Origin of the sequence: Cryobacterium algoritolerans, from assembly GCF_004402785.1 — a bacterium.
GTDB lineage: Bacteria > Actinomycetota > Actinomycetes > Actinomycetales > Microbacteriaceae > Cryobacterium > Cryobacterium algoritolerans.
This window is the reverse complement of the sequence record NZ_SOFP01000050.1, coordinates 1-55,945: the sequence shown is the minus strand read 5'-3', so window position 1 is coordinate 55,945 and position 55,945 is coordinate 1. Positions and strand designations below refer to the sequence as shown.

Annotated in this window: 59 protein-coding genes (1 of these 59 cut by a window edge); 9 read left to right on the top strand and 50 right to left on the bottom strand. The window is 64.4% G+C overall.

What is annotated here, in order from left to right:
• A protein-coding gene (locus E3O19_RS11810; protein ID WP_241981348.1) for a BglG family transcription antiterminator crosses the window boundary here: on the top strand, nt 1-1,638 show its 3' portion. It extends 276 nt beyond the left edge of the window; the window shows 1,638 of its 1,914 coding nt (coding positions 277-1,914); its start codon lies beyond the left edge, outside the window; it ends in the stop codon at nt 1,636-1,638.
• Between the two features lie 24 nt (nt 1,639-1,662).
• Here the strand turns inward: E3O19_RS11810 and E3O19_RS11805 are convergent, their stop codons facing one another.
• The 32 genes from E3O19_RS11805 to E3O19_RS11650 all read right to left on the bottom strand — a co-directional run bounded on the left by E3O19_RS11805 (nt 1,663) and on the right by E3O19_RS11650 (nt 22,941).
• Nucleotides 1,663-1,992: a PTS sugar transporter subunit IIB gene (locus E3O19_RS11805; RefSeq protein ID WP_134567834.1), complete on the bottom strand. Its 330-nt coding sequence runs from the start codon at nt 1,990-1,992 to the stop codon at nt 1,663-1,665.
• Nucleotides 1,993-2,184: 192 nt separating this feature from the next.
• Nucleotides 2,185-3,015 (bottom strand): type I methionyl aminopeptidase, encoded by an 831-nt coding sequence (map, locus tag E3O19_RS11800; RefSeq protein ID WP_134567832.1) that lies wholly within the window; start codon nt 3,013-3,015, stop codon nt 2,185-2,187.
• A gap of 80 nt (nt 3,016-3,095) precedes the next feature.
• Nucleotides 3,096-3,680: an adenylate kinase gene (locus E3O19_RS11795; protein ID WP_134567830.1), complete on the bottom strand. Its 585-nt coding sequence runs from the start codon at nt 3,678-3,680 to the stop codon at nt 3,096-3,098.
• Complete coding sequence (gene secY / locus E3O19_RS11790; protein ID WP_134567828.1) at nt 3,677-4,999, bottom strand: preprotein translocase subunit SecY; 1,323 nt, start codon at nt 4,997-4,999, stop codon at nt 3,677-3,679. Before secY ends, E3O19_RS11795 begins: the two co-directional genes overlap by 4 nt.
• 98 nt (nt 5,000-5,097) lie before the next feature.
• Entirely contained in the window at nt 5,098-5,661 is a 564-nt protein-coding gene (gene rplO / locus E3O19_RS11785) for a 50S ribosomal protein L15 (RefSeq protein ID WP_134567826.1), read from the bottom strand.
• On the bottom strand, nt 5,661-5,843 hold the full coding sequence (gene rpmD, locus E3O19_RS11780) for a 50S ribosomal protein L30 (RefSeq protein ID WP_174774564.1): 183 nt from the start codon (nt 5,841-5,843) through the stop codon (nt 5,661-5,663). Before rpmD ends, rplO begins: the two co-directional genes overlap by 1 nt.
• Nucleotides 5,843-6,514, bottom strand: a complete 672-nt coding sequence (rpsE, locus tag E3O19_RS11775) for a 30S ribosomal protein S5 (protein ID WP_134365623.1) — start codon at nt 6,512-6,514, stop codon at nt 5,843-5,845. Before rpsE ends, rpmD begins: the two co-directional genes overlap by 1 nt.
• Nucleotides 6,515-6,549: 35 nt before the next feature.
• A complete protein-coding gene (rplR, locus tag E3O19_RS11770; RefSeq protein ID WP_134508213.1) occupies nt 6,550-6,921 on the bottom strand; it encodes a 50S ribosomal protein L18 in 372 nt (123 codons plus the stop codon).
• 2 nt (nt 6,922-6,923) lie between these two features.
• The gene (rplF, locus tag E3O19_RS11765) at nt 6,924-7,460 is read right to left on the bottom strand and encodes a 50S ribosomal protein L6 (RefSeq protein ID WP_134567824.1); all 537 of its coding nucleotides are present in this window, start codon (nt 7,458-7,460) and stop codon (nt 6,924-6,926) included.
• A 6-nt stretch (nt 7,461-7,466) separates the two neighbouring features.
• Nucleotides 7,467-7,865 carry a 30S ribosomal protein S8 gene (gene rpsH / locus E3O19_RS11760; RefSeq protein ID WP_134363327.1) on the bottom strand — a complete coding sequence of 133 codons (399 nt, stop codon included), beginning with the start codon at nt 7,863-7,865 and terminating at the stop codon, nt 7,467-7,469.
• 118 nt (nt 7,866-7,983) lie between these two features.
• Nucleotides 7,984-8,586 (bottom strand): 50S ribosomal protein L5, encoded by a 603-nt coding sequence (rplE, locus tag E3O19_RS11755; RefSeq protein ID WP_134567822.1) that lies wholly within the window; start codon nt 8,584-8,586, stop codon nt 7,984-7,986.
• On the bottom strand, nt 8,586-8,945 hold the full coding sequence (rplX, locus tag E3O19_RS11750; protein WP_134567820.1) for a 50S ribosomal protein L24: 360 nt from the start codon (nt 8,943-8,945) through the stop codon (nt 8,586-8,588). Before rplX ends, rplE begins: the two co-directional genes overlap by 1 nt.
• 3 nt (nt 8,946-8,948) lie before the next feature.
• On the bottom strand, nt 8,949-9,317 hold the full coding sequence (gene rplN, locus E3O19_RS11745; RefSeq protein ID WP_134508221.1) for a 50S ribosomal protein L14: 369 nt from the start codon (nt 9,315-9,317) through the stop codon (nt 8,949-8,951).
• 33 nt (nt 9,318-9,350) lie between these two features.
• Nucleotides 9,351-9,650 (bottom strand): 30S ribosomal protein S17, encoded by a 300-nt coding sequence (gene rpsQ / locus E3O19_RS11740; protein ID WP_104100961.1) that lies wholly within the window; start codon nt 9,648-9,650, stop codon nt 9,351-9,353.
• A gap of 2 nt (nt 9,651-9,652) precedes the next feature.
• On the bottom strand, nt 9,653-10,000 hold the full coding sequence (gene rpmC / locus E3O19_RS18600) for a 50S ribosomal protein L29 (RefSeq protein ID WP_134567818.1): 348 nt from the start codon (nt 9,998-10,000) through the stop codon (nt 9,653-9,655).
• Nucleotides 10,000-10,419, bottom strand: coding sequence for a 50S ribosomal protein L16 (rplP, locus tag E3O19_RS11730; RefSeq protein WP_134508227.1), 420 nt, complete (start codon nt 10,417-10,419; stop codon nt 10,000-10,002). Before rplP ends, rpmC begins: the two co-directional genes overlap by 1 nt.
• 2 nt (nt 10,420-10,421) lie before the next feature.
• Entirely contained in the window at nt 10,422-11,183 is a 762-nt protein-coding gene (rpsC, locus tag E3O19_RS11725) for a 30S ribosomal protein S3 (RefSeq protein WP_104100964.1), read from the bottom strand.
• Nucleotides 11,183-11,548, bottom strand: coding sequence for a 50S ribosomal protein L22 (gene rplV / locus E3O19_RS11720; RefSeq protein ID WP_134369265.1), 366 nt, complete (start codon nt 11,546-11,548; stop codon nt 11,183-11,185). Before rplV ends, rpsC begins: the two co-directional genes overlap by 1 nt.
• Nucleotides 11,549-11,574: 26 nt before the next feature.
• Nucleotides 11,575-11,856 carry a 30S ribosomal protein S19 gene (gene rpsS, locus E3O19_RS11715; protein WP_104100966.1) on the bottom strand — a complete coding sequence of 94 codons (282 nt, stop codon included), beginning with the start codon at nt 11,854-11,856 and terminating at the stop codon, nt 11,575-11,577.
• A 9-nt stretch (nt 11,857-11,865) separates the two neighbouring features.
• Entirely contained in the window at nt 11,866-12,705 is an 840-nt protein-coding gene (rplB, locus tag E3O19_RS11710) for a 50S ribosomal protein L2 (RefSeq protein WP_134508229.1), read from the bottom strand.
• A gap of 25 nt (nt 12,706-12,730) precedes the next feature.
• The gene (gene rplW, locus E3O19_RS11705; RefSeq protein WP_134508231.1) at nt 12,731-13,033 is read right to left on the bottom strand and encodes a 50S ribosomal protein L23; all 303 of its coding nucleotides are present in this window, start codon (nt 13,031-13,033) and stop codon (nt 12,731-12,733) included.
• Entirely contained in the window at nt 13,033-13,683 is a 651-nt protein-coding gene (gene rplD / locus E3O19_RS11700; RefSeq protein ID WP_134567816.1) for a 50S ribosomal protein L4, read from the bottom strand. Before rplD ends, rplW begins: the two co-directional genes overlap by 1 nt.
• 4 nt (nt 13,684-13,687) lie before the next feature.
• Nucleotides 13,688-14,347, bottom strand: a complete 660-nt coding sequence (gene rplC, locus E3O19_RS11695; RefSeq protein WP_134508235.1) for a 50S ribosomal protein L3 — start codon at nt 14,345-14,347, stop codon at nt 13,688-13,690.
• A gap of 8 nt (nt 14,348-14,355) precedes the next feature.
• Nucleotides 14,356-14,664 (bottom strand): 30S ribosomal protein S10, encoded by a 309-nt coding sequence (gene rpsJ / locus E3O19_RS11690; protein ID WP_035834607.1) that lies wholly within the window; start codon nt 14,662-14,664, stop codon nt 14,356-14,358.
• Between the two features lie 514 nt (nt 14,665-15,178).
• Nucleotides 15,179-16,159, bottom strand: a complete 981-nt coding sequence (locus E3O19_RS11685; RefSeq protein WP_134567815.1) for a hypothetical protein — start codon at nt 16,157-16,159, stop codon at nt 15,179-15,181.
• Between the two features lie 191 nt (nt 16,160-16,350).
• Complete coding sequence (locus E3O19_RS11680; RefSeq protein WP_134567813.1) at nt 16,351-16,560, bottom strand: Rv0909 family putative TA system antitoxin; 210 nt, start codon at nt 16,558-16,560, stop codon at nt 16,351-16,353.
• Nucleotides 16,561-16,959: 399 nt separating this feature from the next.
• Nucleotides 16,960-18,153: an elongation factor Tu gene (tuf, locus tag E3O19_RS11675; protein ID WP_134567811.1), complete on the bottom strand. Its 1,194-nt coding sequence runs from the start codon at nt 18,151-18,153 to the stop codon at nt 16,960-16,962.
• Nucleotides 18,154-18,279: 126 nt separating this feature from the next.
• Nucleotides 18,280-20,394: an elongation factor G gene (gene fusA, locus E3O19_RS11670; protein ID WP_134567809.1), complete on the bottom strand. Its 2,115-nt coding sequence runs from the start codon at nt 20,392-20,394 to the stop codon at nt 18,280-18,282.
• Nucleotides 20,395-20,556: 162 nt separating this feature from the next.
• Nucleotides 20,557-21,027: a 30S ribosomal protein S7 gene (gene rpsG / locus E3O19_RS11665; protein WP_066597688.1), complete on the bottom strand. Its 471-nt coding sequence runs from the start codon at nt 21,025-21,027 to the stop codon at nt 20,557-20,559.
• Nucleotides 21,027-21,401, bottom strand: a complete 375-nt coding sequence (rpsL, locus tag E3O19_RS11660; protein ID WP_055811472.1) for a 30S ribosomal protein S12 — start codon at nt 21,399-21,401, stop codon at nt 21,027-21,029. The genes rpsG and rpsL overlap by 1 nt, the downstream gene beginning before the upstream one ends.
• Before the next feature lie 324 nt (nt 21,402-21,725).
• Nucleotides 21,726-22,379, bottom strand: a complete 654-nt coding sequence (locus tag E3O19_RS11655; protein WP_134567807.1) for a spermidine/putrescine ABC transporter substrate-binding protein — start codon at nt 22,377-22,379, stop codon at nt 21,726-21,728.
• Between the two features lie 73 nt (nt 22,380-22,452).
• Nucleotides 22,453-22,941: a DUF6121 family protein gene (locus tag E3O19_RS11650; RefSeq protein WP_134567805.1), complete on the bottom strand. Its 489-nt coding sequence runs from the start codon at nt 22,939-22,941 to the stop codon at nt 22,453-22,455.
• A 153-nt stretch (nt 22,942-23,094) separates the two neighbouring features.
• Here E3O19_RS11650 and E3O19_RS11645 point away from each other — a divergent pair, with 153 nt between their 5' ends.
• Complete coding sequence (locus E3O19_RS11645) at nt 23,095-24,270, top strand: DNA methyltransferase family protein (RefSeq protein ID WP_134567803.1); 1,176 nt, start codon at nt 23,095-23,097, stop codon at nt 24,268-24,270.
• A gap of 63 nt (nt 24,271-24,333) precedes the next feature.
• On the opposite strand, the gene E3O19_RS11640 is transcribed toward E3O19_RS11645, so the two are convergent.
• The 12 genes from E3O19_RS11640 to E3O19_RS11585 all read right to left on the bottom strand — a co-directional run bounded on the left by E3O19_RS11640 (nt 24,334) and on the right by E3O19_RS11585 (nt 36,559).
• Complete coding sequence (locus tag E3O19_RS11640) at nt 24,334-25,323, bottom strand: tripartite tricarboxylate transporter TctB family protein (RefSeq protein WP_134567801.1); 990 nt, start codon at nt 25,321-25,323, stop codon at nt 24,334-24,336.
• A gap of 133 nt (nt 25,324-25,456) precedes the next feature.
• Nucleotides 25,457-26,155: a hypothetical protein gene (locus tag E3O19_RS11635; protein ID WP_134567799.1), complete on the bottom strand. Its 699-nt coding sequence runs from the start codon at nt 26,153-26,155 to the stop codon at nt 25,457-25,459.
• Between the two features lie 2 nt (nt 26,156-26,157).
• Nucleotides 26,158-26,814, bottom strand: a complete 657-nt coding sequence (locus E3O19_RS11630) for a hypothetical protein (RefSeq protein ID WP_241981347.1) — start codon at nt 26,812-26,814, stop codon at nt 26,158-26,160.
• A gap of 5 nt (nt 26,815-26,819) precedes the next feature.
• A complete protein-coding gene (pilM, locus tag E3O19_RS11625) occupies nt 26,820-27,869 on the bottom strand; it encodes a type IV pilus assembly protein PilM (RefSeq protein WP_134567796.1) in 1,050 nt (349 codons plus the stop codon).
• Between the two features lie 37 nt (nt 27,870-27,906).
• Entirely contained in the window at nt 27,907-28,716 is an 810-nt protein-coding gene (locus tag E3O19_RS11620) for a prepilin peptidase (RefSeq protein WP_134567794.1), read from the bottom strand.
• Between the two features lies 1 nt (nt 28,717).
• The gene (locus E3O19_RS11615; RefSeq protein WP_134567792.1) at nt 28,718-30,196 is read right to left on the bottom strand and encodes a hypothetical protein; all 1,479 of its coding nucleotides are present in this window, start codon (nt 30,194-30,196) and stop codon (nt 28,718-28,720) included.
• Complete coding sequence (locus tag E3O19_RS18855) at nt 30,187-30,753, bottom strand: PulJ/GspJ family protein (RefSeq protein WP_420898608.1); 567 nt, start codon at nt 30,751-30,753, stop codon at nt 30,187-30,189. Before E3O19_RS18855 ends, E3O19_RS11615 begins: the two co-directional genes overlap by 10 nt.
• Before the next feature lie 2 nt (nt 30,754-30,755).
• A complete protein-coding gene (locus E3O19_RS11605) occupies nt 30,756-31,169 on the bottom strand; it encodes a prepilin-type N-terminal cleavage/methylation domain-containing protein (RefSeq protein WP_166804552.1) in 414 nt (137 codons plus the stop codon).
• A 252-nt stretch (nt 31,170-31,421) separates the two neighbouring features.
• The gene (locus E3O19_RS18590) at nt 31,422-31,901 is read right to left on the bottom strand and encodes a type IV pilin protein (RefSeq protein WP_198413898.1); all 480 of its coding nucleotides are present in this window, start codon (nt 31,899-31,901) and stop codon (nt 31,422-31,424) included.
• Between the two features lie 181 nt (nt 31,902-32,082).
• Nucleotides 32,083-33,312, bottom strand: a complete 1,230-nt coding sequence (locus E3O19_RS11595) for a type II secretion system F family protein (RefSeq protein ID WP_134567787.1) — start codon at nt 33,310-33,312, stop codon at nt 32,083-32,085.
• On the bottom strand, nt 33,312-34,859 hold the full coding sequence (locus E3O19_RS11590; RefSeq protein WP_241981345.1) for a type IV pilus twitching motility protein PilT: 1,548 nt from the start codon (nt 34,857-34,859) through the stop codon (nt 33,312-33,314). Before E3O19_RS11590 ends, E3O19_RS11595 begins: the two co-directional genes overlap by 1 nt.
• A gap of 29 nt (nt 34,860-34,888) precedes the next feature.
• Nucleotides 34,889-36,559 carry a GspE/PulE family protein gene (locus E3O19_RS11585; protein WP_134567785.1) on the bottom strand — a complete coding sequence of 557 codons (1,671 nt, stop codon included), beginning with the start codon at nt 36,557-36,559 and terminating at the stop codon, nt 34,889-34,891.
• A 294-nt stretch (nt 36,560-36,853) separates the two neighbouring features.
• On the opposite strand from E3O19_RS11585, the gene E3O19_RS11580 reads away from it, so the two are divergent.
• Together E3O19_RS11580 and E3O19_RS11575 are read left to right on the top strand one after the other, a co-directional pair.
• Entirely contained in the window at nt 36,854-37,390 is a 537-nt protein-coding gene (locus E3O19_RS11580) for a hypothetical protein (RefSeq protein ID WP_134567783.1), read from the top strand.
• Nucleotides 37,312-39,243 carry a glycosyltransferase family 2 protein gene (locus tag E3O19_RS11575; RefSeq protein ID WP_134567782.1) on the top strand — a complete coding sequence of 644 codons (1,932 nt, stop codon included), beginning with the start codon at nt 37,312-37,314 and terminating at the stop codon, nt 39,241-39,243. Before E3O19_RS11580 ends, E3O19_RS11575 begins: the two co-directional genes overlap by 79 nt.
• A 42-nt stretch (nt 39,244-39,285) precedes the next feature.
• On the opposite strand, the gene E3O19_RS11570 is transcribed toward E3O19_RS11575, so the two are convergent.
• On the bottom strand, nt 39,286-42,177 hold the full coding sequence (locus E3O19_RS11570; RefSeq protein ID WP_134567780.1) for a bifunctional diguanylate cyclase/phosphodiesterase: 2,892 nt from the start codon (nt 42,175-42,177) through the stop codon (nt 39,286-39,288).
• A 341-nt stretch (nt 42,178-42,518) separates the two neighbouring features.
• Here E3O19_RS11570 and E3O19_RS11565 point away from each other — a divergent pair, with 341 nt between their 5' ends.
• Nucleotides 42,519-42,890, top strand: a complete 372-nt coding sequence (locus E3O19_RS11565; RefSeq protein ID WP_134567778.1) for a VOC family protein — start codon at nt 42,519-42,521, stop codon at nt 42,888-42,890.
• A 144-nt stretch (nt 42,891-43,034) separates the two neighbouring features.
• On the opposite strand, the gene E3O19_RS11560 is transcribed toward E3O19_RS11565, so the two are convergent.
• From E3O19_RS11560 to rpoB, 3 genes are all read right to left on the bottom strand, one after another.
• Entirely contained in the window at nt 43,035-43,727 is a 693-nt protein-coding gene (locus E3O19_RS11560) for a hypothetical protein (RefSeq protein ID WP_134567776.1), read from the bottom strand.
• Nucleotides 43,728-43,926: 199 nt separating this feature from the next.
• Nucleotides 43,927-47,823, bottom strand: a complete 3,897-nt coding sequence (locus E3O19_RS11555) for a DNA-directed RNA polymerase subunit beta' (protein ID WP_134567774.1) — start codon at nt 47,821-47,823, stop codon at nt 43,927-43,929.
• A gap of 45 nt (nt 47,824-47,868) precedes the next feature.
• On the bottom strand, nt 47,869-51,363 hold the full coding sequence (gene rpoB, locus E3O19_RS11550; protein ID WP_134567772.1) for a DNA-directed RNA polymerase subunit beta: 3,495 nt from the start codon (nt 51,361-51,363) through the stop codon (nt 47,869-47,871).
• 386 nt (nt 51,364-51,749) lie between these two features.
• On the opposite strand from rpoB, the gene E3O19_RS11545 reads away from it, so the two are divergent.
• On the top strand, nt 51,750-52,619 hold the full coding sequence (locus E3O19_RS11545) for a spermidine synthase (protein ID WP_134567770.1): 870 nt from the start codon (nt 51,750-51,752) through the stop codon (nt 52,617-52,619).
• Nucleotides 52,620-52,897: 278 nt separating this feature from the next.
• Here E3O19_RS11545 and E3O19_RS18380 read toward each other — a convergent pair whose 3' ends face one another.
• Nucleotides 52,898-53,260: a hypothetical protein gene (locus E3O19_RS18380; RefSeq protein WP_241981344.1), complete on the bottom strand. Its 363-nt coding sequence runs from the start codon at nt 53,258-53,260 to the stop codon at nt 52,898-52,900.
• Between the two features lie 3 nt (nt 53,261-53,263).
• Between E3O19_RS18380 and E3O19_RS18375 the strand changes: the two genes are divergently transcribed.
• The 3 genes from E3O19_RS18375 (at nt 53,264) to E3O19_RS11530 (ending at nt 55,428) form a co-directional block, all read left to right on the top strand.
• Nucleotides 53,264-53,491 (top strand): hypothetical protein, encoded by a 228-nt coding sequence (locus tag E3O19_RS18375; RefSeq protein ID WP_241981343.1) that lies wholly within the window; start codon nt 53,264-53,266, stop codon nt 53,489-53,491.
• 234 nt (nt 53,492-53,725) lie between these two features.
• The gene (locus E3O19_RS11535; protein ID WP_134567766.1) at nt 53,726-54,928 is read left to right on the top strand and encodes a PQQ-dependent sugar dehydrogenase; all 1,203 of its coding nucleotides are present in this window, start codon (nt 53,726-53,728) and stop codon (nt 54,926-54,928) included.
• Nucleotides 54,928-55,428 carry a SprT-like domain-containing protein gene (locus E3O19_RS11530; RefSeq protein ID WP_134567764.1) on the top strand — a complete coding sequence of 167 codons (501 nt, stop codon included), beginning with the start codon at nt 54,928-54,930 and terminating at the stop codon, nt 55,426-55,428. Before E3O19_RS11535 ends, E3O19_RS11530 begins: the two co-directional genes overlap by 1 nt.
• Before the next feature lie 21 nt (nt 55,429-55,449).
• Here E3O19_RS11530 and E3O19_RS11525 read toward each other — a convergent pair whose 3' ends face one another.
• Nucleotides 55,450-55,752 (bottom strand): DUF427 domain-containing protein, encoded by a 303-nt coding sequence (locus E3O19_RS11525; RefSeq protein WP_134567762.1) that lies wholly within the window; start codon nt 55,750-55,752, stop codon nt 55,450-55,452.
• Nucleotides 55,753-55,945 lie beyond the last annotated feature (193 nt).

Sequence of the window (55,945 nt, the reverse complement as noted above, 5' to 3'; positions counted from 1 at the left end):
CTCACCGAGGCGGAGGCGGGGCTGGACGTCTACGACCTGTCCGAAGAGCTCTTCGTCAGCGACTCCACAGTCGACGCCGACCTGGCCAAAGTCAGGCAGCTGCTCCCGGACACCGGGCTCACCCTCAGCCGCCACGGCAGCGTGGTCACCCTCAAGGGCTCCGAGACGGACCGCCGCCGCCTCCTCAGCCGGATGTTCCGCGAGGAGAGTTCCCGCGGCCTGCTCGAACTCGAGGCGATCCAGAAAGAGTTCGCGTCCGAGAGCCTGGGTGCGTTCAAGACCGACCTGATTGCGATGCTCGATTCCCAGGGCTACTTCGTCAACGAGTACGGCACCAACGATGTGCTGTTGCACGTGGCCATCGCGATAGACCGGGTGACCAGGCGCACCGCTCCCGTGTTCGCGACCGCCCCGGCCGGCCCTCCGGACGACATGACCCTGGCTCTGTCCACCCTGGTCACGCGGCATTTCCAGGTGGAGCTGGGCGGTGGGGACCTCGACTATCTGGCGGTGCTCCTCAAAACCAGGGTGATCACGCCCGGCCACGACAAGCCGGCCGCCGTGTTGATCGAAAGCTTCGTGCGCGCTGAAGACCTCGAGTCGGTGCGCCGGATCGTCGGCCAGGCCGGTGAGGAGTTCCTGGTCGACCTGGTCGAGGAAAATTTCATCGTTCGCCTGACACTGCACGTTCGCAACCTGATCAACCGTGCGCAGGAACGCTCGTACTCGCATAATCCGCTCACCCGGTCGATCAAGACGAGCTATCCGATGATCTACGAGTTAGCGGTGTACATCGCCAGCGCCCTGCAACGCCAGGAGAGCATCGTCATCAACGACGACGAGATCGCCTACATCGCCATGCACGTCGGAGCGCACTTGCAGCAGCAGTCCCGTCGGGAGGACCTGGTGAGTTGCGCCCTGGTCTGTCCGAACTATTACGACATGCATGTGCTGCTGCGGGAGCGGATCGAACGGGTGCTGGGCGATGAACTCGAGGTCGTCTCGGTGATCACCCGCAGCGACGTCGAATGGGCAGCGATCGAGGCTGACCTGGTGCTCACCACCATCGATCCGCTGGCGCCCTCCGAGGGCGTCATCGTGATCCAGCCGTTCCTCACCGAAGGCGACATCGAACGGGTCCGGAAGGCAGCCAGCCGCATCCGCCGGATGCGTCGCCGGGCCCACCTCAAGGACGACCTGCTGCAGTTCTTCGACGAGTCCCTGTTCTCTCACAACTTCTACGCCGCCGACGAGAGCGCCATGATCAGGGCCCTCGGCGAACGGATGCTCGTCCAGGGCACCATCGGCCAAGACTACATCGACGGCGCCATCGAACGCGAGCTGATGTCGTCGACGGCGTTCACCGACAATCTCGCTGTGCCGCATTCGATGTCGATGACGGCGAACCAGACCTCGATTGCGGTCGTCGTGAACGACTCACCGATGGACTGGGGTGAGAACCGGGTCAACGTGGTGGCCCTGGTGGCGTTCAGCAAGGAGGGTCGCCGCAGTTTCCAAACCGTCTTCGACCAGTTCGTCGAGGTGTTTTCAGACCGGTCCGACGTGCAACGGCTGGTGAAACGGTCCGTGGACTTCGCCTCCTTCATCGACGAGCTCGTTCACCTGATGGACCAGTAGCCGCCGGTAAGAACCAGCCGCGGCTCAGGCCGTGGTGTCCACCCAGCTACGGGACTTGAAGGCGTAGATGGCCGCGTCGAGCGCGTCCTCGCCGTTCTGGGAGGCGAAGACGGTGGCCGGCAGAAGGGCGATGCCGACACCCGCCCTGATCGCCTGCGCCCGGATCTTCTCGTAGCGAGGCGCCAGGTGAGGGCCGACGAGCAACACATCGATCGGCCCGAGCGAGCCGGGAAGGTCGGATTCGCTTCCCGCGTGCACTGAGACGTCAAGGCCTCGAACAGTCGCCGTGTGGCGGACGCGGTGTGCCACGAAGGCGCTGGAGGCTCCGGCACCACAGACGACGAGGATCTTCATTGACGTGCTCTTTTCTCTTGGCGGGTTTGACCCGCCTCAATCCTCTCGCTTCCGGCGCGCCGCTGCCACCCGACGGGTGCCGTTCCTCCCACCCATTCGCGAGAGTGCACTTTTCGCCCTTTCCAGGCCCTTGGGTTCAGAAAAAAGTGCACTCTCGCGGTACCTGCACGGGGTTCGGCGGCGGTGCCTGGTCTACGGGATCGGCACCGGGATGATGCCGAGGGGCGCCAGACCGGCGGCGCCGCCGTCTTCGGCGGTGAGCACCCAGATGCCGTCCCTGTGCACGGCGACGCTGTGTTCCCAGTGCGCGGCGGCAAGGCCGTCGCTGGTCGCGACCGTCCAATCGTCGTCCCGCACATACGTTTCTATCGACCCCAGCACGACCATGGGCTCGATCGCGACGACCAGGCCGGGCTTGACGTCCGGACCCTTCTGCCGCACCCGGTAGTTGAACACCGGTGGGGCCTCGTGCATGGAGCGGCCGATGCCGTGGCCGACGTAGTCCGTCAGGATCCCGTACTGTCCCTGGGATTCGACGTAGTCCTCGATGGCCTCGCCGACCTCGTTCAGGTGGCGCGCGACCGCCAGCCTGGCGATGCCGTGCCACAGGGACTGCTCGGTCACGTCCGAGAGCTTCTGACGCTCCGCCACGAGATCGGGCCGGCTCGGGTCGGGAATGACGAAGCTGAAAGCCGCGTCACCGTTCCACCCGTCGAGGATGGCGCCGCTGTCGATCGACACGAGGTCACCGGCCGCGAGGACGCGTGAACCGGGGATGCCGTGCACGACGTCGTCGTTGACCGACGCGCAGACCGTGTGGTGGTAGCCGTGTTCGAGTTTGAAGTTCGGCTGTCCGCCCAGCGCCACGATGGCAGCCTCTGCTGCGGCGTCGATCTCCAGGGTGGTCGCCCCGGCCCGGATCGCGGCGCGGGCCGCGCCCAGGGACGCGGCCGTTGCCAGGCCCGGAGCGAGCATGAGTCGCATCTGCGCCGGCGACTTGTAGATGGAACGTCGAAGGCTCATGGTGTCGATCCCTGCATTGCTGATTATCGTTCGTGAAGTGCCGGCGGGTATGCCCGGTCGGCGGTTCTCGGGCCGCCGGGTCAGACGGTGAGGACGCCCCGCGCGGCGAGAGCGTCGAGGATGCGCGCGGTGACCTCGTCCACGGCGCCGAGGCCGTCGACGGTGACCACGATGCCGCGGGAGCCGTAGATGTCGATCAGCGGGGCAGTCTGCTCCGCGTAGACGTCCAGCCGGTGCCGGATGACCTCAGCCGTATCATCGGCGCGGCCCTGCTCGGCTGCACGCTTGAGCAGCCGGGCGACGACCTCATCGGTGTCGGCGACGATCTGAACGACGACGTCGAGAGCGGTGCCCTCGGCCTCGAGCAGGCGGTCCAGTTCCTGCACCTGTTCGAGGGTGCGCGGGTATCCATCCAACAGGAAACCCTCTGCTGCATCGGCCTGGCGGAGGCGGTCACTGACGATCGCGTTGGTCAGGGAGTCGGGCACGTACTTGCCGGCGTCGATGAACTCCTGCACCTGGATGCCGAGCGGGGTCTTGTTCTTCACGTTGTAACGGAAGATGTCCCCGGTTGACACCGCGGGAATCGAGAAAGCGACGGCCATCCGTTCGGCCTGCGTGCCCTTGCCTGCCCCGGGCGGGCCGATCACAAGAAGACGAGTCATCGGAGGAGCCCTTCGTAGTGGCGCTGCTGGAGTTGCGAGTCGATCTGCTTGACCGTCTCGAGTCCGACGCCGACGATGATCAGGATGCTGGCCCCACCGAACGGGAAGTTCTGGTCGGCGCCGATCGCCGAGAAAGCGATGAGCGGCAGCAGCGCGATCAATCCAAGGTACAGGGCGCCGGGCAGGGTGACCCGGGTGAGCACGAAGTCGAGGTACTCGGCCGTGGGGCGTCCCGCTCGGATCCCGGGGATGAAGCCGCCGTACTTCTTCATGTTGTCGGCGACCTCTTCGGGGTTGAAGGTGATCGCGACATAGAAGTAGGTGAAGCCGACGATGAGCAGGAAGTACAGGAGCATGTAGAGCGGGTGATCGCCCTTGGTCAGGTTGTTGGTGACCCAGGTCACCCAGGCGGCGGGCGACTGGCCGGCCGCAGGCTGGTTGAACTGTGCGATCAGGGCGGGCAGGTACAGCAGGGACGAGGCGAAGATGACGGGCACGACGCCGGCCATGTTCACCTTGATCGGGATATACGTGTTGTTGCCACCGTAGGTACGGCGGCCGACCATCCGTTTGGCGTACTGCACGGGGATCCGCCGCTGTGACTGCTCGACGAAGACCACGGCGGCAACCACGAGCAGGCCGACGACGATCACGATCAGCAGGATGTCGAGGCCCTTCTGCTGGCCGATCGAACCGAGCGAGTTCGGGAAACGGGCCGCAATCGAGGTGAAGATGAGCAGGGACATGCCGTTGCCGATGCCGCGCTCGGTGATGAGCTCGCCCATCCACATGATCACGCCGGTGCCGGCGGTCATGGTGATGACCATGAGCATGATGGCGTACCAGGCGTCATTGGTGATCAGTTGCGAGCACTCGGAGCTGGCGGAGGTGCCGAAGAGGGCTCCACTGCGGGCCACCGTGATCAGCGTCGTCGACTGGAGGATGCCGAGGGCGATGGTGAGGTAGCGCGTGTACTGGGTCAGGGTGCTCTGACCGGACGCACCCTCCTTGTAGAGGGTTTCAAAGTGTGGGATGACCACGCGCAGCAGCTGCACGATGATCGAGGCCGTGATGTACGGCATGATGCCCAGCGCGAAGACGGACAGCTGCAGCAGTGCGCCGCCGCTGAACAGGTTGACGAGCTCGTAGAGGCCGCTGGTTCCCTGGTTCGCGGCAAGACATGCTTGTACGTTGCCGAAGTCCACGAAGGGCGCCGGGATGAATGAGCCCAGGCGGAACAGGGCAACGATCCCCAGGCTGAACGCGATCTTCTTGCGAAGGTCGGGCGTGCGGAATATCCGCGCAATGGCGCTGAACACAATGCCTCCAGTTGATAACGTGAAAAACGAGCTTGTCGAGACCGGCATCGAAAGATTTCGATTGGTGGCCTCGACAAGCTCGTTCAGCGTCTACGGACTTACTTGATTGAGCCACCTGCAGCGACGATCTTCTGCTCTGCTGAGCCGGAGACCTTGTCCACCGCAATGTTCAGCTTAACGGCAATGTCACCGTTGCCGAGAACCTTGACCTTCTCGTTGTCGCGAACCGCGCCCTTGGCGACCAGGTCGGCGATGGTTACATCGCCGCCGTTCGGGTAGAGCTCGGCAAGCTTCTCCAGGTTGACGACCTGGTACTCGACGCGGAACGGGTTCTTGAACCCGCGCAGCTTCGGGGTGCGCATGTGCAGGGGCATCTGCCCACCCTCGAAGCCGACGCGCACGTTGTAGCGTGCCTTCGTGCCCTTGGTGCCACGACCCGCGGTCTTACCCTTGGATCCTTCACCACGGCCAACGCGCATCCGTGACTTCTTGGCGCCGGCAGCAGGACGAAGGTGGTGTACCTTCAGGACCTGCTCGCGCTTCTCGGCGGGAGCAGCCTTGACGGCAACCTTGGCGGCAGCAGCCTTCTTGGGGGCTGCGGCCTTCTTCTCGGTGGCGGGCTTGGCGGCTGTCTTCTTGACAGCGTCCTTCTCGTCAGCCATTAGTCAATCTCCTCGACCTTCACGAGGTGAGCAACCGTGTTGACATAGCCGCGGTTCTGCGAGTTGTCCTCGCGGATCACGACAGCGCCAATGCGCTTGAGACCCAGGCTGCGAAGCGTGTCGCGCTGGTTCTGCTTCTCACTAATTTTGGACTTGATCTGTGTCACTTTGAGGCGAGCCATCAGGCACCTGCCTTTGCTGCCGCTGCGGCTGCTGCCGCTGCGGCGTCGGCACGCAGGAAGCGCGCCGGGGCAACGTCTTCGTACGCGAGGCCGCGGCGAGCCGCAACCGCACGCGGCTCTTCGAGCTGGTGCAGCGCCTCGACGGTGGCGTGGACGATGTTGATGGTGTTCGACGAGCCGAGCGACTTGCTCAGCACGTCGTGGATGCCGGCGCACTCGAGTACGGCGCGCACCGGGCCGCCGGCGATAACGCCGGTACCTGCTGCGGCCGGACGGAGCAGAACGACGCCTGCAGCGGCCTCACCCTGAACGGGGTGCGGAATGGTCAAGCCAACGCGGGGAACGCGGAAGAAGTTCTTCTTCGCTTCCTCGACGCCCTTGGAGATCGCGGTAGGCACTTCACGCGCCTTGCCGTAGCCGACTCCGACCAGTCCGTTGCCGTCTCCGACGACGACGAGGGCGGTGAAGCTGAAGCGACGACCACCCTTGACGACCTTGGATACGCGGTTGATGGTGACGACGCGCTCCAGGAACTGGCTCTTGTCGGCATCGCGGCTACCGCGGTCCTTGTTGGGGTTGCGCTCACGGCCACCACGACGAGCCTCACGGGGCTCGTTCTGTGGGGGCGTCGTCGACGCAGCAGTTTCGACGGGTGCCTCAGCGGCCACCACGTTCTCCTTAGTTGCTGTGCTTGCAGTTTCAGTGCTCACAGGTTCAATCCACCCTCTCGAGCTCCCTCGGCGATGGCAGCGACGCGTCCCGCGTACTTGCTGCCGCCACGGTCAAATACGACGGCTTCGATACCGGCGGCCTTCGCGCGCTCGGCGACGAGTTCGCCGACCTTGCGGGCCTTGGCGGTCTTGTCACCATCGAAGGTGCGCAGACCGTCTTCGAGCGTGGACGCCGACGCAAGGGTGAAGCCCTTGCTGTCGTCGACGACCTGCACGAACACGTGGCGAGCCGAACGGGTCACGACGAGACGCGGCCGAAGCGCGGTCCCCTCGATCTTCTTGCGAAGACGTGTGTGCCTGCGTCCGCGGGCAGCAGCCTTGCTCTTACCTCTAGTTCCGAGACCCATGGTTATTTACCACTCTTTCCGGCCTTGCGGCGAACAATCTCGCCGGCGTAACGCACACCCTTGCCCTTGTAGGGCTCTGGCTTGCGAATCTTACGGATGTTGGCGGCGACCTCGCCGACGGCCTGCTTGTCGATGCCACCGACCGTGAGGCGGTTGACGCTCTCCACGGTCAGGGTGATGCCGGCGGGCGGGTCAACGAGGACCGGGTGCGAGAAGCCGAGGGCGAACTCAACCGAGCTGCCCTTCTGGGCTGCGCGGTAACCGGTACCGACGATCTCGAGGGACTTGGTGTAACCCACGGTCACCCCGATGATCTGGTTGGCGATCAGCGTGCGGGTCAGTCCGTGCAACGAACGCGACGCGCGCTCGTCGTCCGGGCGAGTGACGACAACGTGGCCGTCCTCGATCTTGACCTCGATCGGGTTCGCGACGGTGAGCGAGAGCTCGCCCTTCGGACCCTTGACGCTGACGAGGCGGCCTTCAGCGGCTACCGTGACATCCGCGGGGATCGGGATGGGAAGTCTTCCGATACGTGACATCGTCGACTACCACACGTAGGCGAGAACTTCTCCGCCTACGCCCTTCTTCTCGGCCTGGCGGTCGGTGAGCAGACCGCTGGAGGTGGACAGGATGGCAACGCCGAGGCCACCGAGAACGGTGGGGATTTCGGTCGACTTCGCGTACACGCGCAAGCCGGGCTTGGAAACCCGCTTGATGCCTACGATGGAGCGCTCACGGTTCGGACCGAACTTGAGGTTGAGCGTGAGGGTCTTGCCGACCTCTGCATCCTTGACGTCCCACGCCGAGATGTAACCCTGGGCCTTGAGGATGTCTGCGATGTTCGCCTTGAGCTTGCTGTGCGGCATGGACACGGTGTCGTGGAACGCCGAGTTAGCGTTGCGCAGTCTGGTCAGCATGTCTGCGACCGGATCTGTCATTGTCATTTTCGCTTGCCTTTCTCGCCTGGTTTCGTTCATCCGTTACACGGGTGACGACCTTGGTCGTTGTGGGGCTGGACAGCTGTCCAGCCCCCGGGGTGTACTACAAGGAGCCGAAGCTACCTTACTTGGTGTTCTCGGCCGTCTTGAACGGGAAGCCCAGCGCCTTGAGCAGCGCGCGTCCTTCTTCGTTGTTCCTGGCCGTCGTCACAACCGTGATATCCATACCGCGGATACGGTCGATCCGGTCCTGGTCGATCTCGTGGAACATGACCTGCTCTGTGAGACCGAAGGTGTAGTTGCCGCTGCCATCGAACTGTTTGTCCGACAGGCCGCGGAAGTCACGGATACGGGGAAGCGCGAGGCTGAGCAGCCGGTCGAGGAACTCCCACATGCGGTCGCCACGGAGTGTGACGTGCGTGCCGATGGGCTGTCCTTCGCGCAGTTTGAACTGCGCGATCGACTTGCGTGCCTTGGTGACCTGCGGCTTCTGACCGGTGATCTTGGTGAGGTCGGCGACGGCGCCATCCATGATCTTGCCGTCGCGAGCTGCCTCGCCGACACCCATGTTGACAACGATCTTGACCAGGTTCGGAACCTGGTGAACGTTGGTGAAGCCGAGGTCCTTGGTGAGCTGGGCGGTGATCTCATCGCGGTACTTCTGCTTCAGGCGCGGCAGGACTGCCGGGACGGTTGCTTCGGCCGCTGCTACTGCAGTGTCGGTCATCAGAGGTCCTTCCCTGACTTCTTGGCGTAACGGATGCGGACGGTCTTGGTGACCCCGTCCTTCGTCACGTCTTCGAGGCGAACGCCGACGCGAGTCGGCTTCTTGGTCTCCGGGTCGACGATGGCCACGTTGGACACGTGAATCGGCGCCTCCATGGTCTCGATGCCGCCGGTCTTGGTGCCGCGCTGGGTCTGGCCAACACGAACGTGCTTCGTGACGAAGTTGATGCCCTCGACGAGGACCCGGTTCTTCTCCACGAACACGGCGATGACCTTGCCCTGCTTGCCACGGTCGCCGCCGCGGGATTGGGTGCGGCCGGTGATGACCTGAACGAGGTCACCCTTTTTGAGTCTGGCCATGATTTAGATAACCTCCGGTGCCAACGAGATGATCTTCATGAACTTCTTGTCGCGAAGTTCGCGACCGACCGGTCCGAAGATTCGGGTGCCGCGGGGGTCACCGTCGTTCTTCAAAATCACTGCGGCGTTCTCATCGAACTTGATGTACGAACCGTCTGAACGACGGGTCTGCTTTTTGACGCGAACGACAACGGCCTTGACGACGTCGCCCTTCTTGACGTTTCCGCCCGGGATCGCGTCCTTGACCGTGGCGACAATCGTGTCGCCCAGTCCGGCGTAGCGACGGCCGGAGCCGCCGAGCACGCGAATGGTCAACAGTTCCTTGGCACCAGTGTTGTCGGCAACCTTGAGTCGTGATTCTTGCTGAAGCACTTTTTAACTCCTTCTATCAAGCAAGCGCGAGGCTTACTTGGCCTTCTCGAGGATCTCGACCAGGCGCCAGCGCTTGGAGGCGCTGAGCGGACGGGTCTCACTGATCAGGACCAGGTCGCCGACGCCGGCGATGTTCGCCTCGTCGTGAGCCTTCAGCTTGGACGTACGGCGGATGACCTTGCCGTACAGGGGGTGCTTCACGCGGTCTTCGACCTCGACAACGATGGTCTTGTCCATCTTGTCGCTGGTCACGTAACCACGCAGCGTCTTACGGTAGCCGCGAACGAGAGCCTCAGCCTCGGCAGCGACGACCTTTTCGTCAGTCTTCGCCATGACTAGGCCTCCTTCGTCTGAGCGGCGTCGTCCGCAGCGGTGTCGTCAACCGACTCGGCTGCAGGCTTGGCCTTCTTTGTCTTCTTCTCGGCCTTTTCCGCCTTCGCGGGGGCTTCGACGGGCACGGGAGTCGGGCGAATACCCAACTCGCGCTCACGGAGAACCGTGTAGATGCGAGCGATGTCGCGCTTGACCGCACGGAGGCGGCCGTGGCTTTCGAGCTGGCCGGTGGCCGACTGGAAGCGAAGGTTGAACAGTTCTTCCTTCGCCTTCTTCAGCTCGTCGAACAGTCGCTCATTTTCAAAAGTGTCGAGCTCGACCGAGGCGAGCTCCTTGGATCCGATCGCCATTATGCGTCGCCCTCCTCGCGCTTGATGATGCGTGCCTTCAAGGGCAGTTTGTGAATTGCGCGGGTCAGCGCTTCCTTCGCGACGATGTCGGTGACACCGCTCAGCTCGAAGAGAACGCGACCCGGCTTGACGTTGGCGACCCACCACTCGACGGAACCCTTACCGGAACCCATGCGGGTTTCGGCCGGCTTCTTGGTGAGCGGGCGGTCCGGGTAGATGTTGATCCAGACCTTGCCGCCACGCTTGATGTGACGCGTCATGGCGATACGAGCGGACTCGATCTGACGGTTGGTCACGTAGGCGGGCGTGAGTGCCTGGATGCCGTACTCGCCGAACGACAGCTCAGTGCCACCGGTTGCGTGGCCTGTGCGGCCCGGGTGGTGCTGCTTGCGGTGCTTGACTCTGCGTGGAATCAACATGGTTATGCCTCAACTCCTGCTGCAACCGGTGCCGCTGCCTCTGCGCGGGGCGCACGGCGGGGTCGGTCGTCACGTCGTTCGGGGCGGGTCGACTTAGCGTTGGCCTGCTCGCGAGCGAGTTCCTTGTTGGTGATGTCGCCCTTGTAGATCCAGACCTTCACGCCGATGCGGCCGAAGGTGGTCTTGGCTTCGTAGAAGCCGTAGTCGATGTTCGCGCGCAGGGTGTGCAGTGGCACGCGACCCTCACGGTAGAACTCCGAACGGCTCATTTCGGCGCCACCGAGGCGACCGGAAACCTGGATGCGAACACCCTTGGCGCCGGCGCGCTGGGCACCCTGCAGGCCCTTGCGCATCGCGCGGCGGAAAGCCACACGAGCGGAGAGCTGCTCTGCGATGCCCTGTGCGACGAGCTGAGCGTCCACCTCGGGGTTTTTGACCTCGAGGATGTTCAGCTGGATCTGCTTGGCGGTGAGCTTCTCGAGGTCGGAGCGGATGCGCTCGGCCTCCGCGCCGCGGCGACCGATCACAATGCCCGGACGGGCGGTGTGAATGTCGACGCGAACGCGGTCACGAGTGCGCTCGATCTCGATGCGGGACACGCCGGCACGGTCGAGGCTTGTGCTGAGCAGTCGGCGGATCTTGACGTCTTCAGCAACGAAGTCGCTGTAACGCTGGCCGGGCTTCGTCGAGTCAGAGAACCAACGCGACACGTGGTCGGTCGTGATTCCCAGACGGAAGCCGTAGGGGTTTACTTTCTGACCCATTACTTCGTACCCTCCTCAGGAGTGGCGAGCACAACGGTGATGTGGCTCGTGCGCTTCTTGATCTGGAATGCGCGACCCTGTGCTCGGGCCTGGAAACGCTTGAGGGTCGTACCCTCGTCAACGAACGCCTGGCTGACGAACAGGTCCTGCTCGTCCAGGAAGGTGTTGGCTGCATCTGCCTTGACCCGGGCGTTCGCGATTGCCGAAGCAACCAGCTTGTACACCGGATCGCTCGCACCCTGGGGTGCGAACTTCAGGATTCCCAGGGCCTCGTGTGCCTGCTTGCCGCGGATCAGGTTGACAACGCGACGAGCCTTCTGGGGGGTAACGCGGATGTGACGCACGCGTGCGATCGACTCCACCATTTCTTCTCCTCCTTCACGTCCCCGCGCTAGCGGCGACGGCCCTTCTTGTCGTCCTTCACGTGTCCACGGAAGGTGCGGGTGGGCGCGAACTCGCCGAGCTTGTGCCCGACCATGCTCTCGGTGACGAACACCGGGATGTGCTTGCGTCCGTCGTGAACCGCGATGGTGTGCCCGAGCATGCCGGGGATGATCATCGAACGGCGCGACCAGGTCTTGATTACGTTCTTGCTGCTGGCTTCGTTCGCCTTGACAACCTTGCGAAGCAGGTGGTCGTCAACGAACGGGCCTTTCTTGAGACTGCGTGGCATCGTCTACTCCTACTTACGCTTCTTGCCGACGGTACGGCGACGAACGATGAGCTTGTCGCTTTCCTTGTTCGGGTGGCGGGTGCGCCCTTCCTTCTGGCCCCAGGGGCTGACGGGGTGACGTCCACCGGACGTCTTACCCTCACCACCACCGTGCGGGTGGTCGACCGGGTTCATGGCAACACCACGAACGGTCGGGCGAACGCCTTTCCAGCGCATACGGCCGGCCTTGCCCCAGTTGATGTTCGACTGCTCGGCGTTGCCGACCTCGCCGATCGTGGCGCGGCAGCGGGCGTCGACGTTGCGGATTTCTCCGGACGGCAGGCGCAGCTGGGCGTAGATGCCATCCTTCGCGACGAGGCGAACAGACGATCCGGCGGAGCGGGCCATCTTGGCGCCACCGCCCGGACGCAGCTCGACCGCGTGAATGATGGTACCGGTGGGGATGTTCTTCAGCGGCAGGTTGTTGCCGGGCTTGATGTCAGCACCGGCGCCCGACTCTACGATGTCGCCCTGGTTCAGCTTGTTCGGGGCGATGATGTAGCGCTTGGTTCCATCAAGGAAGTGCAGGAGCGCGATGCGCGCCGTGCGGTTGGGGTCGTACTCGATGTGAGCGACCTTGGCGTTGACGCCATCCTTGTCGTTACGACGGAAGTCGATCAGACGGTACTGGCGCTTGTGTCCACCACCGATGTGACGGGTGGTGATGCGACCCTGGTTGTTACGGCCACCGGTCTTGGACAGGGGGCGAAGCAGGGACTTCTCCGGGGTCGACCGGGTGATCTCTGCGAAGTCTGCAACAGATGAACCGCGACGACCAGGAGTCGTGGGCTTGAACTTACGAATAGCCATTTCTTATTCCTCTAGTCCGCGCCGCTTAGCCGACGGCCGTGAAGATGTCAATGGAACCGGACTTGAGCGTGACGATGGCACGCTTGGTGTCCTTGCGCTTGCCCTGACCGAACTTCGTGCGACGCGTCTTGCCGATCCGGTTCATGGTGTTGATCGAAGCGACCTCCACCTTGAAGATCTTTTCGATCGCGAGCTTGATCTCGGTCTTGTTGGAGCGCGGGTCCACGATGAAGGTGTACTTGCCCTCGTCGATCAGGCCGTAGCTCTTTTCAGAGACGACCGGAGCGATGATGATGTCGCGGGGGTCCTTGTTGAGCGGGGTAGCCATTATGCGGACACCTCTTCCTTCTTGGTCTTGCTCTCCACGAACGCGTCGAACGCGCCCTTGGTGAAGACGATGTCGTCGCTGACGAGCACGTCATAGGCATTCAGCTGGTCCCACGGCAGAACGTGCACCGTCGGCAGGTTGCGGATGCTGCGGAGCGTCATTTCGTCCGTGCGTTCCAGTACAACCAGGACGTGCTTGCTGCTGGCGATCTGGCTGAGCAGTTCGATGGCGCCCTTGGTGCTGGGCGTCTCGGCGCTGAACAGTGCCGTCACGACGTGCAGGCGGTCGCCGCGGGCGCGGTCCGAAAGCGATCCGCGCAGAGCTGCCGCGATCATCTTTTTCGGGGTGCGCTGCTCGTAGTTGCGCGGGGTCGGTCCGTGGACGATTCCACCACCGGTCATCTGGGGGGCGCGGATCGAGCCCTGACGAGCGCGACCGGTTCCCTTCTGCTTGAACGGCTTGCGGCCTGCACCGGAAACTTCACCACGACGCTTGGTCTTGTGAGTGCCCTGACGTGCGGCAGCGAGCTGCGCGACGACGACCTGGTGGATCAGGGGGATGTTGGTCTGAACGTCAAAGATTTCGGCGGGCAGCTCAACGGAGCCGGCCTTCTTGCCCTTGGCGTCGATGAGATCGAGTGAGGTAGTCATGCGACTAGGCTCCCTTCACTGCATTGCGGACGAATACGAGGCGGCCCTTGGCACCGGGAACGGCACCCTTGACCAGCAGGAGGCCCTTGTCGGCATCAACGGCGTGAACCTTGAGGTTCAGCACGGTGACGCGCTCGCCACCCATCCGACCGGCCATGCGCATGCCCTTGAAGACACGGCTCGGGGTCGAGGAAGCACCGATGGAACCGGGCTTACGGTGGTTACGGTGTGAACCGTGCGAGGAGGAGACACCCTTGAAGTTGTGACGCTTCATGACACCGGCGAAACCCTTACCCTTGCTGGTGCCCATGACGTCGACCTTGGTGCCGGCAGCGAAGACACCGTCAACGGTGAGTTCCTGGCCCAGGGTGTAGTCAGCGGCATCCGCGGTGCGGAGCTCGGTGAGGTGACGGCGAGGCGTGACGCCTGCCTTTTCGAAGTGTCCGGCGGAAGGCTTGTTGACCTTGCGCGGATCGATGGCCCCGGCAGCGATCTGAACGCCGGCGTAGCCGTCGATCTCCTTGCTGCGGATCTGGGTGACAACGTTGGGCGAGATCTCGATGACGGTGACGGGAACGAGCTTGTTGTTCTCGTCCCAGACCTGCGTCATGCCGAGCTTCTTGCCGAGGAGACCCTTGGTGGTCTTGGTATCTGCGTAAGACATCGCGGGCCCTAGAGCTTGATCTCGATGTTGACGTCGGCCGGAAGGTCGAGGCGCATGAGCGAGTCGACTGCCTTCGGGGTCGGGTCAATGATGTCGATCAGACGCTTGTGGGTGCGCATTTCAAAGTGCTCCCGGCTGTCCTTGTACTTGTGAGGGGAACGGATGACACACACCACATTCTTCTCGGTCGGAAGCGGCACGGGGCCGACGACGGTCGCGCCCGCACGGGTCACGGTGTCGACGATCTTGCGCGCCGAGATGTCAATGACCTCGTGGTCATACGACTTAAGTCGAATGCGGATTTTCTGTCCCGCCATGTCGAACTCTCTTTCTTGTCAAGGCTTCGTACATCCCGAAGGCTGCATTGGACGCCGTAGTAGCACTGCTGCTGTCGCACCACTGTTCATCTGTCAATTTCGATTCATTGCACCGCAGCCGTTGGGCCGCACCACTTCGAACCGGCCAGCTCCCGGTCCACGCCGGAGCATGGGGAAGGCATGGTTTTACCCATGCAATCCCGGTTGTTGGTTTGAGCTCTGTTCTGCTACCCGCGGCCTAGCTGCGTATCCCGGCGTGTTGCCACGCTCGACACCAGCTATGCACTGCCTGGCAGTGATCCCGACACCGCGTGCAGCGCGGCAGTCGAAAGTGTTGAACTAGAAGAGTCTGCCACAGGCTTGACCCTTTCTGCAACCCGGGCGTGTCGCGACCGGCGTGTCGCCGCTTTCCCTGTCGTTGAGCGCGCCGCTTCCGCCGTTGCGCTCCTGGCACACCTGGCGCGCAGCGGCGCAACGGGGGCGTTCGGTCGGTCCGTACCAGCCGTCGCCCTGGTCACCAGGCGCGCAGCGCGGGCCGGGTGGTCGGCAACCCGAACTCGAGCAGGCGGGTGCGCAGCCGAACCTTGCTCACTGAGATGGAAAAGGGCCAGCGCGTGAATCCGTGCACCTGCCGCCGCACTCCGTCTTCCCTCAGTTTCTCGTCCCAGAGCACCTGCTCCGGCGTACGACCGTGACGCATCACCGAGTCGTAGTACTTCACCTTGCCGTCGGCCTCCCCCACCTTGTCTTCGTCGGGGAAATAGAAGTCGACGAAGACCTCGGCGCCGTCCACGATGAACGGATGCTGGAGCACCGGTTCCGGGAATCCGTTCAGTGCTATGTTGACGCGGCTTGCCGATTCGTTCGCCGACCCGGCCAGGTGGCTTGCGAAATCGATCACAGCGCCCGCGCGCACCGAACCACGAAATGGCAGCATTCGTTCCCACGCCTCGTAGAGGTCGGCCTTCGTGGCGAGGGCCGCCAGGTGTCCCCGGCGGTCGACAGAGAGGGCGCGGTCGGCGACGGTGACGGCCGATTGAGGGTCGAGCACGGCGGCGAGGTCGACAACCGTCCGCGCCACTGTCGTGACCTGGAGCCCGTTGACCACGGTGATGTCTCTCGGATCAATTGAGACCGCGTGCTTCCGAATGCCCGGTTTCGATCTGCCTCCCGCGGCCCGAGACACGATGAAGTGAACCTCGTTCGGTGGCCCGAAAAGGAACGGAAGGCCGAGGAGCACGGCCGCCGATTCATGGGAGAGCACGAGCTCGCTCTGCCGAGCGGCGGCCGCCGCGCAGACCAGAACGGCGTACCGTTCCTCCTGCCGGAGCGCATCCCAGTGGTCCCGAGGAAAGTACTGCCCCCGGGACACTCGGTGGTAGTCACCACTGTCCGCTCGTCGACGGAGTCGGAGATCCGCGCCGAAGGAGCGCGTGTACTCGGCCACCGAGAGCAGTCGGTCGGTCGGATTGTCGGGATGCGCGAATTGTGTCATGGGCCCACCATGGGGGCGACGCATCCTCCCCCGGCACTGCCACCATGATCTGTGGACAACGCCCGGCATCCACTACCTGTGAGCGATCTCTCCAGAGACCGAGCGCGCCAATTGAGCCGCTACGCCCCTGGCGCGCAAGGGCGAATCTGGCGCGCTCGGCTGGGAGGCCTTTCGTGAAGAGGGCCAGCGGACTACTCGTCGCCTACTTTTTCGTCGGCGGCGGCGCGGGCACCCTCGATCTGTTCCTCGACCTTGCCGCCGGTGACCTTGTTGGCCAGGTCGGCGACTCCGCCGAGCAGCGTGTCGCTGATGTCCTCGGCCTGGTCACTGTTCAGGGCGTCCTGGACTTTGTTGTCGCCCAGGAAGTCATCTGCCTTCTTGGTGATGCCTTCGAGTCCCATCGTCTTCTTCCTGTCTGGGCCTTGTCGTTGGTGCCGAACTCAAAGTAGAGGAGTCGGGTGAGGAGCGCAAGGACTGCTGGGGAGGGGCGTCGGGGACGGGCCGGATCTCCACCGGCTCGATCACCGGGACCGCTCTAACTCCGCGTGGGGCGGGGCGGGAGGCGGGGAGATCTCCTAAGAAGGCCGATGCTTTCGCCCAGCACACGGGCGCGAAGCGCCCCTACAACTCGACAGGCTCGATCACCGCGCGAAGGCTTGTTCGCAGAGGTGGCTGCTTGAGGACCGGGGTGCCCGAGGAGCGCGCTGGGCCGGTGGCGTGAAAAAAAGGGGCCAGTCCCGAAGGACTGGCCCCTGATCTCGACACGCTCGATCACCGGAGTGACCGCGCTGCGAAAGGAACTACTTGACGATCTTCGTGACCGTTCCGGCGCCGACGGTGCGGCCACCTTCACGAATGGCGAAGCCGAGGCCCTCTTCCATGGCGATCGGCTGGATCAGCGCGACGTTCATGTCGGTGGTGTCGCCGGGCATGACCATCTCGGTGCCCTCGGGCAGCGTGATGACGCCGGTGACGTCCGTGGTGCGGAAGTAGAACTGCGGACGGTAGTTCGCGTAGAACGGGTTGTGACGGCCGCCCTCTTCCTTTGACAGGATGTACGCGGTGCCCTCGAAGTCGGTGTGCGGCGTGACCGAACCCGGCTTGACGACAACCTGGCCGCGCTCGACGTCTTCGCGCTTGGTGCCACGAAGAAGAAGACCACAGTTCTCGCCGGCCCATGCCTCATCGAGCTGCTTGTGGAACATCTCGATCCCAGTGACCGTGGTCTTGATGGTCGGGCGGATGCCGACAACCTCGACCTCGGAGTTGATCTTGAGGGTTCCACGCTCGGCGCGGCCGGTGACGACGGTTCCACGACCGGTGATCGTGAAGACGTCCTCGATCGGCATCAGGAAGGGCTTGTCCTTGTCGCGGACGGGCTCAGGGAAGTACTCGTCGACGGCCGTCATCAGCTCGAGGATGTTGCCGACCCACTTCGGGTCGCCTTCCAGGGCCTTGAGAGCAGAAACGCGAATGACGGGAGCGTTGTCGCCGTCGAAGCCCTGCGCGGTGAGAAGTTCGCGAACCTCGAGCTCGACGAGCTCGAGGATCTCTTCGTCGTCAACCATGTCGGACTTGTTCAGTGCGACGAGCAGGGACGGCACGCCGACCTGCTTCGCGAGCAGAACGTGCTCACGGGTCTGAGCCATCGGGCCGTCGGTGGCGGCAACCACGAGGATCGCGCCGTCCATCTGGGCAGCACCGGTGATCATGTTCTTGATGTAGTCAGCGTGGCCCGGTGCGTCAACGTGTGCGTAGTGACGCTTCTCGGTCTCGTACTCGACATGTGAGATGTTGATCGTGATACCGCGCTGGCGTTCTTCCGGAGCAGAGTCGATCGACGCGAAGTCGCGCTGAACGTTCGTCTTGGACGGGAACGTGTCGGCCAGGACCTTGGAGATCGCTGCAGTCAGCGTGGTCTTTCCGTGGTCAACGTGACCGATCGTTCCGATGTTTACGTGCGGCTTGGTCCGCTCGAACTTGGCCTTGGCCACTGTGGGTCCTCCTCAGGACTCTAGGCTTCACCGCCCGCTGGTTTGCGGCCGGTGAACCTGCTGGATTTGTGTACTTATGCTACTCGGGCCGGGAGGCCTAAGCGATTTGGGCCCGAAGGCCCCAGGCTATTCGCCCTTGTTCTTCTGGATGATCTCTTCGGCTACAGCCTTCGGGACCTCCGCATAGCTCTCGAAAGTCATCGAGTACACTGCGCGGCCGGAGGTCTTGGACCTCAGGTCACCGATGTAGCCGAACATCTCCGAGAGTGGAACATGGGCGCGAATTACCTTCACACCGCTTGCGTCCTCCATGGTTTGGATCTGACCGCGGCGCGAGTTGAGGTCGCCGATTACGTCACCCATGTATTCCTCAGGCGTGCGTACTTCGACACTCATCAACGGCTCGAGCAGAACCGGGTCTGCCTTACGAACGGCTTCCTTGAAGCCCATCGATCCGGCAATCTTGAACGCCATCTCCGAGGAGTCGACGTCGTGTGCGGCGCCGTCAAGCAGGCTTGCCTTGACGCCAACCATCGGGTAGCCGGCCAGGACGCCAACGTGCAGCGCGTCCTGGATTCCTGCGTCCACCGAGGGGATGTATTCCCTGGGGATGCGGCCACCCGTGACCTTGTTTACGAACTCGTAGCTCTTCTCGGCGGTGATCTCGAGCGGTTCAATCGCGATCTGAATCTTCGCGAACTGCCCGGATCCACCGGTCTGCTTCTTGTGCGTGTAGTCGTGACGCTCGACCGCCCTGCGGATGGTCTCGCGGTATGCGACCTGGGGCTTGCCGACGTTGGCTTCGACGTTGAATTCACGCCGCATCCGGTCGACGAGGATGTCCAGGTGCAGTTCGCCCATTCCCTTGATGACCGTCTGACCAGTTTCCTGGTTCTGCTCGGTGCGGAAGGTCGGGTCTTCTTCGGCCAGCTTCTGGATCGCGAGGCCCAGCTTTTCCTGGTCCTGCTTGGTCTTGGGCTCGATCGCAACCTCGATCACCGGGTCAGGGAACGTCATCGACTCGAGCACGACCTGCGCGTGCGGGTCGCACAGCGTGTCGCCCGTGGTGGTGTCCTTGAGGCCGATGACCGCGTAGATGTGACCGGCGGTCACGGAGGCCACCGGATTCTCCTTGTTGGCGTGCATCTGGAAGATCTTGCCGATGCGCTCCTTCTTGCCCTTGGTCGAGTTGATGACCTGGGCACCGGAGTCGAGGTGGCCGGAGTACACGCGAACGTAGGTCAGGCGACCGAAGAACGGGTGCACGGCAACCTTGAACGCGAGAGCCGTGAAGGGCTCGGTCGCGTCGGGGTGGCGCATGATGACCTTCTCCTCGTCACGCGGGTCGTGCGCCTCAATGGCGGGCACGTCCAGCGGGGTGGGGAGGTAGTCGATGACGGCGTCGAGCATCGGCTGGACGCCGCGGTTCTTGAACGCCGAGCCGCAGAGCACCGGGTAGATCTCGCTGTTGACCGTGAGCTTGCGAATGGCGCCCTTGATCTCGGCGACGGTGAGCTCTTCGCCGGAGAAGTACTTCTCCATGAGGTCGTCGTCGGTTTCGGCGACGGTCTCGAGGAGGAGCTTGCGGTACTGGGCGGCCTGGTCGACGAGGTCGGCCGGGATCACTTCGATGGCGTACTTGGAGCCCATCTCGACGTCACCCTTGGAGTCGCCGCGCCAGGTCAGTGCACGCATCTCGACGAGGTCGACAACACCTTCGAAGGTGTTCTCGGCGCCGATCGGCAGCTGGATGACGAGCGGCTTCGCGCCGAGGCGCTTGACGATCGTGTCGACGGTGTAGAAGAAATCGGCGCCGAGCTTGTCCATCTTGTTGACGAAGCAGATGCGGGGCACGTCGTACTTGTCGGCCTGGCGCCAGACGGTCTCGGACTGGGGCTCAACGCCCTCCTTGCCGTCGAACACGGCGACGGCGCCGTCGAGGACGCGGAGCGAACGCTCCACCTCGACGGTGAAGTCAACGTGGCCGGGGGTGTCGATGATGTTGATCTGGTTCTCAGCCCAGAAACAGGTCGTCGCGGCAGACGTGATGGTGATGCCACGTTCCTGCTCCTGCGCCATCCAGTCCATGGTCGAGGCACCGTCGTGCGTCTCACCGATCTTGTGATTGACACCCGTGTAGTACAGGATGCGCTCAGTGACGGTGGTCTTGCCAGCATCAATGTGAGCCATGATGCCGATGTTGCGGACCTTACTCAGGTCGGTGAGCACGTCAAGTGCCACGGGGGTCCTCCGGAAATTTTGTGGTTGGGGGCGAAACAGGGCATCCGGCGATCGTGCCGGGGTGATCGAACCCCGCTGATCGAGCCTGTGGAGATCTGATCTCGACAAGCTCGATCACCTGGGCGACTCGGTCACCTGGGCGGCACGATCGCCGGAACGCGACTACCAGCGGTAGTGAGCGAAGGCCTTGTTCGCCTCGGCCATCTTGTGCGTGTCTTCGCGGCGCTTCACAGCGGCACCGAGGCCGTTGGACGCGTCGAGGATTTCATTGGTGAGGCGCTCAGTCATGGTTTTCTCGCGACGAGCCTTGGCGTAGCTGGTCAACCAGCGCAGGGCCAGGGTGTTGGCGCGGTGCGGCTTGACTTCGACCGGAACCTGGTAGGTGGAACCACCGACGCGGCGCGAACGCACCTCGAGAGTGGGGCGCACGTTGTCGAGCGCCTTCTTCAGCGTGACAACGGCATCCGCACCATTCTTGGCAACGACGCCCTCGAGTGCATCGTAAACGATGCGCTCGGCGAGGCCCTTCTTGCCGTCGAGGAGGATCTTGTTGACGAGCTGGGAGACGATGGGGGCGCCGTATACCGGGTCAGCGATAACGGGACGCTTGGGCGCTGGGCCTTTACGAGGCATTACTTCTTCTCCATCTTGGCGCCGTAGCGGCTACGAGCCTGCTTGCGGTTCTTGACGGCCTGGGTGTCCAGTGCGCCGCGAACGATCTTGTATCGAACACCGGGGAGGTCCTTGACCCGACCACCGCGGACGAGCACCATCGAGTGCTCCTGCAGGTTGTGACCCTCGCCGGGGATGTAGGCGGTGACCTCTGTGCCGTTGGACAGCTTGACGCGGGCGACCTTGCGCAGAGCCGAGTTCGGCTTCTTCGGGGTGGTCGTGTAGACACGGGTGCATACGCCGCGCTGCTGGGGGTTGGACTTCAGGGCGGGAGCCTTGGTCTTGGTGACCTTGGGGCTGCGTCCCTTTCTGACCAACTGCTGAATGGTGGGCACTAATTACTCCTTGATATTGCTGCACGGTGACAGCTCATTGATGGGTAGCATTCGAATCGGGCACGTTTCCGGCCGAACCGAGTTCATCTGGACCCGCCTGCACGACCGGAACACGTTCCGGTTGCTGAGGTGGGTATGCCGTGGGGGCTGCTCGGAGAGCAAACCCTGTATGCGTGCCGTATCGGCGCGCCTAAGTTGCAGCACGAGGGTATCGCGGTGGCATGACTCAAGCGCACGACAAAGCGCACACCTCGAAATACTAACTCGGCAGTGGCTGCCCGGTCAAATGGATTACAGGCTCTGACGGGTTCGTTCAGCCGATGTTCAGATGCTGCGCGGCCAGAGCGGCGAATCGAGCGCCGTGTCGAGATCGGCGAGGAGGGCCAGCACCCACGGTTCGACGAAATCGGTGACGGCCCGGCGCATCCGGTCACGGTGCCGGAACAGTTCGGCACAGACCCGGCTGCCGATCAGGGCCGCGTGCTCGTCGGCGAGTTTCAGCTCGGTGCGGATGGCCGTCTTCTCCTCCGCCGTCAGCGGCGGCGGCGCGGCTGCGGCGGCAGCGGCCTGGTCGGGCCGGGCGAGTTCGGCGAAGGTGAACAGATACGGCGCATCCGTGGCGGTGGGCGGGTCGAGGTCCAGGCCCTTGTACTCCGGGTCGAGGCCCTCGGCGGGGTGGTAGCTCGCGGCCGCCTTGCGCTCCTCATTGAGGTGGATCTCACGACTGAGCACGGGCAGGTTGAGCTCGGTGTATTCGTCGACGGCGGCATCGATGACGAGCTTCACGCGCATGGCGAGAGCGTGCTGCACGGCGTGCGGGACATCCGTGGCCAAGCCGGCAGCGACGATGACCGGCGAGCCGAAGCAGGTGCGGCAGAGGCGGGCGCGGCCACGGTGAGTGCCCGGACGCCAGCGTGGGAGCCAACGCAACCAGTTGTCAACCTCATGGCTGACGCGTGACTCGATGGATCCGTCCATGGACGACAAGAATAGCCGATTGCCTCGCCGCACGGCTGAAAAGTTTCGCGCAGAGTGACTCCGGAGTGCGGCTTCAGTCGCCGCGTCGCTCCCACGGCCACAACGGTCGGCCGCGTTCCGGCATCCGCGAGGCGAGGACCATCGAATACAGCAGGGTGACGATGAACCCGAGGATGCCGGCGGTCGCCGCGAACGGGCCCACGAACAGGGACCCCGCGAAGGAGATACTGTCGGCCGGAAGCTCGGCATTCAACGCGAAGAGAAAGGCGCCGACGAGCAGGAAGGAGACGAACGCGACGAACCCCGTACCGAGGGAGTAACCGACGGCGATGCGCTGGTTCTCGGGCCGGGTGCGGAGGCCAAGCAGGAGCATGAGGATGAACACCACCAGCGCGGCGGCGGCGGTCATGCTGGGGCCGACGAGCGGGCCGGCATTCGGGTCGGTGATGACGTCCCGGTCGGCGAGCAGGCTGATCATGCCAAACGCGGCGATGGTCAGTGCGGCGTAGAGCACCGTCGCGAAGACGGCGACGACCGTCGCGTACTTCTGGTAATCCCGCATTGCTCTCCCTTCCTGCGTCTCGTGCGAGCCTAGCCGGGCCACCCGAAGCGGTTGCGCGTTTGGGGGCAGGCGCGTGCTGTTTCCACCGACTACTCTGTCCCATAATGGCACTGCGGTCGTTGCGGTTGCCTCTGGCCGGGCGGAGGACTGAACGTGAACCTGTTCCGTAGCGCGAATACCCTGCCCCGAACGACTGAACACTCGGCCACGGCCGGCGCGGAGCCCGGGGTGGATGACCCAGCGCCGCGCCATCTGCTCGTGCCCGCCGGCACGGCCGGCGATGGCGAGTTTGAGGCGGTGGGGAACAGAGCCGCGAATGCCCTGGTCGGCAAGCACCTCAGCCGCCCTGATTCTGCAGCCCTCGAGTTCGCCATCACACCCGAGCCCGGACACGCCCTCACACCGGCGCCCGAGCCCGAGCCCGAATGGCGCCCGATTGCCCTGGCCGCCAATCGCGGCACGTTCTTCCAGAGCCCGACGCCTGTCGGCAAGGGATTCATCCTTGAACGCGAAGAGGCCCGGGCGGTTCTGGGCGATTGGTCCATTTCGTATTCCGATGTGCTGCGGCCCTACCTGACCAGTGAAGACCTGGCCGACGATCCCCGCCAGCGATCGGGTCGGTGGATCATCGACTTCGGCCAGCGAGAACTGGAAGAGGCGGAAGGTTTTCCGCGCGCGCTCGCGATAGTTCAGGAGCGGGTCAAGCCGGAGCGCGACACCAACTCGGATGAGAGCTTCCGAACCCGCTGGTGGCTTTTCGGCCGGCCTCGGCTTCCCATGCGGGCAGCGCTCGAGCCGCTGGCACGGTATGCGGTGCTCGGATCACTCGGAAAGCGGATGCTTGTCGCGTGGGTGCACCCGTGGATTGTGGCCAGCAATTCGACCATGATCTTTGCCGGGGACGACGACTACAGCATGGGCATACTGCTCTCGGGCGCCTACGACACCTGGGCCCGGTCGAGCACGCTGGAGGGCGACCTGCGCAACACGCCCACTGCCGCCCTGGCAACCTTCCCCTGGCCGGATCCGGTCGAAGGCGGCCACCGGGACGCCGTTTCGGCAGCCTGCGTTGCACTGTACCGGCGGCGGAGTGAACTCTGCCGGGAACGCGACGTGGGCCTGAGCACGCTGTACGGCCTGAGCTGGCCCGAGGACAACCCCGATCTCGCGGAGTTACACCGGCGCCTCGACGAAGCGGTGGCCGGCGCGTATGGCTGGGAACCGTCGATCTCGGCCGACCCTGCCCAGATTCTGGCGCGTCTGCTGAAGCTCAACCGGGAGGTGGCGGAGGGGCGACGAGCCTATGCGCCCTTCCCCGTTTCCTTCTAACACCGCCCCTGGCGACGCGGGGTGCTCCGCCCCAACGGAGGAGCACCGCACTGCCAGTGTGGCTCAATTCGAGCGCATGCCCTGCGGTCCGTCGGCGAGCACGCGGTCGTAGTCCGCCTTGGTCGTGGCGTTGCGGGCGGTGACCGAGCGACCTCGGCGGGCGATCCAGGCACCGGTCCAGATCGGCACCTCGCGGGCCACGACGGCGGCGGCGATCGCGCCGGGGTTCAGCCACTGCTGGCTGACGAAGCGGTAGGCCTCATCGGGGGTGAAGTTCCAGGCCTGCACGCTGAGCAGGGCTGCGCCGATGTAGGAGAAGTAGACCACGACGGCCACGAGGAAGCCGAAGAGCACATAGGCCCACCAGCCGCCACGGTTGACGATCGCCACCAACAAGACGAAGGCGAGGAAGAAGAAGATCACCGGCACGTAGAAGATCGGCAGCACGATGAAGTCGGTGAACTTGGCCGTGGTGTCGTTGAGTGAACCGCTGCCGATGCCGGAGAGCGCCAAGGCGACGAGGGCGTAGAGGGCGGCGAAGACGGCCGTGCCGAGGAGCACGATCAGGATGCCCACCCCGCGGTTGCCCTTGTACTTCGGCGGCGTGGGCGCCTGGATGTAGAGCGGCGGCTGCACGGTGGTGTTCACCGGGGCGGCGGTGGTCGCGGGCGCGTCCGTGCGAACCGGCTCTCCCTGCTGGGTGTGCGGGGCCGGCTGTTCACGGGTGGGCGAGTCGTCGCTGGCGAGCGTGGCGGCCCCGGTCCCGACCGTGGCAGCTGGCACGTAGGTGTCGCGCTTGACCGAGTCGGCGGAGACCGGCGCGGGCGCGTACGCCTGGGTGGCGGCGTCGGGTGCGTCGTAGGAGATCGGCTCGCCGACCGGCTCGGCCGGGTGGGCGGATGCCGCGGGTGCCGCGCCGTCGCGGGCGTCGGCCTCGCGGCGGGCCGTTTCGGCGTCGAGGCCGACGGGGCCGGTCTCGTGGCGTCCGGGGGTGGTTGCCGAGGCATCCGTGTCGGGGTTGGTGTTGCCGTCGTTGGGCGTGGTGTCGCTCATCCTGCACTCCTCACGGGCCTGGCGGCCTTAGTTCTCTGCAGCAACCATAGCAATGCGCGCGCCGCGCCGGGGAAGCGGAGCGCGGAGTCTGGTTGCGGAGCCGGGCTACAGCCAAACTCGAGAGCCGGAGCGGCTACTTGGCTGCGCTGGCCGCTGCCGTTGCCGGCGGGACGAGCACGTAGACGAGGCCAGTGATTGTGGCGACGACGGTGTCGGCCCCGCGGCCGGCCACCGCGTCTTTCGATGTGCTCAGCCCCGAGACGAGGAAGAGCCGTTTGCCGGTCTGCAGGCCGTTCACGAAGTTGAGGGCATTCCCGTAGCTCCCGGACACCGTCACGGTCAGGGCCAACGAGGCGAAATTCTCGGCCGTGATCGAGGAATTGGTCACCGGAGGCACACCGGCGGTGGAAGGCGCGGCGCTCGGAGTCGGAGTCGCGGCCTCACCTTCCTTCGCCGCGGGCGCAGCGACGACCGGCGCGGCAACGGGTGCGTAGGGCACTGCGTCGGCGACGGTGATCCCGGTGAGGGTCACCTGGGATGCGCCGGAGAGCGCGTCAAGCTGGTTCACGAAGGCTGGCATCTCGGTGCCGCGCGGTACTGAATCGCTCAGCGGCGCCAATTCGGTCTTGAGCTTGTCAATCCCCGCAAAGTCCTTTTTGAGTTGGGCGAGCACCGTGGCCTGCCCGGCGTTCGATGCTTCGACACTGGCGCGCTGTTCGTCAGCGGCCGCGGCCGATGCCAGTTGGGGTTGCACCCCCAGCACGACGCCGAGCAGGAGCACGAGCACCATGACGAGCACAGATGCGATCATCCACAGCCTGTTCTTGTTCACGATTACTTCCCCTCAGTGACGAAGCGCTGGGCGTAGGCAGCGTCGTTTACGTGCATGGTGATGTTCACCGTGTAGGTGCCAGTGGCCTTATCAAGGACCACCGATCCCGGCAGTGCATCGGCAAACCCCGGCAAGGTTGCCAGCGACGTCAGCCAGGTGGGCACATCGGGAAGCACTGTGCTCTTCGCGGTGAACGCCACTGTCGCTACTCGGGGGCCCTGGAGCGGGGCGGTCGGCTGCGCATAAAGGGTGAGGGGAGTGGCCGAATCAATTGCGACGGTCTCGATCGTCACGCTGGCCGGTAGAATGGCCTGAACGCCCTCGAGATACTTCTTCCAGTCAATCTCGGTCGACACCCCCACCTGCTGGGCCGCCTGCACCTGGCTGACCTGACGCTGAACGGTGCGCACTTCCAGATACTTGGACTGTTCGGCAAGTAGACCGGTCGTGCGCGATTGCTCGTCAGCAAGTTGCTGCTGCGCCTGGATCGACAACGCCGTCGCCGCACCGGCTGCGACGAGCGTGATGAGAACGACCCCGATGACGCCAAGGCCAAGACGCCGACGTACGACCTTTACCGCGCGCGCCGTGTGCACTTCCGGCGGGAGCAGGTCGACTCGGGGCTCGCCTCCGATAATTAGAGGTGCGTTCTTATCCACCCGGCTCATTCGGCACGACCCAGGGCGAGGCCGAGCGCCACGGTGAGTGCAGAACCGAACTTGCGGACTTCCTCGGCGTCAATTCCTTTGGCGAGCGTGACGGACACGAAAGGGTCGCCCATTTCCACCGGGAGTCGCGTCATTTCGGCAAGGGCCTCGGGCAAACCACGCAATTGGGCTCCTCCCCCACTCAGCACGATGCTGTGCACGGCATCCGCTGGGCGGGTATTGACAAAATAGTTGATGGTATTGCGCAGGCTCGAGAGTTGCTCGCTAGCGACGCGGTAGACGATCTCGACGGCATGTTTGTCCGAGGCGTCTACCTGGCCGGTTGCGAGGCCGAGGCGGCACTTCACGGTTTCGGCGGGCTCGCCCTCGCCCCCGAGATCTCGAAGAATCGCCTGGGTGATGTCTTCTCCCCCGGTGGCGATGATGCGCACGAACTGGGGAACGCCGTCGGTGGCGATGACCACGCTGGTCGTGCTGGCTCCGATGTCGACGAGGGCAACGGTGCCGACCACGCCTGGTCGGGACAAGAGCACGCGGCTAAGGGCGAACGGAATCAAGTCGACGTCGACCGTCGTGAGGCCGGCCAGTTGGGTGGCATTGACATTTGCGAGCACAGCCTGCTTGACGGCTGCGATCAGAAGGCCACGAACCATCGGTCCGTTTTCTCCCGTGGTTTCGGCGATTGGGTAGAAGTCGAGCACTGCCTCCGCGACGGGAACGGGCAGCATTTCCTGCACTTCGAACGGAAGAGATTCCCGGATGCGCGCGAGCGACATCTTCGGCACCGTCAGGTCCCGTGCAAGCACGCGCTGGTTGCCCATGCCGAGGATCACGTCGGTCGACTTGAAGCCGCCCGCTGACCAGAGCTGTTTCAGTGCCGCGGCCACGGTGTTCGGCTCGACAACCTCGCCGCTACTGACCGCTCCTGCTGGCAGGTCGACTTCGTAGTAGCGCAGGAGAGTGGGCTTGGCCTTCCCCTGGCCTCCGACCTCCACGGCGCGCAGCGAACTGCTGCCGATGTCGATGCCTACGACGCTCGTTGCCATGTGTCCGCTCCCTCGCTGATCGTCAACTGCTCCATTGCTATGCCATTCCGAGTAGGTTCAGGTAACCGTCCCACACCGTGGCCCCGAAAAAGACTCCGACCCACGCTCCGGCCAACATCCACGGGCCAAATGGGATTGCGCTCTTGCGATTGGCACGTTTCGCGGCCACCAGACCCAGTGCGAAGATCCCGCCTAGCAGGAATGCGGCGAACGCGCCGACGGCGAGTTCACCCCAGCCGAGGTAACCGAGGAAGAGTCCGATCACGCCCGCTAGCTTCACATCGCCGAATCCCATACCGCCCGGGACTGCCAGCGCGAGGACGAGATAGACAGCCCAGAGAATGCAGAGGCCTAGCGCACCCCGGAGGATTGGCCCCAAGTCATTGCCGATACCCCCCGCCGCGCCGAGGAGCACAAGACCCACGACGTATGAGGGGAGTACAAGAGAATTCGGCAAGCGGTGGGTGTCGAGGTCGATCAGGGCTAGCGCAACACTTATCGAAGCGAAGTAGAGGAATGCAGGAAGAATTATCAACGCGTTAATTGGGCCCACGGGCCCCACCAATCCGGGGCCGAACCGGAAAGCCACTGTTGCGAAGAACAACGCGGTGCCCAGCTCGACGAGCGGGTAGCGCAAAGAGATCGAGGCACCACAATCGCGGCACCTGGCCCGCAGAAAGATCCACGAGAGTACTGGAACGTTGTCCCAAGGGCGGATCGGCGTACCGCATGATCCGCAGGCACTCGCCGGTGCGATGAGCGAGCGACCGGCAGGAACTCGGAAAATCACTACATTCAGAAATGAACCAATGAGGAGCCCGAACGCGCCGACGAGGATCACGGGCACGTCAGGGGCCTGTCAGATCGCGAATGGACACAACGGTACCGGGTTTCGGATAGTCGATGGGGGGAATGCTGTCACCGGTGCTCAGATCGACGCCCGCAATTCCCATCGGCGAGAAGGTAAAACCCGGATTGTTCTTAACCCAACTGTATGAGCCTGTGTAGAGCTGCCCGTCCCAGGTGAAACCGTTCTTTCCCTCGAATGCACACGGCGTATAGAGGAAAGCTTCGATGGGGGCGGTGATCGCAAAGCCATTATTCACGGTGAAATTGCCCTGACTGGGCTTGGCCGCATCGAAACCGGGCAAAGCAGGGTTGTTACAGGTCGGCGTGTTCCCCGCTGTGTAGTCGGGGGTGATGAACCAAATCCGGTGCGCTGCGCTCGACGAGGAGGTAAAGGTCAGAGAATTGACTCCATCCCAGCCGAACTTCTCGCCGAAGATGACCACGTCGCTCGTAAGTTGCACAGTGGTGTTGTTGCTCGCTGTTGGACCGCTTGGGCAGGCAAGCGCGTTGATTATGACCGGCTTGCCGAGTATCGTTCCGCCCAAAGTGCCATTCGGGAGGGCACAGCCAACCAGTGGTTTCACTTCGTAGGGAAGACCGGTGGGATCACGCCAGTCAGAAGGGGCGTAGCCCACCTCGGCCCACTTGGGAACCGTCGGCATTACGGTCGTTCCGATGATCTGGGTGTATACGCCCCCAACACGGGTCGCCCCTGGGGGGTTCGGGGTCACGCTGCCCGACGTAAGGTCATGCGCGATGTTGCCGGAACCCAGGCTGGCACTACCCGTGACCCATGCGCTGCCGTTCACGCTGCAAGTCTTATTGAACGTGAGGTTCCCATTTATCAGAACGCTACCGTTGATCACGGTGTTGTTCTTGTCACAGAAGAAGTCGCCGTTCTTAATCATCAGGCCAGCGCTGGTGCTCTCCGAGAGGTCTAGAGACGAATTGGCCTCGACGGTTCCGCCGCCGTACAGATACATTCCGACACCGCTCGGAACCGGGCCCGGCACCAGCCACTTCACCACGGCCTCGACCTTGCTGGTGTTCCCCGAGGTCTGTCCGGCGACTCCTTGTGCCTGCGCGCTGCCGGTGGACGTGATCCGGACCTGAGTGGTCGTTATCGTCGGGCAACCGGTGTGCCATCCGGTGGCATCGAACTGTTCGACGAGTGATGCAAAGGCCGGAGCTGCTGTGGAGACGTATTGTGCTGGCGTCGGTTGCGTGGCGCAGTTGTTCACATGCGTCGTTGCATCCGGATACAGACCGGCACGGGCCGCGGCCACGCCGGCCTCTGCGCTACCCTGCGACTGAACTCCCGCGCGGGTGGCCGTCGTGTATCCGAGTCCGTGAACGACCGAATTCACCGCCAGGGTGGTGAGAATCAACCCCACAGCCATGACTCCGAGGACCACGACGAGAGCAGATCCGCTTTCATCGGCGGATGCGCGGCCGGTGCGTCGTCGGTTCAGTAGCATGCTGGGCTCCCTGATGCTCCGGCACGGCTGACTGCCGCACTTGTGATTCCGATGGGCGTTTGGTTGGCAGACGCACCCTTGAAACTCACGGTGACCTGATTTGAGGTAGTACTGAAAATGGCCGTTCCGCTCAAGGGGCTGACGCCATCGTCCAGGAGCGTCCACGTGGCCAGGGCGGCGGCCGTCGGCGGAACAATCGTCGTCGTAGACCTCAGCGAACGGATGCTCCCCTTGCCCGCTGCGGAGTAGTACCACGCCATACAACTCCAGGTGATAGGCCCGGCAGCTGTGGATGCCGTACGCGTAATGAGGAGCTGGTCTGTTCCACTCGGGTTCGTCAATTGGAAGTCTGATGAGTTGCGGATGCTCGAATCAATCGAGTCGACCGCGAGTTGGCCGGAGGTGGTGGTGTCGTTCATCGCAGTGACCGTCGTGGAGGTTTTCATCACGGTGATGAGCATCCCGCTCGCGATGGCAACCACGATGACCAAGAGCATGCAGTAAACCAAGAGCTCGATGAGGGTGAAGCCATCCTCAGACCTGGTGTGCGGCTCCATCGTCATGGTCCCTCCACATAAACCAGAGTTCTGGCCGACGAGACTGTTACGCCCGTTGCTGCACGCGTGACGGAAATAGACACGGAGATTGCTCGCGGGTAGCCTCCGACCGGACAACTTGCCACCGAGCGCGTCACGGTCAGCACTGCACCGCGCGTGTCTGTCGCACTGAATGGAGGTGCAGCCAGTGCGCCGCAGGTAGTGCGGGAACGCGCGTCTTCGAGCTGCTGGTTGACCAGGCCCGTGGACGTCGCAAGCGTCGTGTTGGTCGCCGCAGTCCTGAGGCCGGTAACGAGCGTCGGCAGGACTGCCAGCGCCAGCACCGCGAGGAGCATCATGGCGACCATGATCTCAATGAGGCTGAAGCCGAGGTCACGAGTATCGGAACGAAAGGTCCGGACGCGGATGAGTTTCACGTTTGGCCTCCCCAAGAGTCGTAGAGCTCGTCGATTGGTTGGCATGGATGGACATTGCACGAGGGATCATGCACCCGCGACCACCTTCACCACGAGGGAGGGCCCTGAACGAGAGGACCATGCACGCCCATGGGATTCGCGAATAGGTTTCAGAGTTCACCCCTGTTGCGGGCATCGGGGCTGCGTCATCGGCATTCATGGAGCACGAAAGGCCGTGGGGCGCCGCTGGCGGCGCCCCACCTCAAACCGGGACTACGGAGCGACGCAGCCCGCAGAAACGAGAGCAGCCGCGTTCGCTGCCACGGAGACGCCCAGAGCATCGGTTGCATAGAAAAGTTGTCCAGAAACACTATTGGCCGCGATGCAGAACGTGCTGGCAGTCGCCGTGTACGTGATCTTCTTGCCTGTTGCCTCGTTTGTAGTGCTGAACGTGTATCCGTCTGCCGCCGTGATCTTCGTGGCGATGTCGGCGGCAGTTGTCGGAAGAGAGCCCGTCCGAGTTTGCACTGCGATGATGGCGATCTTCGCGTTCCCCACGTCCGTTTGCACGGCGCTGTCCTTCGCATTGTTCTGAACACCCAGGTATACCGGGATGGCGATCGCGGCGAGGATGCCGATGATGATGACGACGACGAGGAGCTCGATCAGGGTGAAGCCCTTTTCGTTCTCATCAAGGTGGTTGCGGCGGCGGTTGAGGGCGGCGAGGCTACGAGCGAGCACGGTGTAATCCATTCGATTGGTGTCAGTGAACCGGCCGTAGGGCCCGATCGGACTCTGATCATATTCGCAGATAAATATCAGCAGTGACCCGAGAATGAGGGGTATTTTACATTTCTCCGACCCCCAGTCATGGGGATGGTGATTTGGAGATTTTTGCATATAGCTTAAGTGCACGCGATCCCGCTGCGGTCGACTATTTGATTGCACTCGCAATGCTGAAAATAGGCATGTAAAGAGCGATGACCATGCCACCGATGATGACGCCCAGGAAGGCGATCATCAGCGGCTCGATGGCCGCCGTGAGTTGCTCGGTCGAAGACTCGACCTCCTGGTCGTAGAAGTCGGCAATCTTGTTGAGCATGGTCTCGAGCGAACCGGCATCCTCGCCGACGGCGATCATCTGGGTGACCATCTGCGGAAAAACCGGCTGGGCAAGGAGCGGGGCCGAGATCGACTGGCCCTGACGAACGGAGTCGGCCACCTCGGCGAGAGCGTTTTCGATGACCCAGTTGCCGGAGGTCTCGCCGACGATCTTGAGCGCCTGCAGAATGGGTACGCCGGCACCGATCATGTTGGCGAAGTTCCGGCTGAAGCGGGCGACCGCGATCTTTTTGAGCAGGCTGCCGAAAACCGGCAGCTTGAGCTTGACCGGATCGACTGCCTTGCGCACCCGGTCGGTGTGCTTGTTCTTGTTCCACCAGATGCTGAAGGCAACGATGACCACGACGAGGACAGGTCCCACAAAGACCATCGAGTGCGAGAGGTTGACCAGGATCATCGTCGGAATTGGCAACCCGCTGCCGAGGCCCTTGAACATGTCCTCGAAGATCGGCACGATGAAGATGAGCATGATCATCACCGAAGCGAGCGACATGATCAGCACGATCACCGGATAGGTCATCGCGGACTTGATGGTGCCTCGCAGCTTAACTTCCTTCTCGAAGTTGGCCGCGATCGATTCCAGGGCCCGGTCGAGGAAACCGCCCGTCTCCCCAGCTCTCACCATATTGATCATGATCGGCGGGAACTCGCGGCTGTGCTTGCCGAAGGCCGCGGAGATCGAGATTCCAGTCTCCACGTCGTCCCTCACCTGAGTGAGAATCTTGGCGAGTGGCTTGCTCTCGGTCTGCTCGGCGAGGATATTGAGCGTACGCAGCAAGGAAAGTCCCGAGCCAATCATGGTCGCCATCTGGCGGCTCATGATCGCGAGGTCCTTCAGCCCGACGCCCTTCGTGAACCCGGGGATCGAGAACTCGCGGTTCAGGCCGGTGCCTTCACCTGTTTCCTTGATCGAGACGGGCGAAATACCCAAGGCGCCGAGGCGGCTGACCACGGCGGTCTCGCTCAAGGCATCGAGTTTGCCTTTGACAGTCTTCCCTGTACTGTCGCGGCCGACGTAGGCCCAGACTTGTGCGGTGGCCATCAGCGGCGGGGAATCGAGTAGGTGCCATCGTGTCCGGCCCCGTCGTCGTCCATCGGTTGCCCGGGGTTGCCGGCCGGGGCACCGGTGCGCTTGATCAGCTGATTCAGGCTTTCCATGTCGTGAGCCTTGTCCATGGCCGACTGGCGGGTGATCTGGCCCGAGTCGACGAGGTCGGCGAGGTGCTGGTCCATGGTGTGCATGCCGTCCGCGCCGCCAGCCTGCATCATGGAGGTGATCTGGTGGGTCTTTCCCTCGCGGATCAGGTTGGCGATGGCCGGGGTGGTCACAAGGATCTCGGTGGCGACCACGCGGCCCTTGTCGTTGGCCTTCTTGACCAGGGTCTGGCAGACCACACCGCGGAGCGTTGCCGCGAGCTGGGTGCGGATCTGGCCCTGCTGGTGCGGCGGGAACACGTCGATCATGCGGTCGATGGTCTGGGCGGCATCCTGCGTGTGCAGGGTGGCGAAGACGAGGTGGCCGGTTTCGGCGGCGGTCAGCGCCACCGAGATGGTCTCGAGGTCGCGGAGCTCGCCGATCAGGATGATGTCGGGGTCCTGGCGCAGCACGTGCTTGAGCGCGGCGGCGAAGCTGTGCGTGTCGTGGCCGACCTCACGCTGGTTCACCAGGGACTTCTTGTGCTTGTGCAGGAACTCGATCGGGTCCTCGACCGTGACGATGTGGTCGGGGCGGGTGCTGTTGGCAAGGTCGACCATAGCTGCGAGGGTGGTTGACTTGCCGGAACCGGTGGGACCGGTGACGAGCACGAGGCCGCGAGGCAGCAGCGAGAACTTGCCGACCGACTCGGGAACACCGAGTTGCTTCAGCGGCTTGATCTCGCGCGGAATGAGCCGGAAGGCGGCACCGATCGAGTTGCGCTGGTGGTAGAAGTTCACCCGGAACCGGGCACCGACCGCCGTGTAGGCGAAGTCGAGTTCGCGTTCCTCGTCGAACCGCACCCGGTCGCCGATGGAGATGATGCTGTACAGGGCTGCGTTGACCTTGTCCTGCATCCAGACGTCGAGACCCTCGATCGGGCGCAGGGCTCCGTCAATTCGGATGGTCGGCGGTGCGCCGACGGTGATGTGCAGGTCGGAGGCCTCGAGCTCGAGCACCAGGGTGAGCGCATCGATCAGGTCAGGGTCGGCCTGACGTCCATCGGGGCCGATTTGCGCTGGGGTCGGCGCGCGCGCGGGTACGCCGGTGTCGGCCGGCTCGGTCGCGATAGCGGCGCGACGGCCGGTCGGCACATGGCGCGAGCCTGGCTGGTAGAGCCGCTCGTCGCCGGATGCCGGTGATGACACCGTGAGGGGGCCAGTCTGCGGCTCCCCGGTGTCGATCAGGAGCGTGTCGTACTTCGAGGTTCGCGGCTGCGCCGACGGGTCGCGCAGGGCGTCAAGCTGGTCGGCGTCGAGCTGGTCGGCGTCGACGAGCGCGTCGTCATCCGCGTCGACGTCGGTGCGGCTGGACTCGTCGACCGGGGTCGGGTCCCACCAGGAGACGCTCTCCCCCGGCTTGATCGCTGGAATCTCATAAATCGGCTTGTCCATTCAGTTATCCCCTTCGGCATGCGCGAGCGCTATGCAACGACTCGCAAAATCTCTTCGATCGAGGTCAAGCCCATCCGGACCTTCTCCCACCCGTCCTCACGGAGAGTGATCATGCCCTCCGCACGCGCGGCCCGGCCGATGTCCGCGCTCGAGGCGCGGTCCACGGCAAGGCGCTCGATGCTCTCGGACACGGTCATGACCTCGTGCACCGCGATGCGGCCCCGATACCCGGTCTTCGAGCAGTTCTGGCAGCCGACCGGCTGGAACAGCGTCGGCAGCGGCAGGAGCGGGTCGAAGCCGAACTTCAGGCCCACCAGGTGCTCGGCAGAGTACTCGCAGGGTGCCTTGCAGCGATCGCAGAGGCGGCGGGCCAGCCGCTGGGCGACCACGCAGTCCAAGGCGGAGCCGACCAGGAACGGCTCGATGCCCATCTCCGTGAGCCGGGTGATCGCGCTAGGTGCGTCGTTGGTATGCAAGGTCGACAGCACGAGGTGCCCGGTCAGCGACGCCTCAATGGCGATCTGCGCGGTCTCGTGGTCGCGGATCTCACCCAGCAGCACGACATCCGGGTCGCTGCGCAGGATGCTGCGGAGCGCGCTGGCGAAGGTGAGCCCGGCCTTCGGGTTCACCTGCACCTGGTTGATGTCCTTCATGCGGTACTCGACCGGGTCTTCGACCGTGATCACGTTGATCTCGGGCCGGGCGACGGAGTGCAGGGTCGTGTACAGGGTGGTCGACTTGCCCGAGCCGGTGGGTCCGGTGACCAGGATCATCCCGTAGGGCTTCGAGTACGACTTCTTGTAGGCCTCGTAGTTGTAGCCGAGCAGGTTCAGGTCGTGCAGGCTCATGGTAGTGCTCGAATTGTCCAGGATTCGCATAACGATCTTCTCACCCCACACCGTGGGCAGGGTCGCCACGCGCAGGTCGATCTGGCGGCCGCCGTGGCTGACCGACATGCGGCCGTCCTGCGGTTTGCGCCGTTCGGCGATGTCGATGTCGCTCATGATCTTCAGCCGAGAGATCACGCCGTTCTGGATGCTCTTCGGCGCGCGCTGCATCTCGTGGAGCACCCCGTCGATGCGGTAGCGCACGCGCAGGTTGTGTTCGCCGGGCTCGATGTGGATGTCCGAGGCCTTGTCCTGGATTGCCTGGCTGACCAGGAGATTGACGAAACGCACAATGGGCGCGTCGTCGTCGATCGAGTCGGAGACGCCGAAGGAGTTGGACTCGACCGGGGCCTGCTCCTCCTCCATGGTGGTGGTGAGGTTGCTGAGCTCGTCGTCGGCGCGGTGGTAGCGGGCGATCGCGGCGAGCAGGTCGCCACGCTCGGCGACGACCGGGATGACGCGCATCTTCGCGGCCTCGCGCACATCGTCGATGGCGAAGACGTTGCCCGGGTCGACCATGGCGACGACTAGGCGGCCGGCCTCGATCGTGATCGGCAGCACCTGGTGGCGTCGGGACATGGCCGGGGAGACGAGCGAGACGGCCAGCCGGTCGACCGGGTACTCGAGCAGTTCCACGAAGGGCAGGCCGGCCTGTTCGGCGCGGGCCTTGGCGAACTGGATCTCGGAGATGACGCCGGAGTCGACCAGAGCGCGCACGGCGGTCTCGTCGGCGGGATCGCCGGCCATCAGCGTGTCGAGGTGCTCGATCGGCAGCAGGCCATGCAGGATCAGGATCTCGGTGAGGCTGGCCACGCGAACCTCCCCTGGTTTGTGAATCGCTGCACGAACCGCGAGCACCTGCAGCAGGTTGAATCCGCACTCGAAATGTAATAGATAAAAGAAAACGGTATCCCGCAGGGATGCCGCCGACCAGTCCCGCGATCAGGGGGTACCTGCCTGGATTCGCCAGGGGCTGGGTGACTCCCTCACCAGACCGTACTTGAAGAGTAGCGCCCCTTCATCAAGTCGTAGACGCGACGCGCAAGACCTCCTGCCGGTCAATCGTTGCTGCTAGGTTTTGTCCCAGGATCGACCGGGGGAAGTGCGATGATCCTGCAAAACTGGCAGTGGATGTTTGTCTACCCGGCGGTCGTTCTGGCCATCATGGAGACCCTCTGGATCGTCTCCCGGAAACGACCCGGATTCGGGCACCGGACCGCAATCGTGACCAGCCTCGTCGTCCGGCTCATCTATCTGGTCTGGCGAGTGTTCTTCACTATTCCGACGGATGCGTGGTGGGACGCGGCTACCGGTTTGGTCTTGCTGGCTGTCGAGGTCATCGGTTTTGCCCAGTCCGTGACGGTCTATGCGACCTTGTGGCGGCCGCACTCCGGAGGAAGTGTGTGGCTGCCACGGGCGGACAAGCTCCCCAGCGTCGACGTATTCATCGCTACCTACAACGAACCCGTGTCCATGCTCCGCATGACGATCGCCGGTGCTGTGAGCATGCGCTACCCACGCGATGCCGTGCGAATCTTCGTGTGCACGACGGCGGACGAGACGAAGTGCGTCAGCTGGCCGAGCAATACGGGGCAACCCACGTCACCAGGGAGGACCACGCGCACGCCCAGGCCGGCAACCTGAACAACGCGCTCGGCCTGAGCGAAGGCGAATTGATCGTGACCCTGGACGCAGACATGGTGCCGCGACCCGATTTCCTGGAACACACCGTGGGCCGTTTTCAGGATGAAAAACTGGGATTCGTCCAGTCACCGCAGGCGTTCTACAACGAGGACCCGTTTCAGTACAACCTCTTTTCCGGCAAGGCCCTGCCGAACGAGCAGGACTTCTTCATGCGCACCCTCCAGGGCGGCAAGTCCCGATTCAACGCCGTGATGTATGTCGGAAGCAACACCGTCTTCCGACGCACGGCGCTGGAGACGATCGGAGGATTCGCGGTCGGCGTGATAACTGAAGACCTCGCCACCGGCATGCTCATCCAGGCGGCGAAGTACCGGACCGAGTTCGTGCCGGAGATCATCGCCGCAGGTCTGGCCCCCGAGAATCTTGCCGACATGCTCAAGCAGCGCGACCGGTGGTGTCGCGGGAATATCCAGACCGCTCGAAAGTGGAACCCGTTGACGCTGCCGGGCCTCACTCCCATGCAACGGTGGTTGTATTCCGACGCGGTCGTGTACAGGCACTTCGGCGTGTTCAAGCTGATCTACATCCTGGCGCCCATCCTGTTCCTGCTATTCGGAGTCACCGCACTGGACACGAGCGTGGAGGCTCTGATCGTTTTCTGGCTCCCGTCGTACCTCTGCGTCACGATGCGCTTCGTCATCGTCGTCGGCCGGCGACGGAGCCACTCGTGGAGCAACATCTACGAGTTGGCGCTGACCCCCGCCATCGCCTTCTCCGCCGCGGCCGAAACACTCGGACTGAAGGTCAAGGCGTTCAACGTCACCCCCAAGGGGGTGGGCTTGCAGCGGCAGGTATTCCACTGGCGGATCGCGCTCCCCCACCTGGTTTTGCTGGCGCTCTCGGCAATCGGCCTGCTCAACGCTTTTGTCTTTTCTCCACAGCTCGCCGGCACCGCCGCTCTGTTCATCAATGTCTTCTGGTGCCTGTACTTCGTTGTCGGCCTGGCATTGTCGGTCGCCCTTTGTGTGGAGCGCCCCCGTCTGCGGTCGGCCGAGCGCACACGCATGGGGACGATGGTGACCGCCGAATTCCAGCGAATCGGGAGTCACCCGGGAGTCCTTGTCGATCTCAGTCTCACGGGCGCGCGGGTGACGATTCCCTGGTCCGATCGGCTGGAACCTGACGTTTTCGCCTCGCAGACCTCCGCGGTCACCGCTCTGCGGTTGCCTGACATCGGAGCCCTGCGCGGAACCGGAAGCTGGATAGCCACCACGCCTCAAGGGGTCAACGTCGGCTTTCGGTTTGATCCGCTCACTCCGCAGCAGACCGTGGAATTGGTGCGTGTAATCACCGAGTCACCGAATTGGGTCCGAGGAGACGAGGAGGAAAAGGCACTCCTCGTAACCGCAGGTTGGCGGGCGGTGCGCGGAGCCTCCCGCGCCCGCGCGCCCTGGCGACGGTCCCAGGTGCGGGTAGCCAGCGGCGCCCAGGCCATCTTGCACCCTGTTGCCTTGGTGGAGATCGAATCGGCCCTCCAACGGGCACGGGAGAGATCGACCGAACGCGCCGTCGGTGGTCTGACCGACGGCTCCCAGGGCGCCGTCGTCGTACAGGTCGCTGACCAGCCATCGCCCACGGACCCCACAACGCTCACCGCAGTGGTCGAGGACATCGGTTTCGGCGGCTGTCGGCTCTCGCTGCGCCACCGCCTGCAACCGGGATCGCTCGTCATTGTTGAGATCCCCGGAAGCCTGGCGATTCCTGAGGAGGCTGAGGTGCGCTGGGTCAAGCGTCGCGGTTTACGGTTTGAGGCCGGCCTGCAGTTCGACCGGTCGGCCCCCAACCGCGACTGACCGTCCGCGTCAGCGTGCGCCCGGTCGACCGTGCAAAGACGATCAGTCGCCGAAGGACACGTTCGGCGATTCCGCCGGTGCGGGCTTCGAGAAGAGGTAACCCTGGCCGTAGCGACAGCCCATCTCGGTCAGCAGGTCCCGCTGCCCTGTCGTTTCGATGCCCTCGGCCACGACGTCAAGGTTCAGGGAGTCCGCCAGGCGCAGGATGCCCTCGACGATCGCCCGGTCATGGTCCGAACACTCGAGGTCGCGGATGAAGGTGAGATCGATCTTGAGCAGGTCCACGGTGAACGCCTTCAGGTGGGTGAAGGATGAGTAGCCGGTGCCGAAGTCGTCGATGGCCAGGCGCACCCCGAGGGAGCGCAGTTCTTGGAAGGTGCGGGCGGCGGAGTCGATCGCATCGAGCACGGCGCTCTCGGTCAATTCCAGCCAGAGCTGGTCCGGCGGAAGGCCGCTCTCCTTGAGAGCGCGTTTCACGACGGACCCGAAGTCGTCCTGCACGAATTGCCGCGGCGACACGTTCACGCTGACGGCCATCCGGCCGTCCAGGGCTGCGACGGCCTGGCAGGCCTGGCCGAGCACCGTGGTGCCGATCCCCTTGATCAGGCCGACCTCCTCGGCGATCGCGATGAACTCCCCCGGGAAGACAAGGCCCCGTTCCGGGCGTCGCCAGCGGGCGAGCGCCTCGGTTGCGACCACGGTGTGCTGTTGCAGGTCGACGATCGGCTGGAACCAGGTCTCGATCTCGCCCAGTTGCACCGCGTCCCGCAGGGCCAGTTCGGTATCGAGCCTGCGCTCGATCCGGCCGCGGAGGTCGTCGTCGAAAACCTCGTAGCGCGCCCGACCGCGACCCTTCGCCTGGTACATGGCCTGGTCGGCGTTGCGCAGGAGCGATTCGGCGTCGTCGTGGCCGAGACCGAAGGCGATGCCGATGCTGGCGTCGACGGATGCGACCTGCTCGCCGACCATGATCGGCTCGGCGATGGCCTTCTGCAGTGCGTCGGCGATCTTGTGCACGTCCCGGTTGTTGCCGACATCCGGGCAGATCACGACGAATTCGTCGCCGCCGATGCGGGAGACGGTGTCGGTCGACCGTGCGTGCGTCCGTAACCGGTTGCCGACCTCGGTCAGCACGGTGTCACCGGCGTGGTGGCCGAGGCTGTCGTTGACGAACTTGAACCGGTCGAGGTCGATGAAGAGCACGGCGACGCCCCGGCCGTGCCGCGCGGCCTGCAGAAGGGCCTGGTTGAGCCGGTCAAGCAGCAGCAGGCGGTTGGGCAGATTGGTCAGCGGATCGTGGAAGGCGAGGTGCTCCACCCGTGCCTCGGCCAGCCGGCGGGCGGTGATGTCCTCCAGCTGATACAGAAGCCCCCCGGTCGACTCCCCCTCGTTGATCTCGGCGATGCTGACCTTGACCCAGGTTTCCTCCTCGTCGACGCGTCGCATCCGCCGGTCCATGCGCTGGCGGGTGGACGGTCCGTCAGTGAGGCTGGGCCGATCCTCGCCGCGGTCTCCGACCGACATGAAGATCTCGTCGATGTGGCCCGCGACCACGGCGGTGGATCGGCCAGCGAGGTCGAAGAGGCGCTTGTTGGCCTCCAGCACCTCGCCGTCGAGCGAGACGATCGCCGTGCCCAGCGGCGAGGATGCGAAGGCCGCCTCGAAACGTGCCCGCGCGGCGGTGGCCGCTTCCTCGGCGTTGCGTAGCTCGGTGATATCGGTGACGGTGGCCAGGTGCCCGGTAACGGTGAGGGACTCCGGGTCGTGGATCGGAGCCGTGCTGACCTGGACCCAGTTCACCTGGGCCTCTGGGGTCTGAAAGCGCAGGGTCGTTTCGTAGCCAAGCTCTGTGGCCACGGCCGCGCCCCACTCGGCAGACACTCGGTCGCGGTCGTCCGGGTGAATCGTATTCGCCCAGCCGCCGGCCAGGGTTTCATCAAGGGTCCGGCCGCTCAGGGCCAGCCACTGGTCGTTCGCGGTGATGAACCCGCCCTCGGAATCCAGCTGCACGATGCCGACCGGAGCGATCTTGATGAGGGTGTGGAGCTTGTCGGCCACCTCGCCGAGCTCCCTGGTGCGGTGATCGACCGCCTCCTCGAGCGTGTGGTTGGCCTCGGCCAGGGCCTGCATTGCTTCGTTTCGCTGCCGGTCGAGTTCCGTCAGCTTCAGTGCCGCAACCCAAGTCAGGGCGGTGCCGAGCACCGTCATGCTCGTGATCAGGATGGCGGCACCGAACACCGTGTCGATCCAACCCTGGCGCTGGGTCCAGAGGCGAATCCAGCCCAGAAGGAATGGACCGAGAACGAGGAACGGCAGGAACCGGCGCGTCAGCTCCCCCGCGCTGCCGCGATCGCGCAGCAGTCCGACCAGCCCGACCGTGGGCTGCTGGAGAAGCACCACCACGGACAGGACGGCGATACCCAGTGCCGTGTGCAGCGCCATGCTCGTGAATCCGGCCACGGTGTACAGGGAGGACACGCCGTAGGCGTAGCCGAGCAGGGCGATCAGGCTGACCAGAAGGGACGCGTGCGCGAGGACCTGCATCAGGATTATGCGGTGCAGCCTACCGACTATCGCGGCCGCACCGACCAGGATCACGCCCACCGCCGAGATCGGCGCCATCCGCGGATCCAGCGCGCCCAGGTCGATCCCCGGCACCCAGCCGGCAATGCCGAGCGTTGACCCCAGCACATAGCCGACCAGGGTCAGGGTTGCGAGGGCGATGGTGGCGGCAGCCAGGCTCACGCCCACCCACCGCCGCGTGAACACGAGGGCCAGTGACAGCAGAATGAGGGCGACGGCAGTGATCGGTTTCATCGGTGCGAGACCCGGGAGCACGGTCGTCAGCGCGGCAATCTTCGTGTACCAACCGATCAGGACGAAGAGCCCGACAGCCCCGACGAAGACCGCCCCGATCCGACTTGCCAAACCCATGGTGCCCCTCGCTTGCGAATGGAGGAGTTGCCGCCATCAGTAGAAGAATACGGTGTTCCAGCGTGCTAACCGTTACTGGCCGCCACTACCCCTTCCGCGGCGGTCGGGGTCGGCGTAAAATCAACTTGAAAAGCGGTAGTCACCGCCCGCCGATCCGACCAGGGCCAGGTCGGCGGACGAGGAATTCTGGCCAGGATTCGCGCCCGTCGCCATCTTTGGCCGGCACTCCCACTCGGAAGCAGGCGCCATCGGCGCCCCGATATGTGCGAACCCACGGATGGGTTCCTGATCGACGCTCTTCCCGATAATTCGGGCCCTTCCACGCTGAGGAGGATTCTCACATGTTCAAGGAAGTTCACACGGTATTGCCCGCAGCGGATCTCAAGCGCGCGCAATCCTTCTACCACGATGCACTCGACCTCGACCCTGCCGAGGTGCACGACGGCTTTCTCGTCTACCGCCTGGATTCCGGCAACGCCTTCGAGATCTATGAGACGAGCAATGCCGGAACTGCAAAGAACACCCAGATCGGTTGGGTGACCGACGATCTCGACGGCGAGATGACACGGTTGCGTACCCGCGGGGTGGTCTTCGAGGACTACGACATTCCCGGGATGAAGACCGTCAACGGAGTCGCGACCATGGATGAGATGAAGTCCGCCTGGTTCCGGGACACCGAAGGCAACTTCGTCTGTGTTTCCGAGATGCTCTGAGTCTCCGAGATGCTCTGAGTCTCCGAGATGCTCTCAGTCTCCGAGATGCTCTGAGTTTCCGAGATGCTCTGAGTTTCCGAGATGCTCTGACCTCGGCTGTGCCGGCGACCGGGCGGTGCTTCGGCACCACCCGGCCCAGTACTGTCAGGCACCGGCCCAGACGTGGGCGATGATGTCGTGGGTGTAACCGTCGGGGCCTGAGTTGACGTAGTGGGTGGCCAGCCAGATGCCGTCCCGTAGGAAGTGCGACTCACCGGACAACGCGCCGGCATCCCCGGTGGTTTCGCTCACGCAGCGCAGCCCGCCGAGTTCCGCGTAACAGGTCATCCCGGCCGCGGCGAGACGCGCTTTCACGGCCGCGCTCTGCTCCGCGGTGACCCAGACCAGGTTCGTGGTGAGTCTGCTGTCGGAGCCGCCCTTGGGGTTTCCCCAGATGCAGGTGAGTTTGTCGGCGGTGTCGATGAGCTTGCTGAGTTCGGCATCCTCCGTGCCGTGACGCACCTCGGGCCCTGCCGCTTCGGCCCACGCGGGGTTGAGAACCGCCGTTCCGAATGCCGCCACCAACGCGGGGCTGTAGAGTTCGCCGCATTTCGACGGATGCGGGCCGGCCGGCGTGGCGGCCGGCACCGGCGCCGCGGCCAGTGCCACGGGTGTGGGCGTCCTGCTCGGCTGGGGGCGCCCGCCTGCGGCCGTGTCACCGGGCAGGCCGGCACCGCCGCGCCAGACGATGAGCAGCACGACGAGGATCACGACCAGCGCCGAGCCGATCGCGCCGAGCAAGAACCAGAGCCGTCGCCGGGCCGGGCGCGGTGGAACGGACGGAGCTGGTGCGGTCATTGGCAAACCCCCTGGCAGATTGGGGCCAGCCTAGCGGCCACCGGGACCAGGCCAGGCTCGATCACCGGGCGGGTCGGGATGAGGACAGGCTCGATCACCTGAGCGGCTCGGATCCCGACAGGCTCAATCAGCGGGACCTCGGGGAACGGCGAATGGCCCCCTGCCGAAGCGGGGGGCCATCCGTCGTCGCTAGCGGACGCTAGTTGTAGGTGCCGGGCGTAAAGTCGTCCGACGAGAAGCTGTCGAAGTCGACGAAGCTCAGGTCACCCTCGGTGAACGCGGCATCATCGGTGAAGATGCGGTTCGGGTAACGCTCAGCCTTGGCTTCATCCGTTGCCTCGACGGTGACGTCGCGGTAGCGGGGAAGACCGGTGCCGGCCGGGATCAGCTTTCCGATGATCACGTTCTCCTTGAGGCCCATCAGCGGGTCGCTCTTGCCTTCCATGGCCGCTTGGGTCAGAACCCGGGTGGTTTCCTGGAAGGAAGCGGCCGACAGCCACGACTCGGTCGCCAGCGAAGCCTTGGTGATACCCATGACTTCCTGACGAGCCGAAGCCGTCTTCTTGCCCTCGGTGAGCGCGGTGCGGTTCAACTCGTTGTACTTGAGCCGGTCGACCAGCTCGCCGGGGAGCAGGCCGGTGTCGCCGTGTTCGACGACGGTGACCTTGCGAAGCATCTGACGAACGATGACCTCGATGTGCTTGTCGTGAATCGGCACACCCTGCGAACGGTAGACATCCTGCACGCCACCGACGATGTGCTTCTGCACGGCGCGAACACCCTTGACACGAAGAACTTCCTTCGGGTCGACGGCGCCGATGATGATCTGCGTGCCGAGCTCGACGTGCTGGCCATCCTCGACAAGGAGGGTGGAGCGCTTGAGCACCGGGTAGGCGATCGGCTCATCGCCGTTGTCGGGGGTCAGGATGACCTTCCGGCTGCGGTCGGTGTCCTCGATCGTGATGCGGCCCGCGGTGTCAACGATGGGCGACGCACCCTTGGGGGTACGCGCTTCGAAGAGCTCCTGGACGCGCGGCAGACCCTGGGTGATGTCGTCGGCGGATGCCGAACCACCGGTGTGGAAGGTACGCATGGTCAGCTGCGTGCCGGGCTCACCGATCGACTGCGCAGCGATGATGCCGACGGCCTCTCCGATGTCCACGAGCAGGCCCGTCGCGAGCGAACGGCCGTAACAGACCGCACACACACCGACAGCGGACTCACAGGTGAGCACCGAGCGAACCTTGATGGTCTCGACGCCCGCCTCGACCAGCTTCTCGATGAGCACATCGCCCACGTCGTCACCGGCCTCCGCGACAACCTCGCCCTTGGCGTTGACCGCGTCTGCGGCCAGACTGCGCGCGTAGACCGCGTTCTCCACGTTGGGGTGGCGAACGAGTTCTCCGAGCGGGTTGATCTCAGCGATCGGCAGCTCGAGGCCCTTGGTCGTTCCACAGTCGTCCTCGCGGATGATGACATCCTGCGAGACGTCCACGAGACGACGAGTGAGGTAACCCGAGTCGGCGGTACGGAGAGCGGTGTCAGCCAGACCCTTACGAGCACCGTGAGTAGCAATGAAGTACTCGGCGACGGACAGGCCTTCGCGGTAGCTCGAGATGATCGGGCGAGGGATGATCTCACCCTTCGGGTTGTTCACGAGGCCTCGCATGCCGGCGATGTTTCGCACCTGCAGCCAGTTACCACGAGCACCGGACGTGACCATGCGGTTGATGGTGTTGTCCTTGGGGAAGTTCTCCTGCATGGCCTTGGCAACGTCTTCCGTTGCCTTCGTCCAGATCTGGATGAGCTCCTGGCGACGCTCGAGGTCGGTCGTGAGACCCTTCTCGAACTGCGACTGAACCTTGGCGGCCTGCTTCTCGTAGCCGGCAACGATCTGCGGCTTGTTCGGCGGGGTCAGGATGTCGCTGAGCGCCACGGTCACACCGGAGCGGGTTGCCCAGTAGAAACCGGCATCCTTCACCCGGTCGAGCGTTGCGGCCACTTCCACCTTGGGGTACCGCTCGGCGAGGTCGTTCACGATCGCCGAGAGGGTGCCCTTGTCCGCGACCTTCTCGAAGTACGCGTAGTCGACCGGCATTGCCTCGTTGAAGATGGCACGTCCGAGGGACGTGGTCACCAGCACGGTGCCGACGGCCTGGCCGCCCACCAGTTCGACGCCTTCGGGCTGGGTGCCCTCTTCGAAGTACTTGTCGGTCAGGCGGATGCGCACCTTGGCGTTCAGGTCGAGCGACTTCTGGTCGAAAGCGAGGATCGCTTCCGCGACGGAGGAGAACGCACGGCCCTCGCCGATGACGCCTTCCTTGAGCGTGGTCAGGTGGTGCAGACCGATGATCATGTCCTGGGTGGGCAGGGTCACCGGGCGACCGTCGGACGGCTTCAGGATGTTGTTCGAGGCGAGCATCAGGATGCGCGCTTCGGCCTGGGCCTCCATCGACAGCGGCAGGTGCACAGCCATCTGGTCACCGTCGAAGTCGGCGTTGAACGCGGCACAGACGAGCGGGTGCAGCTGGATGGCCTTACCCTCGACGAGCTGCGGTTCGAACGCCTGGATGCCGAGGCGGTGAAGCGTCGGCGCACGATTGAGCAGCACCGGACGCTCGCGGATGATCTCCTCGAGCACGTCCCAGACCTGCGGACGGCTGCGCTCGACCATGCGCTTGGCGGCCTTGATGTTCTGGGCGTGGCTCAGGTCAATCAGGCGCTTGATCACGAACGGCTTGAACAGCTCCAGCGCCATCTGCTTGGGCAGACCACACTGGTGCAGCTTGAGCTGCGGGCCGACGACGATGACCGAACGGCCGGAGTAGTCCACGCGCTTGCCGAGCAGGTTCTGACGGAAACGACCCTGCTTGCCCTTGAGCATGTCGCTCAGGGACTTGAGGGCGCGGTTGCCGGTGCCCGTGACGGGGCGGCCACGACGACCGTTGTCGAAGAGCGCGTCGACGGCCTCCTGCAGCATCCGCTTCTCGTTGTTGACAATGATCTCGGGGGCACCGAGGTCAAGCAGACGACGCAGGCGGTTGTTGCGGTTGATCACACGACGGTAGAGGTCGTTGAGGTCGGAGGTCGCGAAGCGGCCACCGTCGAGCTGCACCATCGGGCGCAGTTCGGGCGGAATCACCGGGACAACGTCGAGTACCATCGCGGCCGGCGAGTTACCGGTCATGATGAACGCGTTGACCACTCGGAGGCGCTTGATCGCGCGGATCTTCTTCTGGCCCTTGCCCTCGGCGATCTGCAGGTGCAGGTTTTCGCTTTCGGTGACCAGGTCGAAGGCCAGCAGGCGCTTCTTGATGGCTTCGGCGCCCATGTAGGCCTCGAAGTACATGCCGAAACGGTCCTGCAGCTCGTGGAAGACCGAGTCCTCAGGCTTGAGGTCGCCGACCTTGAGGGTGCGGAAGTCTTCCCACACGCGTTCGAGGTGAGCGATCTGCTCGTCGAGGGACTTGCGGACCTGGCTCATCTCCTTCTCGGCGGCGTCCTTGGTGCGCTTCTTCTGGTCGCTCTTGGCGCCTTCGGCCTCCAGTGCTGCGAGGTCGGTTTCGAGGCGCTGCAGGCGGTCGGCGATCCGGGAGTCGCGCTGGCCCTCGATGGTCTTGATTTCGAGGCGCAGTTCGTTCTCGAGGCCGGGCATGTCCTGGTGACGGCCGTCTTCGTCGACCGTGATGACCATGTACGCCGCGAAGTAGATGACCTTTTCGAGGTCTTTCGGAGCCATGTCCAGCAGGTAGCCGAGACGGGAGGGGACACCCTTGAAGTACCAGATGTGGGTGACCGGGGCTGCGAGCTCGATGTGGCCCATGCGCTCACGGCGCACAGACGACTTCGTGACCTCCACGCCACAGCGCTCACACACGATGCCTTTGAAGCGCACTCGCTTGTACTTGCCGCAAGAGCACTCCCAGTCGCGGGACGGTCCGAAGATCTGCTCTCCGAACAGGCCGTCCTTTTCCGGCTTGAGCGTGCGGTAGTTGATGGTTTCGGGCTTCTTGACCTCACCGTGGGACCAGCGACGGATGTCGTCGGCGGTGGCCAGGCCAATGCGAAGCTCGTCAAATGTAGTTACGTCGAGCAATTTCTCTCCTTGGAAAGTTTTCGAAGTTTTCGTCAATGGCCGGGCTTAGATGTCGTCGATGGACGACGACTCAAACCGGGTGGAAATGTTGATGCCCAGTTCCTCCGCTGCGCGGAAGACCTCGTCATCAGTGTCGCGCAGGCTGACTGCTGTTCCGTCGGACGAGAGAACCTCGACGTTCAGGCACAGCGACTGCATTTCCTTGATCAGAACCTTGAAGCTCTCTGGAATACCAGGCTCCTGGATGTTCTCGCCCTTGACGATCGCCTCGTACACCTTCACGCGGCCGAGGATGTCGTCGCTCTTGATGGTCAGCAGTTCCTGCAGTGCGTAAGCGGCGCCGTATGCTTCGAGCGCCCACACCTCCATCTCACCGAAACGCTGTCCGCCGAACTGCGCCTTACCACCCAGCGGCTGCTGGGTGATCATGGAGTAGGGGCCGGTGGAACGAGCGTGGATCTTGTCGTCGACAAGGTGGTGCAGCTTCAGGATGTACATGTAGCCGACGGAGACCGGGTTCGGGAACGGCTCGCCGGAGCGGCCGTCGAACAACTGGGTCTTGCCGCTGCTGCCGATCAGGCGGTCGCCGTCGCGGGTCGGGGTCGTCGAGTCCAGGAGACCCTCGATCTCGACCTCGAGCGCGCCGTCGAACACCGGGGTCGCGACCTTGGTGTTCGGGGCTGCGCTGTGGGCCTGCTCGGGCAGACGGCCGGCCCACTTGGGCTTGCCTTCCACCTGCCAGCCCTGCTTGGCGATCCAACCCAGGTGGGTCTCGAGCACCTGGCCGAAGTTCATTCGACCGGGGATGCCCAGCGGGTTGAGGATGATGTCGACCGGGGTTCCGTCGGCGAGGAACGGCATGTCCTCGATCGGCAGGATGCGGGAGATGACGCCCTTGTTGCCGTGACGGCCGGCGAGCTTGTCACCCTCGGTGATCTTGCGCTTCTGGGCGATGAAGACGGCCACGCGCTGGTTGACGCCCGAGCCGAGCTCGTCGTCGCCATCCTGCGAATCGAAGACCTTGACGCCGATGATCGTGCCGCGCTCACCGTGCGGAACCTTCAAAGAGGTGTCGCGAACTTCGCGGCTCTTCTCGTTGAAGATCGCGCGGAGCAGTCGCTCCTCGGCGGAAAGCTCGGTCTCGCCCTTCGGCGTGACCTTGCCGACGAGGATGTCGCCGGGGCGAACCTCGGCGCCGATCCGGATGATGCCGCGCTCGTCGAGGTCTGCGAGCAGATCCGGGGAGACGTTCGGCAGGTCGCGGGTGATCTCTTCCTTGCCGAGCTTGGTGTCGCGGGCGTCGACCTCATATTCCTCGATGTGAATCGAGGAGAGGGTGTCGTCCTTGACCAGGTTCTGGCTCAGGATGATCGCGTCCTCGAAGTTGTAACCCTCCCACGGCATGAACGCGACGAGCAGGTTCTTACCGAGAGCGAGCTCTCCGTTTTCGGTGGCGGGGCCATCGGCGATGACTTCGCCGACCTCGATCCGCTCGCCGGCGTGGACGATCACGCGGTGGTTGTAGCTCGTGCCCTGGTTGGAGCGCGCGAACTTGCGCAGGTAGTACTCCTGCGTTCCACCCTCGTCGAGCTGGATGGTGACGACATCAGCCGACACCTCCATGACGACGCCGGCCTTGTCGGCGGTGAGCACGTCACCGGCGTCAATGGCCGCGAAGACCTCCATGCCGGTTCCGACGAGCGGGCTCTCGCTCATCAGGAGCGGGACGGCCTGGCGCTGCATGTTGGCACCCATGAGGGCGCGGTTCGCATCGTCGTGCTCGAGGAACGGGATGAGCGAGGTGGCGACGGACACCATCTGGCGGGGCGAGACATCCATGTAGCCGATGTCTTCTGCGGGGAAGAGGTCAACCTCTCCACCCTTCTTGCGGGCGAGCACGCGGCCCTCGGCAAAGCGCGAGTCCTTGGTGAGCGGCGCGTTGGCCTGGGCGACGATGAACTCGTCTTCCTCGCTTGCGGTGAGGTAGTCGATCTGGTCGTTCAGGACCTTGCCGTCGACGACGCGACGGTACGGGGTCTCGATGAAACCGAAGGCGTTGATCCGCGCGAACGAGGCGAGCGAACCGATCAGGCCGATGTTCGGGCCTTCCGGGGTTTCGATCGGGCACATCCGGCCGTAGTGCGAGGGGTGAACGTCTCGCACCTCGACGCCGGCACGGTCACGGGACAGACCACCCGGGCCCAGCGCGGACAGGCGACGCTTGTGCGTGAGGCCTGCGAGCGGGTTGTTCTGGTCCATGAACTGGCTGAGCTGCGACGTGCCGAAGAACTCCTTGATCGCGGCGACGACGGGGCGCACGTTGATCAGGGTCTGCGGGGTGATCGCTTCGATGTCCTGCGTGGTCATCCGCTCGCGAACGACGCGCTCCATCCGGGACAGGCCGGTGCGCACCTGGTTCTGGATGAGCTCGCCGACGGCGCGGATACGACGGTTGCCGAAGTGGTCGATGTCGTCGATGTCGATGCGGATGTCGGTCGGCTTGCCGTCGCGGATGCCGGCGATCGTGGTCTGGTTGTCGTGCAGCGCAACCAGGTACTTGATCGTGGCCAGGATGTCCTGCAGGGTGAGCACGGAGTCGCTGAGCGGGGCTTCGAGGCCGAGCTTGCGGTTGATCTTGTAACGACCGACCTTGGCCAGGTCGTAGCGCTTGGAGTTGAAGAAGAAGTTGTCGAGGAGCGCACGCGCGGCCTCGGCGGCAACCTGCTCGCCCGGACGGAGCTTGCGGTAGATGTCCTTGAGGGCTTCTTCCTTGGTGAGGATGTTGTCCTTTTCCAGGGTGAGCTCGATCGACGCGAAGCCCTTGAACTCCTCAAGGATCTCTTCGCTGGTGAGGCCGAGCGCCTTGAGGAAGACGGTCACGGACTGCTTGCGCTTGCGGTCGATGCGAACGCCGACCTGGTCGCGCTTGTCGATCTCGAATTCGAGCCAGGCACCACGGCTGGGGATGACGCGAGCGGAGTAGATGTCCTTGTCGGACGTCTTCTCCTGCTGGCGGTCGAAGTAGACACCCGGGGAACGCACGAGCTGCGAGACGACGACACGCTCGGTGCCGTTGATCACGAAGGTGCCCTTGGGGGTCATCAGCGGGAAGTCGCCCATGAATACGGTCTGGGTCTTGATCTCACCCGTGAGGTGGTTCATGAACTCAGCGTTCACGTACAGCGGAGCGGAGTAGGTCTTACCCTTTTCCTTGCACTCGTCGATCGTGTACTTCTCCGGCTCGAGCTCCGGGTTGGTGAACGACAGCTGCATCGTTTCGCCCAGGTCTTCGATCGGGGAGATCTCTTCGAAGATCTCGTCGAGGCCGGTGCGAGTCGGCAGGTCCTGACGACCGGCCGCCTGGCCTTCGGCGACACGCGTCTTCCATTTGTCGTTGCCTACGAGCCAATCGAAACTCTCGGTCTGCAAAGCAAGCAGATCCGGAACAGTCAGATTGTCGCTGATCTTTGCGAACGAAAGACGCCCAGCGGCGCGTCCGTTCTTGGGTGAGTTGGTGGTTGCGTTGCGCGCAGCAGCCAAGGAAATAACCTCCGTGGACCCCGTCAGGTCTAGTCACTGTTAGTAATGAATACCGAGTACGAACTCCACAGACCCTCCGTATATCCGAACCCACTGATATAACTGAAACGAGGTATGCCTCAAGGTGGCTTGAGCACGCAAAGCCGACCGCAATATGAAGGCAGAGATTTGTCTGGGAGCGCAAAAATTAAGCATAGGCGCTTTCCCACGCCGTGTCCACCTCAATCTTGACCTTCCCGGAATTCTCAGGTATAACCCACCTTCGACTCTTCCGCGAGAGTGCGCTTTTCGCCCCCACGGCCTCGGCGAAGGGGCAAAAACTGCACTCTCGCGGCCGGGGTTGGGCGCAGACTGGGGGGATGAGCAGGATATATGAGCAGGGTTGAATGAGCAGGGTTGAAGCGCAGCATCCGTCGATCACGTTGAAACTCAGCGGGCACCTGGCCGTGATCGAACCCGACCGGTTCACCCCGGGCAGTTTCAACCTGATCGTGGACGGCACGCCCCAGTCCCATGTCAACGTCGACCACCCCGACGAGTTGTTCTTCGAGTATGTGCAGCGGATCGGCCATGTGATCGACCTGATCGGCGAGGTCGGCGAGCCGATCACCGCGGTGCACCTCGGCGCCGGGGCCCTGACCCTACCCCGCTATGTCGAGGCGACCAGGCCCGGCTCCCGCCAGCAGGTCGTCGAGCTGGAGAGCGACCTGATCGACTTCGTGCGAGCCCAACTACCGTGGGACAAACGCGCCCAGCTGCGGGTGCGGCACGGCGACGCCCGCGAGGTGCTCGGCAAGCTGCCCGCCGGACTGCACGGCTCGGTCGACCTCGTCGTGGTGGACATCTTCTCCGGGGCGCGCACCCCGGCCCACGTGACCAGCCGGGAGTTCTACGAGCTCGCCGGGCCTCTGCTCAGCCCCCGCGGAGTCGTGGTCGTCAACGTCGCCGACGGACCCGGCCTGGCGTTCGCCCGGGCCCAGGCCGCGACGCTCTCGGCTGTGTTCGACCACGTGCTCGGGCTCGCCGAGACCCAGGTGCTCAAGGGGCGCCGGTTCGGAAACATCGTGTTCGTCGCGGCGCACACGCCGATCGACCTGAGCTGGGTATCGCGGCTGCTCGCCGGCGGCCCGCACCCGTCGAAGGTGGTCGAGGGGGCCGAGCTGCGCCAGTTCATGGCGAGCGCGCTCGTGACGACGGATGCGACAGCCACCCCGTCACCACTGCCCGGCCGCACGGTCTTCCAGATCGGCAACTGAGCCGGCCGAGGGGTTTCTCCTGATCCCACATTCCCTGTGGATAACTCAGGTTCCCTGTTGATAACCCGGTGGCGAGGGCGCTGCCCCCGCGGCTCCGCGTGGCTAACTCAGGAGATCCGGTGCCAGCCACCGACTGACAGCCGGAATCGCGGTAGCGCGGCGCGGCGGGATCCGGAATCTCCTGAGTTAGCCACACTGCTGGGCGCGACAAGGCGGGCTCGGCGCGAAGTCCGGCGTAAAACGCCCCAGCGCTGGGGCTGGCGGCCGCCGGGTCCGGGTTACTCTGGAGGCGACCCGTTTTCACCCGCGGCATACCCCGGCCGCCCTCGTTTCAGGAACACACCCTGCCCATCATCATTGGCTACGACGCCGTCACCCTGCGTGAAAAAGTCGATCTCCGTGCCGCTGGACTCCGCCTCGACGAACTCGGCGAGCTGCGCAGTCTCTCCGCCCTCAACGAGAAGGTCGCCCTGCTCCGGCTGACCGGCCGCCTCGACGAGGCCTGGGACATCGCCAACACGGCGCTGCGCCAGGCCCGGTTCACGGGGTCGCGGGAAGAGCTCGCGGCCAGTCGCATCCGCCGCGCCCAGGTGCAACAGTTCCAGGGCAAGCTCGACGAGGCCGCCACCGAACTCACCCACTGCGTGCTGGAGTCGGAAACCCACGAGTGGGCGGGCGTCGCCGCCTTCGCCCGGGAGAACCGGGGCAAGGTCTACTTCGAACAGGGCGACCTTGAGGGGGCCCTCGCCGACTTCACGGCCGCCGTGTTCCTGCGCGAGAAAGCCGGAGCGTCCTCGGAGCACCTCGAGAGCGCGCTGATCGCCGTGGCCGTGGTCGAATCGTTCATCGCCGAGCAGCGCCAGGCACGCTAGCCCCGACGCGCAAAGGACATCCGCCGGCCCAACCGGCAGCGCCCTGTCCTGTCGCCTACTGGCTAACTCCCGCAATTGGTATTCGGCCAAAAACCATGGCCCCGGATTCGCGCGGACGTTCGGTGTCGGGTGCCGAATCTGCGGGAGTTACGCACGTGGAGCATCGGGGGCATGCTGGATCCACGGCGGGTGAGACCCGGGTCTGGTGCGGTAACGAATGAGGCGAGGCACGAAATGAAGGGCGAGCTGGGTAGCCGGGGCGAGACCCTCGGCCAGATCGGCCGGCGGACCGGCCAGCGGACCGGCCGGCCGGCGGCGGTACTGCTGCTGCTGCTGTCCACGGTTCTGGCCGGATGCTCGGCGAGCGCGCCGCGTCCGCCCGTCGCAACGGAGACGCCGGCCCAGCCCCGGCCGACCCCCTCCCGGAGCCTGCCGCCGAACGCGGTGCTGCTGCCCGTACATCCCGTGGGTGACCCCGTGGTCATCGCGTCTGGGTTGGATGCCCCCTGGTCGATCCTGCGTCTGCCCGGCGGCACGCTGATCAGCGAACGCGACACCGCGCTCGTGCGCGAGCTGTTGCCCGACGGCAGCCTGCGGGACGCCGCCGAGGTCGCCGGCGTGAGCCCGGGCGGCGAGGGCGGCCTGCTCGGCCTGGCCTTCCTCGCCGACGCCGCAGCGCCGGGCGGAACCGGCTGGGTCTACGCCTATCTCACCGCCGCCGCCGACAACCAGATCGCGCGGATGCCCCTCACCGGCAGCCCGGGCGGCTTCGGCCTCGGCGCACCGGAGCCGGTGCTCTCGGGCATACCGAAGGCCGGGAACCACGACGGCGGCCGACTCGGCTTCGGCCCGGACGGGATGCTGTACGCCACGGCCGGCGACGCGGGAAACACGGCCGATGCGCAGGATCTCGGCTCGCTCGGCGGCAAGATCCTGCGAATGACCCCGGCGGGCGAGGTGCCGGCCGACAACCCGTTCGGCACGCTGGTGTACTCCTTCGGCCACCGCAACCCCCAGGGCATCGCCTGGGATTCCCGCGGCCGGCTCTGGGCGAGCGAGTTCGGCCAGAACGCCTGGGACGAGCTCAACCTCATCGTGCCGGGCGGGAACTACGGCTGGCCGGTCGTCGAGGGCGCGGCAGGGAATCCCGACTATCGTGACCCGGTGCAGCAGTGGCGCACCGGCGAGGCGAGCCCGAGCGGGCTGGCCATCGTGAACGACACCCTGTTCATGGCCGCCCTGCGCGGCGAACGCCTCTGGCGGATCGATCCCTCCACCGGGGAGACCAGCGCGTGGTTTGTGAACAGCTTCGGCCGGCTGCGCGACGTGGTGTCGGGCCCGGATGGCACACTGTGGTTCGTGAGCAACAATACGGATGGCCGCGGAGACCCTGGTCCTGGCGACGACAAGCTGTACCAGGTGCGGGTGGCTCCCTGATGGCCGACCTCGAACGGGTTCGACGCTGGGCCGACGCCCTCATCGTGCTCCACCTCGACCTGACCTGGACCTTCGCCTTCGACAACGCGAAGAAACGCGCCGGGCTGTGCAATTACACGGCACGGCGGATCACGGTGTCCCGGTACCTGGCCGCGCGCTACGAGGACGACGAGGTGCACCAGATCCTGCTGCACGAGGTCGCGCACGCCCTGGCCGGCCCACGCGCCGGTCACGGCCCGAAGTGGAAGGCCGTCGCCCGTGGCCTCGGCTACGACGGCAAACGCACCCACGACGGCGAGATCGCCGACGAACTGGCGCCGTGGGTGGGCGTCTGCCCGGCAGGCCACACCCACTTCCGCTACCGGCAGCCGACCCGCGCCTTCGCCTGCGGCCTGTGCGCGCGCGGGTTCAACCGCGCGCACCTGATCGAGTGGACACGGAGGGAGATCACGGCTGCCGTGCGCCGCCGCGCGGCGGCGGCCACACCGGCGAACCGGTGACGGGCGGTCGTCACCGTTCGGTCACGCCGTGACGGTGACCTCTTTCCAGAAGGCCACGTAGTTGCTGAAGTCCTGGCCCACCCGGTCGAACGAGGCCGGGTAGGGCGTGGGGTAGCTGAAAGCGCGGTCCTGGAGGAGAGCGTCGCCGTCCTTCACGCTGAAGTACTGGCATTCGCCCTTCCAGGAACAGGTGTACTGGGTGGGGCTCTTCACGAGCAGGTCGGCGTTGATGGCCGCCGGTGGGAAGTACCAGTTACCCTCGATCCTGACGAGGTCGTCCTGCGGTGCTTCGGCGATGACGGTGCCGTTGAGTACTGCCTTCATGGGAGCTTCTCCTTGAGTGGGGTGTCGGACGAGGCGGCCGACCGGGGGGTGCGGCGCCGGATGACGGCCGTGCTCAACAGAACGTCAGGCCGGAAAAGTGAATTCCCGCAGCAGCACAATCTCAGCCGATTCACGGCCGGCGCCGGCGGGTGCGGCGCCGGCGGGTGCGGCGCCGGCGGGTGCGGCGCCGGCG

Coding starts and splice junctions, on each gene's coding strand:
- E3O19_RS11805 (WP_134567834.1), bottom strand. CDS start 1,992: ATGAAGATCCTCGTCGTCTGTGGTGCCGGAGCCTCCAGCGCCTTCGTG.
- map (WP_134567832.1), bottom strand. CDS start 3,015: ATGAGCCTTCGACGTTCCATCTACAAGTCGCCGGCGCAGATGCGACTC.
- E3O19_RS11795 (WP_134567830.1), bottom strand. CDS start 3,680: ATGACTCGTCTTCTTGTGATCGGCCCGCCCGGGGCAGGCAAGGGCACG.
- rplO (WP_134567826.1), bottom strand. CDS start 5,661: ATGGCTGACGAGAAGGACGCTGTCAAGAAGACAGCCGCCAAGCCCGCC.
- rpmD (WP_174774564.1), bottom strand. CDS start 5,843: ATGGCTCGCCTCAAAGTGACACAGATCAAGTCCAAAATTAGTGAGAAG.
- rplR (WP_134508213.1), bottom strand. CDS start 6,921: ATGGGTCTCGGAACTAGAGGTAAGAGCAAGGCTGCTGCCCGCGGACGC.
- rplF (WP_134567824.1), bottom strand. CDS start 7,460: ATGTCACGTATCGGAAGACTTCCCATCCCGATCCCCGCGGATGTCACG.
- rpsH (WP_134363327.1), bottom strand. CDS start 7,865: ATGACAATGACAGATCCGGTCGCAGACATGCTGACCAGACTGCGCAAC.
- rplE (WP_134567822.1), bottom strand. CDS start 8,586: ATGACCGACACTGCAGTAGCAGCGGCCGAAGCAACCGTCCCGGCAGTC.
- rplX (WP_134567820.1), bottom strand. CDS start 8,945: ATGGCCAGACTCAAAAAGGGTGACCTCGTTCAGGTCATCACCGGCCGC.
- rpsQ (WP_104100961.1), bottom strand. CDS start 9,650: ATGGCGAAGACTGACGAAAAGGTCGTCGCTGCCGAGGCTGAGGCTCTC.
- rpmC (WP_134567818.1), bottom strand. CDS start 10,000: ATGGCGATCGGATCCAAGGAGCTCGCCTCGGTCGAGCTCGACACTTTT.
- rplP (WP_134508227.1), bottom strand. CDS start 10,419: ATGTTGATTCCACGCAGAGTCAAGCACCGCAAGCAGCACCACCCGGGC.
- rpsC (WP_104100964.1), bottom strand. CDS start 11,183: ATGGGTCAGAAAGTAAACCCCTACGGCTTCCGTCTGGGAATCACGACC.
- rplV (WP_134369265.1), bottom strand. CDS start 11,548: ATGGTGGAGTCGATCGCACGCGTGCGTCACATCCGCGTTACCCCCCAG.
- rpsS (WP_104100966.1), bottom strand. CDS start 11,856: ATGCCACGCAGTCTCAAGAAAGGCCCGTTCGTTGACGACCACCTGCTT.
- rplB (WP_134508229.1), bottom strand. CDS start 12,705: ATGGCTATTCGTAAGTTCAAGCCCACGACTCCTGGTCGTCGCGGTTCA.
- rplW (WP_134508231.1), bottom strand. CDS start 13,033: ATGGCTACCCCGCTCAACAAGGACCCCCGCGACATCATCATCGCTCCG.
- rplD (WP_134567816.1), bottom strand. CDS start 13,683: ATGACTACCTCACTCGATCTCATCGACGCCAAGGGCAAGAAGGCCGGC.
- rplC (WP_134508235.1), bottom strand. CDS start 14,347: ATGTCTTACGCAGATACCAAGACCACCAAGGGTCTCCTCGGCAAGAAG.
- rpsJ (WP_035834607.1), bottom strand. CDS start 14,664: ATGGCGGGACAGAAAATCCGCATTCGACTTAAGTCGTATGACCACGAG.
- E3O19_RS11685 (WP_134567815.1), bottom strand. CDS start 16,159: ATGACACAATTCGCGCATCCCGACAATCCGACCGACCGACTGCTCTCG.
- E3O19_RS11680 (WP_134567813.1), bottom strand. CDS start 16,560: ATGGGACTCGAAGGCATCACCAAGAAGGCAGATGACTTCCTGGGCGAC.
- rpsG (WP_066597688.1), bottom strand. CDS start 21,027: ATGCCTCGTAAAGGCCCAGCGCCCAAGCGTCCCGTTATCGCTGACCCG.
- E3O19_RS11655 (WP_134567807.1), bottom strand. CDS start 22,379: ATGGACGGATCCATCGAGTCACGCGTCAGCCATGAGGTTGACAACTGG.
- E3O19_RS11650 (WP_134567805.1), bottom strand. CDS start 22,941: ATGCGGGATTACCAGAAGTACGCGACGGTCGTCGCCGTCTTCGCGACG.
- E3O19_RS11640 (WP_134567801.1), bottom strand. CDS start 25,323: ATGAGCGACACCACGCCCAACGACGGCAACACCAACCCCGACACGGAT.
- pilM (WP_134567796.1), bottom strand. CDS start 27,869: ATGGCAACGAGCGTCGTAGGCATCGACATCGGCAGCAGTTCGCTGCGC.
- E3O19_RS11615 (WP_134567792.1), bottom strand. CDS start 30,196: ATGCTACTGAACCGACGACGCACCGGCCGCGCATCCGCCGATGAAAGC.
- E3O19_RS18855 (WP_420898608.1), bottom strand. CDS start 30,753: ATGGAGCCGCACACCAGGTCTGAGGATGGCTTCACCCTCATCGAGCTC.
- E3O19_RS18590 (WP_198413898.1), bottom strand. CDS start 31,901: ATGGATTACACCGTGCTCGCTCGTAGCCTCGCCGCCCTCAACCGCCGC.
- E3O19_RS11595 (WP_134567787.1), bottom strand. CDS start 33,312: ATGGCCACCGCACAAGTCTGGGCCTACGTCGGCCGCGACAGTACAGGG.
- E3O19_RS11590 (WP_241981345.1), bottom strand. CDS start 34,859: ATGGACAAGCCGATTTATGAGATTCCAGCGATCAAGCCGGGGGAGAGC.
- E3O19_RS11580 (WP_134567783.1), top strand. CDS start 36,854: ATGATCCTGCAAAACTGGCAGTGGATGTTTGTCTACCCGGCGGTCGTT.
- E3O19_RS11570 (WP_134567780.1), bottom strand. CDS start 42,177: ATGGGTTTGGCAAGTCGGATCGGGGCGGTCTTCGTCGGGGCTGTCGGG.
- E3O19_RS11565 (WP_134567778.1), top strand. CDS start 42,519: ATGTTCAAGGAAGTTCACACGGTATTGCCCGCAGCGGATCTCAAGCGC.
- E3O19_RS11560 (WP_134567776.1), bottom strand. CDS start 43,727: ATGACCGCACCAGCTCCGTCCGTTCCACCGCGCCCGGCCCGGCGACGG.
- E3O19_RS11545 (WP_134567770.1), top strand. CDS start 51,750: ATGAGCAGGGTTGAAGCGCAGCATCCGTCGATCACGTTGAAACTCAGC.
- E3O19_RS11535 (WP_134567766.1), top strand. CDS start 53,726: ATGAAGGGCGAGCTGGGTAGCCGGGGCGAGACCCTCGGCCAGATCGGC.
- E3O19_RS11530 (WP_134567764.1), top strand. CDS start 54,928: ATGGCCGACCTCGAACGGGTTCGACGCTGGGCCGACGCCCTCATCGTG.
- E3O19_RS11525 (WP_134567762.1), bottom strand. CDS start 55,752: ATGAAGGCAGTACTCAACGGCACCGTCATCGCCGAAGCACCGCAGGAC.